At 62.1% G+C, this 57,671-nt stretch carries 44 protein-coding genes (1 of these 44 running past the window's edge); 25 read left to right on the top strand and 19 right to left on the bottom strand.

Features of this window, described 5'->3' with window-relative positions; translation table 11 throughout:
* From secF to H5U38_07645, 5 genes are all read left to right on the top strand, one after another.
* Positions 1 to 881, top strand: partial view of a protein translocase subunit SecF gene (secF, locus tag H5U38_07665; protein ID MBC7186893.1) — the 3' portion only. The gene continues 61 nt to the left of window position 1, outside the view; the window shows 881 of its 942 coding nt (coding positions 62–942); its start codon lies beyond the left edge, outside the window; it ends in the stop codon at positions 879 to 881.
* Positions 882 to 908: 27 nt separating this feature from the next.
* Complete coding sequence (locus H5U38_07660; protein MBC7186892.1) at positions 909 to 1,247, top strand: STAS domain-containing protein; 339 nt, start codon at positions 909 to 911, stop codon at positions 1,245 to 1,247.
* A 126-nt stretch (positions 1,248 to 1,373) separates the two neighbouring features.
* A complete protein-coding gene (locus H5U38_07655; protein ID MBC7186891.1) occupies positions 1,374 to 2,645 on the top strand; it encodes an adenylosuccinate synthase in 1,272 nt (423 codons plus the stop codon).
* Between the two features lie 53 nt (positions 2,646 to 2,698).
* Positions 2,699 to 6,940: a lamin tail domain-containing protein gene (locus H5U38_07650; protein ID MBC7186890.1), complete on the top strand. Its 4,242-nt coding sequence runs from the start codon at positions 2,699 to 2,701 to the stop codon at positions 6,938 to 6,940.
* 39 nt (positions 6,941 to 6,979) lie between these two features.
* Positions 6,980 to 7,837 (top strand): aminotransferase class IV, encoded by an 858-nt coding sequence (locus H5U38_07645; protein MBC7186889.1) that lies wholly within the window; start codon positions 6,980 to 6,982, stop codon positions 7,835 to 7,837.
* A 54-nt stretch (positions 7,838 to 7,891) separates the two neighbouring features.
* Here H5U38_07645 and H5U38_07640 read toward each other — a convergent pair whose 3' ends face one another.
* The 3 genes from H5U38_07640 to H5U38_07630 form a co-directional block, all read right to left on the bottom strand.
* The gene (locus H5U38_07640; protein MBC7186888.1) at positions 7,892 to 9,040 is read right to left on the bottom strand and encodes a glycerate kinase; all 1,149 of its coding nucleotides are present in this window, start codon (positions 9,038 to 9,040) and stop codon (positions 7,892 to 7,894) included.
* Positions 9,037 to 10,707, bottom strand: a complete 1,671-nt coding sequence (locus H5U38_07635; protein ID MBC7186887.1) for an FAD-binding oxidoreductase — start codon at positions 10,705 to 10,707, stop codon at positions 9,037 to 9,039. Before H5U38_07635 ends, H5U38_07640 begins: the two co-directional genes overlap by 4 nt.
* Positions 10,708 to 10,838: 131 nt before the next feature.
* Positions 10,839 to 12,035, bottom strand: a complete 1,197-nt coding sequence (locus H5U38_07630; protein MBC7186886.1) for a glycosyltransferase family 9 protein — start codon at positions 12,033 to 12,035, stop codon at positions 10,839 to 10,841.
* A 559-nt stretch (positions 12,036 to 12,594) separates the two neighbouring features.
* On the opposite strand from H5U38_07630, the gene H5U38_07625 reads away from it, so the two are divergent.
* The 3 genes from H5U38_07625 (at position 12,595) to H5U38_07615 (ending at position 15,722) form a co-directional block, all read left to right on the top strand.
* A complete protein-coding gene (locus H5U38_07625) occupies positions 12,595 to 12,996 on the top strand; it encodes a nuclear transport factor 2 family protein (GenBank protein MBC7186885.1) in 402 nt (133 codons plus the stop codon).
* Between the two features lie 129 nt (positions 12,997 to 13,125).
* The gene (locus H5U38_07620) at positions 13,126 to 14,643 is read left to right on the top strand and encodes a M28 family peptidase (protein MBC7186884.1); all 1,518 of its coding nucleotides are present in this window, start codon (positions 13,126 to 13,128) and stop codon (positions 14,641 to 14,643) included.
* Positions 14,640 to 15,722, top strand: a complete 1,083-nt coding sequence (locus H5U38_07615) for a hypothetical protein (protein ID MBC7186883.1) — start codon at positions 14,640 to 14,642, stop codon at positions 15,720 to 15,722. Before H5U38_07620 ends, H5U38_07615 begins: the two co-directional genes overlap by 4 nt.
* A gap of 285 nt (positions 15,723 to 16,007) precedes the next feature.
* Here the strand turns inward: H5U38_07615 and H5U38_07610 are convergent, their stop codons facing one another.
* From H5U38_07610 to H5U38_07570, 9 genes are all read right to left on the bottom strand, one after another.
* Positions 16,008 to 16,565 (bottom strand): bifunctional nuclease family protein, encoded by a 558-nt coding sequence (locus H5U38_07610; protein ID MBC7186882.1) that lies wholly within the window; start codon positions 16,563 to 16,565, stop codon positions 16,008 to 16,010.
* A 149-nt stretch (positions 16,566 to 16,714) separates the two neighbouring features.
* Positions 16,715 to 17,599, bottom strand: coding sequence for an alkaline phosphatase family protein (locus H5U38_07605; protein ID MBC7186881.1), 885 nt, complete (start codon positions 17,597 to 17,599; stop codon positions 16,715 to 16,717).
* A gap of 7 nt (positions 17,600 to 17,606) precedes the next feature.
* Positions 17,607 to 19,238, bottom strand: coding sequence for a SpoIID/LytB domain-containing protein (locus H5U38_07600; GenBank protein ID MBC7186880.1), 1,632 nt, complete (start codon positions 19,236 to 19,238; stop codon positions 17,607 to 17,609).
* Between the two features lie 221 nt (positions 19,239 to 19,459).
* Positions 19,460 to 20,377: a GTPase Era gene (gene era, locus H5U38_07595; GenBank protein MBC7186879.1), complete on the bottom strand. Its 918-nt coding sequence runs from the start codon at positions 20,375 to 20,377 to the stop codon at positions 19,460 to 19,462.
* Entirely contained in the window at positions 20,368 to 20,817 is a 450-nt protein-coding gene (locus H5U38_07590; GenBank protein ID MBC7186878.1) for a hypothetical protein, read from the bottom strand. Before H5U38_07590 ends, era begins: the two co-directional genes overlap by 10 nt.
* Before the next feature lie 32 nt (positions 20,818 to 20,849).
* Positions 20,850 to 22,154: a sodium:alanine symporter family protein gene (locus H5U38_07585; protein MBC7186877.1), complete on the bottom strand. Its 1,305-nt coding sequence runs from the start codon at positions 22,152 to 22,154 to the stop codon at positions 20,850 to 20,852.
* A 148-nt stretch (positions 22,155 to 22,302) separates the two neighbouring features.
* The gene (locus tag H5U38_07580; GenBank protein ID MBC7186876.1) at positions 22,303 to 23,733 is read right to left on the bottom strand and encodes a proline--tRNA ligase; all 1,431 of its coding nucleotides are present in this window, start codon (positions 23,731 to 23,733) and stop codon (positions 22,303 to 22,305) included.
* A gap of 283 nt (positions 23,734 to 24,016) precedes the next feature.
* Complete coding sequence (locus tag H5U38_07575; protein MBC7186875.1) at positions 24,017 to 24,970, bottom strand: T9SS type A sorting domain-containing protein; 954 nt, start codon at positions 24,968 to 24,970, stop codon at positions 24,017 to 24,019.
* A gap of 59 nt (positions 24,971 to 25,029) precedes the next feature.
* Positions 25,030 to 29,475: a hypothetical protein gene (locus H5U38_07570; GenBank protein ID MBC7186874.1), complete on the bottom strand. Its 4,446-nt coding sequence runs from the start codon at positions 29,473 to 29,475 to the stop codon at positions 25,030 to 25,032.
* Between the two features lie 542 nt (positions 29,476 to 30,017).
* On the opposite strand from H5U38_07570, the gene H5U38_07565 reads away from it, so the two are divergent.
* The 14 genes from H5U38_07565 (at position 30,018) to H5U38_07500 (ending at position 49,174) form a co-directional block, all read left to right on the top strand.
* Positions 30,018 to 31,691, top strand: coding sequence for a hypothetical protein (locus H5U38_07565; GenBank protein MBC7186873.1), 1,674 nt, complete (start codon positions 30,018 to 30,020; stop codon positions 31,689 to 31,691).
* Positions 31,692 to 31,822: 131 nt separating this feature from the next.
* Positions 31,823 to 33,133: an HD domain-containing protein gene (locus tag H5U38_07560; GenBank protein MBC7186872.1), complete on the top strand. Its 1,311-nt coding sequence runs from the start codon at positions 31,823 to 31,825 to the stop codon at positions 33,131 to 33,133.
* A 175-nt stretch (positions 33,134 to 33,308) separates the two neighbouring features.
* On the top strand, positions 33,309 to 34,019 hold the full coding sequence (locus H5U38_07555; GenBank protein ID MBC7186871.1) for a YIP1 family protein: 711 nt from the start codon (positions 33,309 to 33,311) through the stop codon (positions 34,017 to 34,019).
* A 27-nt stretch (positions 34,020 to 34,046) separates the two neighbouring features.
* Complete coding sequence (locus H5U38_07550; GenBank protein MBC7186870.1) at positions 34,047 to 35,435, top strand: TolC family protein; 1,389 nt, start codon at positions 34,047 to 34,049, stop codon at positions 35,433 to 35,435.
* A gap of 23 nt (positions 35,436 to 35,458) precedes the next feature.
* Entirely contained in the window at positions 35,459 to 35,908 is a 450-nt protein-coding gene (locus tag H5U38_07545; GenBank protein ID MBC7186869.1) for a hypothetical protein, read from the top strand.
* A gap of 29 nt (positions 35,909 to 35,937) precedes the next feature.
* Positions 35,938 to 37,224 carry an efflux RND transporter periplasmic adaptor subunit gene (locus H5U38_07540; GenBank protein ID MBC7186868.1) on the top strand — a complete coding sequence of 429 codons (1,287 nt, stop codon included), beginning with the start codon at positions 35,938 to 35,940 and terminating at the stop codon, positions 37,222 to 37,224.
* Between the two features lie 62 nt (positions 37,225 to 37,286).
* A complete protein-coding gene (locus H5U38_07535; protein ID MBC7186867.1) occupies positions 37,287 to 37,964 on the top strand; it encodes an ABC transporter ATP-binding protein in 678 nt (225 codons plus the stop codon).
* 24 nt (positions 37,965 to 37,988) lie between these two features.
* Entirely contained in the window at positions 37,989 to 39,218 is a 1,230-nt protein-coding gene (locus H5U38_07530; GenBank protein MBC7186866.1) for an ABC transporter permease, read from the top strand.
* 3 nt (positions 39,219 to 39,221) lie between these two features.
* Entirely contained in the window at positions 39,222 to 40,469 is a 1,248-nt protein-coding gene (locus tag H5U38_07525; protein MBC7186865.1) for an ABC transporter permease, read from the top strand.
* A 25-nt stretch (positions 40,470 to 40,494) separates the two neighbouring features.
* The gene (locus tag H5U38_07520; GenBank protein ID MBC7186864.1) at positions 40,495 to 40,833 is read left to right on the top strand and encodes an STAS domain-containing protein; all 339 of its coding nucleotides are present in this window, start codon (positions 40,495 to 40,497) and stop codon (positions 40,831 to 40,833) included.
* A gap of 9 nt (positions 40,834 to 40,842) precedes the next feature.
* Positions 40,843 to 41,406, top strand: coding sequence for a pentapeptide repeat-containing protein (locus H5U38_07515; GenBank protein MBC7186863.1), 564 nt, complete (start codon positions 40,843 to 40,845; stop codon positions 41,404 to 41,406).
* 379 nt (positions 41,407 to 41,785) lie between these two features.
* Positions 41,786 to 44,920, top strand: a complete 3,135-nt coding sequence (locus tag H5U38_07510) for a TonB-dependent receptor (protein ID MBC7186862.1) — start codon at positions 41,786 to 41,788, stop codon at positions 44,918 to 44,920.
* Between the two features lie 45 nt (positions 44,921 to 44,965).
* Positions 44,966 to 48,064 carry a hypothetical protein gene (locus H5U38_07505; GenBank protein ID MBC7186861.1) on the top strand — a complete coding sequence of 1,033 codons (3,099 nt, stop codon included), beginning with the start codon at positions 44,966 to 44,968 and terminating at the stop codon, positions 48,062 to 48,064.
* Positions 48,065 to 48,127: 63 nt separating this feature from the next.
* Positions 48,128 to 49,174, top strand: coding sequence for a PorV/PorQ family protein (locus H5U38_07500; GenBank protein MBC7186860.1), 1,047 nt, complete (start codon positions 48,128 to 48,130; stop codon positions 49,172 to 49,174).
* 214 nt (positions 49,175 to 49,388) lie between these two features.
* Here H5U38_07500 and H5U38_07495 read toward each other — a convergent pair whose 3' ends face one another.
* Positions 49,389 to 49,559 carry a hypothetical protein gene (locus tag H5U38_07495; protein MBC7186859.1) on the bottom strand — a complete coding sequence of 57 codons (171 nt, stop codon included), beginning with the start codon at positions 49,557 to 49,559 and terminating at the stop codon, positions 49,389 to 49,391.
* Positions 49,560 to 49,665: 106 nt separating this feature from the next.
* Complete coding sequence (locus H5U38_07490) at positions 49,666 to 50,202, bottom strand: RNA methyltransferase (protein ID MBC7186858.1); 537 nt, start codon at positions 50,200 to 50,202, stop codon at positions 49,666 to 49,668.
* 104 nt (positions 50,203 to 50,306) lie between these two features.
* On the opposite strand from H5U38_07490, the gene H5U38_07485 reads away from it, so the two are divergent.
* Both H5U38_07485 and H5U38_07480 read left to right on the top strand, forming a co-directional pair.
* Positions 50,307 to 50,900 (top strand): phosphoesterase PA-phosphatase, encoded by a 594-nt coding sequence (locus tag H5U38_07485; GenBank protein ID MBC7186857.1) that lies wholly within the window; start codon positions 50,307 to 50,309, stop codon positions 50,898 to 50,900.
* Between the two features lie 25 nt (positions 50,901 to 50,925).
* Positions 50,926 to 51,963, top strand: coding sequence for an RNA 3'-terminal phosphate cyclase (locus H5U38_07480; GenBank protein MBC7186856.1), 1,038 nt, complete (start codon positions 50,926 to 50,928; stop codon positions 51,961 to 51,963).
* 118 nt (positions 51,964 to 52,081) lie between these two features.
* On the opposite strand, the gene H5U38_07475 is transcribed toward H5U38_07480, so the two are convergent.
* The 5 genes from H5U38_07475 to H5U38_07455 form a co-directional block, all read right to left on the bottom strand.
* Positions 52,082 to 52,657 (bottom strand): flavin reductase family protein, encoded by a 576-nt coding sequence (locus H5U38_07475; GenBank protein MBC7186855.1) that lies wholly within the window; start codon positions 52,655 to 52,657, stop codon positions 52,082 to 52,084.
* Positions 52,658 to 52,678: 21 nt separating this feature from the next.
* Positions 52,679 to 55,270, bottom strand: a complete 2,592-nt coding sequence (locus tag H5U38_07470) for a hypothetical protein (GenBank protein ID MBC7186854.1) — start codon at positions 55,268 to 55,270, stop codon at positions 52,679 to 52,681.
* Between the two features lie 76 nt (positions 55,271 to 55,346).
* A complete protein-coding gene (locus tag H5U38_07465; GenBank protein ID MBC7186853.1) occupies positions 55,347 to 55,490 on the bottom strand; it encodes a hypothetical protein in 144 nt (47 codons plus the stop codon).
* Between the two features lie 65 nt (positions 55,491 to 55,555).
* On the bottom strand, positions 55,556 to 56,023 hold the full coding sequence (locus tag H5U38_07460) for a hypothetical protein (protein MBC7186852.1): 468 nt from the start codon (positions 56,021 to 56,023) through the stop codon (positions 55,556 to 55,558).
* A 45-nt stretch (positions 56,024 to 56,068) separates the two neighbouring features.
* Positions 56,069 to 56,965, bottom strand: a complete 897-nt coding sequence (locus tag H5U38_07455; protein ID MBC7186851.1) for a proline dehydrogenase family protein — start codon at positions 56,963 to 56,965, stop codon at positions 56,069 to 56,071.
* On the opposite strand from H5U38_07455, the gene H5U38_07450 reads away from it, so the two are divergent.
* The coding region (locus H5U38_07450; GenBank protein MBC7186850.1) for a ParA family protein at positions 56,964 to 57,671 on the top strand (708 nt) is incomplete at its 3' end. The two genes, H5U38_07455 and H5U38_07450, sit on opposite strands and share 2 nt — an antisense overlap.

Raw genomic sequence — 57,671 nt, 5'->3', positions numbered from 1 at the left:
TTTCTGGCGTGCTCATCCTGGCGGGGCTCATTTCCCTGATCGCCCACGGCGGACCCCGTTACGGCATCGATTTTCGCGGTGGCACGTCCATTGTGCTGGAATTCAAGGAACAGGTGAGCGTCGGCCAGGTGCGAGCCTCGTTGGCCAAGATCGGTTTTGGCACTGCAGAGATCAAGGCCTCCACTTCACTGCGGGGCGCCGGGGCTGGCAGCGATATCCTCATTCGCGTTGAACAGGGCGAGCTGAGCGGCGAACAAGTTGCCGAGAAAATCAAGGAGCAGCTGGCTAAGGACCTGCCCGACAAGAGCTACGAGGTACTGAGCATCGAATCCGTGGGTCCGAAGATCGGGGCAGAGTTGCGGCGTGCAGCCACCTTGGCCATTTTCATCTCGCTGTTGCTCATTCTCATCTACATCAGCTGGCGGTTCGAGTTCCGTTTTGCCGTGGGTGCGGTGGTGGCGCTGTTCCACGACGTGCTCATCACGCTGGGCATCTTCTCGTTGCTGAACATGGAAATCTCGCTGGTGGTGGTCGCGGCGTTCTTGACCCTGGTTGGTTACTCCCTGAATGACACGATTGTGGTCTTTGACCGGATACGGGAAAACCTCAAACTCATGCGGCGTGAGAACATCTACACCATCGTCAATACCAGCATCAACCAGTCCCTGAGTAGGACGGTGATCACCGCCCTCACGACGCTCATGGTGCTGGTCGTGCTCTTTTTCATCGGGGGTAGGGTCATCCATGGCTTCGCCTTTGCCCTGTTGATAGGAATCACCATTGGTACCTACTCGTCCATTTTCGTGGCCAGCCCTATTGTCGTGGCGTGGCAGGGATGGCTCGAACGCAGGAAGCTCCACCGCGAAGTGGCCCGAGCCTGATTGGGCACAGGGGAATAGGAGGGAGCGATGACGCTCACCGAACGGCAGTTTGGCCCAGTGACGGTGCTCTCCTTGGCGGGCAAGATAATGGGAGGACCGGACGCAGGGCTCCTCAACGAGAAGGTCCACGAGCTGATCGACGCCGGCGTCAGGAAGGTAGTCGCCGACCTGGCCCAGGTGCAGTGGATGAACAGCTCCGGATTGGGCCTGCTGATCAGCGCGCTGAGTACGCTGCGTAACAACGGCGGCGAGCTGAAGTTGGCGTGCGTCACACCGCGCATACGCAGCCTGATGACCATCACCAAGCTGATCCACGTTTTTGAGACGTTCGATAGCGTCGAACAGGCAGTAGAGAGTTTCGCTTAGACCGGAGGCGGTTTGCCCCGGTGAGGTGTGCGTGTGGTTGGGACTCCGGGTCGGGAAGGGGCCGATTCGGAGTTTTGTTTCGCAATGGGCACGTGGTGGCGTGTCCCCAAATCGGTCGGATAGCTCATGAGCATTCAGGTCATCGTCGGCACGCAGTGGGGAGATGAAGGAAAGGGCAAGATCGTCGACCTGCTGGCTGCCGAGGCCGACATCGTGGCTCGCTACAACGGCGGACCCAATGCAGGCCACACGGTGGTCATCGACGGGCAGGAGCTCGTTTTGCACCTCATCCCGTGTGGCATTCTCAGAGAAGACGTTACCTGCGTGATCGGCGCGGGCGTAGTCGTTGACCCCATTGCCTTGCAGAAGGAAATGGCTCTGCTCAGGGAGCGGGGCGTGCGCGTCGAGGGGAGGCTTTGGGTGAGCGATCGCGCCCATTTGATTCTTCCCCACCACCTGCACTATGAGCAGGCTCGGGAGCAGGCTTCTGCCGACCATGCCATCGGCACGACGCGGCGGGGGATTGGTCCGGCTTATGCCGACAAGATGGAGCGCATAGGCCTGCGCGCTGGCGACGCTTGTCAGCCGGACGTGCTTCGCCGCAAACTGCAGGCGCTCACCGCGCAGAAGAACCGTCTGTTGCGGAGCGTGCTGGCTGCGCCTGAGGTGCCGCAGGAGAGCATCGACGACTATGTGGTCGCCCTGCGCGCCATGGAAGCTATGACCACCGACACCACGGCCCTTCTGCATCGCGCGCTGGTTCAAGGGAAGAGGATTCTCGCCGAAGGCGCCCAGGGGACCATGCTGGACATTGACCACGGCACTTATCCGTTTGTGACGTCTTCGAGCTGCGTGAGTGGCGGAGCGAGCACTGGCTTGGGGGTCCCACCCACAGCCATCACCAGTGTTGTTGGCGTGACCAAGGCGTACACCACCCGCGTGGGCAACGGTCCACTGCCCACAGAATTTGCCGAAGCAGAAGGCCAGAGGCTGCGCGACTTGGGCAGGGAGTATGGGGCCACCACCGGTCGGCCGCGGCGCTGCGGGTGGCTGGACCTGGTGGCGGTGAGCTATGCGGTGCGGGTCAACGGCGTGTCGGAGCTGGCGATTACCAAGCTGGACGTCCTCGACGGCATGGAGAGCATCGCCGTGTGCACCGCCTACGAGATAGATGGCGAGCGGACCACTGACTTCCCAGGCGATATCGCGCGTTTGAGCAGGGCCCGGCCCGTCTACACGACAATGCCCGGGTGGCGGCAGCCCATCGGCGGGGTACGGAACTACCGCGACCTGCCCAAGGAGGCGCAGCAGTACGTCGATTTCGTCGAAGTGCAGTGCGGTGCCCCGGTGCGCATCGTCTCCGTGGGACCGGGACGCGAGCAGACGATTTTCCGCTGATCGCATCATCGCTACAGACCAGCTACCGTTCAGCACGAGCGGGGAGAAGGGCAGTGGCTGAGTCAAAGTTTTATCGCCGCTTCTTCGTTATTGGAGCCTTCCTTATCTTGGCCGCAAGCCCAGGTCGCAGCCTGGGGCAGGTGACCGTGTCAGAGGTCATGTTCGATCCCGCCACCAACGAGGCCCACGACGAGTACGTGGAAATATTCAACCTCAGTGCGACGGATTCTGTGAACCTCGCCGGTTGGGCCGTTGGCGACAGCATCGAGTTGGACAAGATTATCGACGCAGGGTGGGGGCTCATCCTCCGGCCGCGGCAGTTCGCCGTCATCCTCGACGGCAGCTACTTCGGCAACTCCACCACCTACGACGGCGTCATCCCTGCCGAAGCATTGATTGTGAAAATTGACGACGGCGCCTTTGGCAGCGGCGGGTGGTCAAACACCATTCCCGAACCGGTGATTCTCACCAACGCCAGGGGCGACACGGTGAGCCGCTATCGCTACACCCTGGACAACCCTCAGGGGTACTCTGACGAGAAGATCGATCTCGAAGCCGGCGACGCACCTGCCAACTGGGCGAACAGCCGGGTGCTCGGGGGTACGCCTGGCGCGCCCAACAGCGTGAGCGCGGGAGCCATAGACCTGGCGCTCAAGAGCGTGGTCTGGTCGCCGTCTCGTGTCCGACGCGGCCAGAGCGTTCAGCTTACGGTGGTCGCGCTGAACGCCGGCCGCAAGGAAATCGCCAGCTGCCAGATTGCCCTGTACTTGGATCGCGACGAGGACGGTTTCGGCAGGGAAGAGGAACTCCTGGAAGCGCCGTTTGTCAGCCCCTCTCTGCAGCCAGGCGACAGTGCGGTGGCACGGTTCACCTGGCATGAGGTGCCGGCTGGAGTGCACCAGCTACTTGCGCGGGTGGTGGGCGAAGGCGACAGCTCCGCGGAGAACGACCAGCAGAGGGTGACCCTTGGCGTCGGCGTGTGGCCCGGCGAGGTGGTGGTCAACGAAGTCATGTACCGGCCAAGTGCAGGGGAGCCCGAGTGGGTGGAGATCCTAAACCGCAGCCCGGAGGTGATCGACCTGCGGCTGTGGTCGCTAAGCGATTCCCGCACTGCTACACGAGTTACGGTCACCAGCACAAAGGCGCTCCTCCCTCCTGGCGGCTTCGCCCTGCTCGCAGAGGACACCCTGGTTCGGGCGCTCTTTCCCACTTTGTCCGGCCCGGTGTTTGTGCCGGGACGGGGCTGGCCTGCTCTTAACAACACCAGCGATGCAGTGGTGATTTGGGATGCCGCAGGCTTTTCGGTGGACAGCCTGTACTACTTCGCCTCTTGGGGTGGCGAGACGGGCGTGTCCATAGAGCGGGTGAGGCCAGACTGGCCAACCAACAGTCGCAAGAACTGGGGTCCCTGCCGGGCGCCGTTGGGCGGTACGCCCAATGCCCCGAATAGCATCCGTCCGCGCGACAAGCATGTTGGACTTGGTTCTGCCGGGGTGCAGTTTGAGCCGCCACAGCCTCGCTATGGGCAAACGGTCCGCGCCTCGGTGTGGGTCTACAATCACGGCATGGATACGGCGGAGAGCGGCATGGTCGCCTTCTATCGCGACGCGGACTATGACCTCAAGCCCGGCGCGCAGGAGCTGGTGGGCCTCTCCTGTCCCTTGGCGGGCCTGGCAGGCGGCGACTCTTTGCTGTGCAGCGTCGAGCTGGGAGCCGCTGCCCCTGGGCTCAGCCGCATCATTGCTCGACTGGTTGAGGTGGCGGATCCTGACACCTCCGACGACATGGCGTACGGGGAGTATCGCGTGCCTTTCCAGAGCGGAGACCTCATCATCAATGAGATCATGTTCCAACCCCAGTCCGGCGCGTGCGAGTGGATAGAACTATTCAACCCTCGTGACAGCGGTGTGGACGTCTATGACTGGACGGTGAGCGACGAGAACGTCGGAACACTGGTGCGCCTCACCGACCGCCACATCGTGGTACCGCCAGGCGGGTACCTGGTCGTGGCCAAAGACACGACGATGAAGAGGGACTTTCCGGAATTTGGCGGCCTGTTGCTGACGATCGGCAGCAAATGGCCGACCCTCAACAACGACGCCGACCTGGTGGTTGTTCGCGATCTGACAGGGGCAACCATCGACAGCGTGGCTTATGCTGCTTCTTGGGGGCCGGTGCGAACAGGCGTGTCCCTGGAACGGGTGCGCGCGGAAGAGCCGTCCAACCTGCCCAGCAATTGGCGTGCTGCGGTGAACGCACGCGGCGGAACGCCAGGCCTGGAGAACAGCGTGAGTCCCCTGGCGGTGGACGTCGAGGTGGTGGCGGGGTCGATTCAGTGGGCGCCGTTTGTGCCTCGTGCGCAGGGATCGGTGACGATCGCTGCGGCAGTGCGCAATGTAGGCCGCCAGGCGGTGGCCGGCGTGGAGGTGAGCTGCTACTGGGACGCAGACGGCGACTCCGTGCTGACGGCTGCGGAACGGCTGGATGCGCCACAGGTGGTGGGCGAGTTGGCCAGTGGCGCGAAGCAGACCTTGCTCTTCCGCTGGGAAGGAGTGCCGCCAGGAGTGCACAGCATCGCAGTGGCGGCGAGCTGCCCAAATGACCAGCGGCCGGACAATGACCGCCGTTTCGCGGAATTGGTGGTGGCCTTTCCCGTGGGGCAGGTGCTGGTCAATGAGATTATGTACGCACCCTTCTCCGGGCAGAGTGAGTGGGTTGAGCTCTACAATGCCGGACCTAGCGAGGTGGACCTTTACGGCTGGGGACTGGGCGATGCCACTTCCGGTCCGCGGCTTTTCGGCACCACCCACGTGCGCGTGCCAGTGGGTGGTTTTGCGGTGGTCGCCGCCGATTCTGTAGTGCGCTTCCAGTACGGCCAGCTTCCTGCGCCCCTGCTGACAGTGAAGCAGGGGTGGGCCGCGCTCAACAATGACCAGGATGAGGTGCGGGTGTACGACCCCGCGGGCGTGGTGGTGGACAGCGTGCACTACTTTTCTCGCTGGGGGATGCGCACTGGCGTTTCCCTGGAGCGGGTGCGCTACGAGTGGGGCTCGCAGGACAGCGCCAACTGGCGGCTGAGCACTGCCCCCGAAGGAGCCACCCCTGGGACAGAAAACAGCGTGAGCCCCTTGACGGTGGACGTTGGTGTGGCTGGTGCCGGGCTTTCCTTCCTCCCCGAGCAACCTCGTGTTGGCGAAAGCGTGCGGCTTCAGGCCCAGGTGTGCAACGAAGGTCGGGCGCCCGCCGAGCACGTGCGGGTGGAGTTCTTCTGGGACGCCAACCGGGATACGGTATTTGCGCCGGGCGAGCGACTGGGGGAACCGGTCGACATAGCACAACTGGCCCCTGATGAGTGCCGGTCGGTGGAGGTGGAATGGCGCGAAGCCCCGGCTGGCGTCATGTGGATCGGCGTGCTGGTGACCTGTGCAGGCGACATGAGGCCGGCCAACAACATCGCCGTGGCTGAACTGATGGTGGGCTTTGCCAGGGGGACGCTGGTGGTCAACGAGATCATGTACGCGCCGCTCAGCGGCATGGGCGAGTGGGTGGAGCTGTACAATCGCAGCGAGGCGGCAGTAAACTTGGAGAAGTGGCTCTTCTCCGATGCGGACCTGGCCAAGCGCCGGGTGGTGAGCAGCAATCTCTTGCTCGTGCCGCCCGGCGGCTTTGTGCTGCTTGCCGAAGACTCTTCCTTAGCAAAGGCGGGCGAGCTCGGCGAAAGTCTGCTGCTGGTAGTACCCTCATGGCCTGCGCTCTCCGCGACTGGCGACGCCGTGGTCGTTTACGACCCCCAGGGCACGGTCATCGACAGTGTGGCCTACGACCAGAGCTGGGGCGGAGATACGGGCGTCTCGCTCGAAAGAATCAACCCAAGCCTGCCTTCGCAGCTGAAGTCCAATTGGAGCTCGTGCGTGGACAAGACCGGGGGGACGCCAGGCCGTGCCAACAGCGTCCTCACCATGGTGGTACCGCCGCGCACCACGCTCAGCGTCTCGCCCTCGCCCTTTTCGCCAGATGGCGACGGGCGCGACGACTTTGCCGTCATCTCGTTCGCCTTGCCGATGACCACGGCTGCCGTGAACGTCAAGATCTACGATGTCACCGGCCGCCTCATTCGCTTCTTAGCGAGCAACCAGCCGGTGGCCGCCTCCAATGCGGTGGTGTGGGACGGCAGGGACGATCATGGCCAGCAGGCACGTATCGGGGTGTACATCGTCTACCTGGAAGCGCTCAACGCCGCAGCCGGTACCGTGGAAACCGCCAGAGCCACGGTGGTTCTGGCTGGCCGACTGTAGGACGTGTGACACCATCGACCACGCCGAAAGGGACTCCGCATGCTCGTCTACTACAATGGCCACTACATGCAGGAAGAAGAGGTGTGCCTGCCCCCTTATGAGCGGGGCTTTCAGTTTGCCGATGGCGTGTACGAGGTAGTCCGCTGCTACTACGGGGCCTTTTTTCAGACGGAGGCCCACCTCGAACGGATGGCGCGCGGGCTGCGTGAGCTGCGCATCGATGCGCCGGACCTTGGGGCTTTTCCACAGATCATGCAGCGGCTGGTGGAGGAGAACAACCACGACGAGCAGCAGGCGATTGCCTACCTGCAGGTGACCCGCGGGGCCTACACGCCACGGCGGCACTGGTTCCCGCCGCCGGGTACGCCCCCCACCGTCTACATCAGCACCTCGCCTTTCAAGCCGCACTGGGAGGAGATCGAACAGGGGGTGAAGGTGATTTTGGAAGACGATATCCGCTGGCTGCGCTGCGACATCAAGTCCATCGCCCTGCTGCCCAATGTGCTCTCCAGGCAGCGGGCAATTGACCAGGGGGCAGTGGAGGCCATCTGGGCGCGCGACGGCTTCATGACCGAGGGTACGCACTGCAACGTCGCCTTTGTCAAGGACGGCACCTTGTACACCCCGCCGCTCTCGCACCTGATCCTGCCTGGGGTAACGCGGGCGGTGGTTCTGCGCCTGTGCCAGGAGCTGGGCATCCCAGCCAAGGAACTGCCCATCCCGCGCGCTGAACTTGCGCACTTTGACGAGGCGATGCTCATCGGCACCACGGTGGAGATCACCCCCATCGTGCGCATCGACGACCTGGTGGTGGGCGAGGGCAGGCCCGGGCCGGTGACCCGCCGCCTACAGGAGGCCTTTTACGCCGAGGTGCTCCCGCCGGCGGCGAGGCCCTAGGCACAATATGCCAGGGTAGGGAAGACCGTCCCTAATTGCCGCTGAGCACCTCCCTCAGTCCTTGAGGTTGACTGCTTTGAGGGCACGCACGATTCTTTCGGCACCCTTTTCCACATGGGTCGCCGACTGCTGCATAGCTTCCTCCAAGCTCATTGGCCCCGGGCAGATGGAAAATAGCGACACCACCCCCCGCTCGTACAAGTTCTCCGCCTCGTCTTCCACCGTTCCGGCCAAAACGATCACCGGGATCCCCTGCCTCTGCGCCTCTGCCGCCACGCCGCTGATGGTCTTGCCATAGGCGGTCTGGAAGTCGACTTTGCCCTCGCCGGTCAGAATGAGGGCAGCGCCCTTGATGCGTTCGGCAAAGCGCGAGGCGCGCAGGACAATGGCCACGCCTGGCTGCAAGGTAGCATTGGCGAAGGCCATCAAGCCCGCGCCCAGTCCACCGGCGGCACCGGCACCCGGCAGGTCACGCACCGAACGGCCGATCGTCTGCTCCGCCACGCCGATAAAGTGGGTCATGTTCTTCTCCAGCAGGGCCAGCTGCTCGTCGGTGGCGCCTTTCTGCCGGGAATAGGTCATGACCGCACCGCGCGGGCCGAGCAGGGGATTGTCCACATCGCAGGCCACAGTGACGGTGGCCTGGAGCAGCTCCGGCAGCCTGCCGGAAAGGTCGATGCGCGCCACTTCCGCCATGAGGCCGCCGCACATATAGTCGGTGATTTCGCTGCCGTCGCTGCGGTAGAAGCGCACGCCCAGCGCCTGCGCCATCCCTGTGCCGCAGTCGGTGGTGGCAGAGCCGCCTATGCCGACGATGAGCTGCCGGCAGCCGTGCGCCAAGGCCGCGCGCATGAGCTGCCCGGTGCCAAAGGTGGTCGTGACCACCGGATTCCTCTTCGCCACCGGCACCAGCGGCAGGCCAGAGGCAGCTGCCATTTCGATGACCGCCGTCTGGTCATCGCCCAGGATGCCATACTCCGCCTCCACCGGCTCGCCCAACGGCCCCACCACGGTGACCTTCTCAATGTGCCCGCCGGTGGAGGAGACCAGAGCCTGTACGGTGCCCTCCCCGCCGTCGGCCATCGGGATCTTCACGACCTCTGCCTTCGGCAGCACGCGCTTGATGCCGCGCTCCATGGCCTCGCAAATCTGCAGGGCCGACAGGCTCCCTTTGAACGAATCCGGGGCAACGACAATCTTCATGCCGCCCTCCCTGCCTGGATGGCCAAGTCAATCAGCTTGCCCATTTCTTCCTTCATGAAGGTGGGACAGTTCATGTTGGTCGTCCACGGGCGCATTTCCTCCACAAAGGGCCTGATGGCCGCGAACGACACCTTGCCGCGCGCCGCAGCGTCGATCATGGCAATCCGCCCGCGGATGGTGTGGTGCTCGAACGGCACCTCTTTGAAGCGCGGGCTGTCGTTCTTGCACAGGTGGCACTTGCAGCAGAGCTTGCTGAGCTCGTAGATGGCCTGGTACTGCGGCAGCACCGGGTCCACCGCTAAGCTCGGCGCCTGCACGTCAAAGACTTTGCCAGGATTGAGGATGCCCAGCGGGTCAAAGGCCTTCTTGATGCCCTTGACGTACTCCACGATGTCCGGGCTGAGCTGCTCCTCGCATCTGCCTAAGAAGTTGCCGATGGCATGTTCGCCGGCAAAACAGCCGCCCTCTGCCTCGATCCAGGCGTCGAACTCGCGCACCACGCGTGCCGCCTTCTCCTTATCCTCCTGGCAGTCGCGCACGATGAAGCTGGGATGCAGGTTGCCGTCGCCTGCGTGTCCGTAGATGATGAGTTCCAACCCCTCGCGCGCGGCCAGTTCCCGCATCTTGCGTACCCCCGCCGCAAACTTGGCGATGGGCAGCACCGGGTCGAACTGCACGATCACCGGCTTTTCGCGCTTGAACTTGGCCATTGCCCCCAGGCAGCTCCGGCGCTCCGCATAGAGCTCGTCTGCCTCCTTGGGGTCGTTGGTGTAGCGGAGCTCCAGCGGGTCCAGGGCCTTGAGCACGGCCACTAACTTTTCCGCGTTCTCCTTGGCCTCATGCGGTCCGCCGGCAGTCTGGAACAGGAGGAGCATGTTCTGTTTGCCAAAGCAGGCCATCATCTTCGTGTCCATGTACTCGAAGGAGAAGAGGTTGATGCGCGCCTTAGCCACCGCTTCGTGAATCTGTTGCAACACCGACTCGTCGCGGAAGCTGCAACGGATGGTCCAGGTGTCCTCAGGCAAAAAGTCGCAGCGGAAGGTCATCTCGACGATGATGCCCAACGTCCCCTCGGAGCCGATCATCAGGCCCACTATGTTCGGGCCGGTGCTCTCCTTGGGACAGCGGTGCCCGGCGCTGAACAGGCGGCCTTTGCCGTCCACTGCCTTCAGCGCCAAGAGATAGTTCTTGAACGTGCCTTTGGACATGCCCCAAGTGCCCCCTGATGACTCGGCGATGTTGGCGCCGATGGTGGAAATCTCGTGCGAGGCAGGCGCCACCGGAATGACCATGCCAAAGGGCGCTAACCGGCGATTGAGCTCGGCGCAGCTGATGCCCGGCTGCGTGACCACGGTGCGGGTGATGGGGTCAATGTCCAACACCTGGCGCAAGCGCGATGGGTTGAGGAGGATGCCGCCATCGCACAGGGCACCCCCCGACAGGCCGGTGAGCCCGGCACCGGGTACTACCTTGACCTTGTGACGCCCGGCGAGCTCTACCACCGCCTGGATCTCCTGGATTGAACCGGGGTAGACCACATAGTCCGGGCGGGAGCGATACATGGTGGCATCGCCAAAGGTGTAGGCCCAGTACTCCGGCCGCTCCGGGGTAAAGAGGTAATCCTCGCCGACAATCTTTTGCAACTGCTCTGCGATGCGATTCATCATCTGCCTCCGTTGTCTTCAGTAAGTCGTAACTCCCCACGCGAAAGTTCACCCAACCAGCTCCATGAGCCCCATTGGGCCGTCACTCCAGCCTCCGACAAGCTCCCCGAGGTTCAGCCCCCGCCTCGACCAGGTCAGCCGGCCACGGCCCTTTTCGCCTTGCGCCTGCGCCCGCGCCTGGGAGACGCTCCCGGGCGTTGGGTTTCCCTCAGCAGTCTGCTCACAAGGGCCACCACCTCCTCCACGCTGATGTCGCTCAACCGCGGCCGCTGCAGGTAGTAGCTTCCGGGCCGCGAGGGAGCCCATTGCTCCGGATCCGTGGCGCCAAACAGCGAGATGAGCGGCACCCGGGTCGTGCCGGCCACGTGCATGACCCCGGTGTCGTTGGTGACCATCACGTCCAGGCCAGCGATGATGGCGGCAAGCTCGCCGAGCGGACGATTCAGGCACAACGTGTGGGGCGCCTGCAGCGCAGGCAAGAGCTCCGCAAGCACTTGCCCGTCATCTGGGCCGGCGGAGACGATGATGTGGGCACCGAACTGCTGCGCCAAGGTATTGGCCAACGCCGCAAAATGAGCTGCCGGCCAGCGGTTTGCCGGCTTGCCCGCCCCAGGGTGAATTCCTACCTTGACCACTGCGCCCAAGCGCGCCAGGAGCTCTGCCGCCCGCGCTTGCTCATCCGCGGTGGGGAAGAGCTCCGCCTGCAGGTCGGTGCTGCTCAGGCCCAGGGGGCCGAGCATGTCCATGTTGCGCAAAGCCTGGTGGCGATGCGGCTGCTCGCGCCAATTGAGCGTGACCGGCACGTTGAAGAGAAAGCCCGTGGTGTTGGGCACCCCGTCGATCGCAGCCGGACCGAGACGATAGCGGGCGCGCGACAAATAGGCGAGCACGTCCGAGGTCACCGACATGGAGACCGTGGACAGGACAATGGCCACGTCTGGCCGCAGGGAACGCAGCGTGCGCAAAAAGTGCCAGTAGCGACGGGGCTGCTTGGCAAAGCCGATCTTGTCGAACACCAGCACGCGGTCCAGGCGGATGCTGTTCTGCACCGCCGGGTAGTTGGCCGGACTGGTGATGAGGGTGATTTCCGCGTGTGGGTAAGCCTGGCGCAGGAGGCGAAAAGTCGGTGTGGCGCACAGCATGTCGCCGAGCTGATTGTGCTGGCGCACCACGAGGATGCGCCGCAGATGGCCGATCTCCTGTACGCTCATGGTGGACACCGGGAAGAAGCTGCGCAGGCCGCGGAAGAGCAGCACCTTCGCCTTGCGCTGCGCGTCGTGAATCTGCGGCCGCCGCAGAAGGCGGTGCAATGTGTCGAACAGACTTGCCATAGCCCTCCAAAGCTGGTGTGGCAAATTTAGCAACCCCATAGGCAAAAACAAAGGGGAAAATGGCGCCACATCCTTTCTTCAATCGGCCTCTCGGGAATAGAAGTGGTCTTGGGTGCGCCCGGGGTGCGCGGGCCTCCCGGCCCGTCATTGGTGTCGCCCTGGGTGCGCACGCCTCTGGCGTGCCATGCATACCGTCCACGCGCTGGGCCCTCGGCTCTGAGCAGCCCCGTGCTTCTTGCCACCCTCACAAACGTCTTGATTTTTTGCTAAATTTTGCTCAATATTGACAGCGGCAGCTTCATGCCGGTATGGCGCGGCGGGCTTTTGGTCGAAGGGTCCTTTGCCCAAAGGACCGAGAAGTGAGGCGGATGCAGCGACCAAGCAGGCCGCAGTGAAGCCTACTCGGCGTTCCCCGTTGTAGCGGAGGGCGCGAAAGGCCGAGTGGCCGCTGACGACGTGCTGGGGATGTGGATAATCGCAGAGGGACCGCATGCTTCCGCGGCGGCACGGCATGCGGTGGCCCTTTGTGCCTGCAAACCAGCGCAGGAGGAGAACGCACATGGAAGACCTCAAGAAGACGTTGGTGGACCTGGAGAAGGCGCAGGCCAAGGCCTTCAACCAGGGCGACGTGAAGGCCATTTTGGCGCACTTTGACTCGGAACTCGTCGGTTTCTCTTCGACACGCCATGCGCGCCTGAAGGGCCTGCGCGCCCTGCGGCAGACCATCGAGTACTACCTCACGCAGGCGGACAAGGTGGACTTTAAGATCCTCCAGCCGCAGGTGCAGGTGCTCGGCGATGTGGCGGTGGTCAGCTTCTACTGGACCGTGACGCTGCACAAGAAGGGCAAGCCGCGGGTCATCGAGGGACGGGGCACGCACGTGTACGCCAAGCGCGACGGCCAGTGGAAGGTCGTGCATGAGCACTTTTCGCGCGCCCATCACGCCTACGAGAAAAAGTGAGGCCAGACGGGCGGGCGGAGTGCTACCGCTCCACGGGGCAGGCAGAGTGTCGGTCGTGGCTGGCGGCCGAACGCAAGGGAAAAGCAGTTTGCCGAGTTACGGGCGAAAAGGAGAAAGGAACGCCTGCGGGTGAGATCCACGAAATCGAGGGTCGTACGGGGTGTTGAAGGGGCGTTGGTGGTCCTGCTGTTCCTGTGCGGCAGCGCAGGCGTGTCCTCAGGGCAGGCCGGTGCGGAGGCGATCGACGCGCCGACGCTGATGGAAATTGTGCGCGAGCTCTGTCGGCCCGAGCTGGACGGCAGATTGCCAGGAAGCAAGGGGTACGACAAAGCAGCCGCTTATGCTGCGGCGTGGTTCGAGCGGCTCGGCTTGCGCCCGGCCGGGGACCAGGGCTACTTCCAGTACCTGGATGTGGAGTACAATGAGTTGCTCAGCCCTCCTCGCTTAGCGATTCTGAGCGCGGGCGGCCAGGTGGTCCGGGAGTGCGTGCTGGGCAAGGAATTTGTGGCGCGCGGCTTTAGCGGCAGCGGCAAGGTCACCGCGCCGGTGGTCTTTTGCGGCTATGGCCTCTCCTGCCCCGAACATGGCTACGACGACTATGCCGGCGTCGATGTGCGCGGCAAGGTGGTGTTGGCCTTCAAGCAGCCGCCGGCGTGGCAACCGCCAGGTGCGAACTGGGGCGAGCGCGCCCTGCCCAGGCCGAAGGCAGAAGCAGCGCGCCGTCGCGGCGCTCGTGCCTTGCTGCTTGTCTCTTGCCCAAATAGCCAGCCGGTGCAGAGGCCCATCGGCAGCGTCATGCATGGACCTGGCGAGCAGCAGGACATCCCACAGCTGCACATCGACGTGGCGCTGGCGGACGAGATGCTGGCGGATGCGGGCGTGAACCTGGCGGCCCTGCAGGCGGTCATCGATTCGACCCACATGCCGCGGTCGTTCCCCTTGCGCACCAAGGTGAGAGTGGAGGTCCGCGCCCGCTACGCCAAGGCAAAGCGCACCATGAACGTGGTCGCCCTGTTGCCTGGCTCTGATCCGCAGGTGCAGGAAGAGTGCGTGGTCATCGGCGCGCACCTCGACCACGTGGGGCGGCAGTCGCCGGAGGTCTACTACCCGGGGGCCAACGACAATGCCTCCGGGAGCGCGGCGGTGATGGCCATCGCCAAGGCCTTTGCGCAAGCGTCTTCTCGGCCTCGCAGGAGCATAGTCTTTGCCCTTTTCGCCAGCGAGGAGCAAGGAATGCTGGGCGCCGATGCCTATGCAAGTCGCCCACCCTTTCCCTTGGAGCGGACCGTTGCCATGCTGAACCTGGATTGCATCGGCACCGGCGACAGCGTGGCGGTCTATGGGGGAGTGGACTTTTCGGAGCTGTTTGCCCTGGTGCAGGAACAGGACCGGTTGCACACGCGGCTCCTCAGCGCAGCTACTGGAGGGGGCGGCGGAGCCGATGCCGGTCCATTCCATCGCCGGGGCGTGCCCAACCTCTACTTTGCCACTACCAACAGCTACGAGCATTTGCACCTTCCCTCTGACAGGCCGGAGACCTTACGGCCAGAGCTCTTTACAGCCGCGGCGCGGCTGGCATTCCTCACCGCCCGCGTCTTAGCAGACGGCGCAGCAATCGGATCTCATCAGGAGAGAGCGCAGCCATGACCTCACGGGAACGCCTTTTGACGGCACTGCAGCGCGGCAAGCCGGATCGCTTGCCCGCCACGTTGCACGACTGGATGAAGTACTACCTCGACCACTACCTGGGCGGCATTGACCCGCTGGAGGCCTTTCGTCGCTTCGGGCTCGATGCGTCCATCTATGTCTCGCCCTTCTTGGACATGGAAAGTCCACAGTGGCGGGTCACTGAAGAGGTCGTTGAGGAGCGGCCCGATTACCGCCGCTGGCTCCGCACCATCACGACGCCTGAGGGAAGCTTTGTGGCAGTGTACGAGGCGGACCAGTACACCTCGTGGATCGCCGACTACCCACTCAAACACCCCGAGCAAATCCGCTGGATCGAAAAATACATGCCTGTGCCGCGCCTGGACAAGGAGCTGGTCGCCTCCTGGCGCGACCGGGTGCGCGACGACGGCATCGTGCGCGGGGTGCTTCCGTACCAGCAGCCCGGATGCTGGCAAGACGCCTGCCAGTGGTACGGCACGCAGCAGATGATTATGGCCACCTTCGACGACCCGGCCTGGGTGCACGAGTTCCTGCGCATTCTGCGCGACAAGAAGCTGGCCTTTGTGGAACAGTACAAGGACAGCGCCTACGACCTCATCGAGGGTGGCGGCGGCGACGCCTCGACGACGGTGATTTCGCCTACGATCTTCGAGCAGTTTGTGGCCCCCTACGACCGCGAGGTGCACCGCGCCCTGCATGCAGTGGGCATGCGGGTGGTGTACCACACCTGCGGCGGCATGATGCCCATCTTAGAGAAGATTGTGGGCACGGAGGTGGACGCCATCGAAACTTTGACCCCGCGCGAGATCGGCGGCGATGTGGATTTGGCCGCAGCAAAGCGACGGGTTGGGCAGTACGTGTGCATGATCGGCGGGATGAACCAGACGCACGGCTTCACCTACGGCACACCAGAAAAAGTCCGCGAAATGGTGCTGAAGAACTTTGCTGCGGCAGGTCCAGGCGGCGGCTACATTCTCAGCACCTGCGACCACTTCTTCCATGCGCCAGTGGAGAACCTACAGGCTTATGCCGACGCGGCGCGCGAGTGTGTCTACTAAGGGCCTCCGGCAAGCGGCCAAACCAGGGGGCACAGAGAGAAGGGAAACGCCCCCACTTCGCCACGCAGCGACCAACTCCTTGGCCTATGGCTGCACCGGGCTTGTTCCCGGCTGCTTGGCAGGCCTTGTGGGGTTGGCTGAAAAACAGAAAAGGCACTCTGCAGAGTGCCTCCCGTGTGCTTCCTTAGCGAAAGTCAAGCGGCGCTTGCCTTCGGCCTGTACCTCTTCCGCCCCGCGTGGCCGCGGGTTGTTCTTGTCGTCAAAGGCGGTGGCGTGTGCCTGTGATTACTTTGACGCCGCCTGCTGTTCTTTGAGCTTGCGTATTTCGTCGCGCAGGCGCGCCGCGTCCTCGTAACGCTCCTCTTGGATTGCGCCCTCCAGTTCCGCCGCCAGTTGCTCTAAGCGCTCCTCCAGCGGCACTTCGCGCTCCCTGGCCTCCTGCCGGTCAACCACGGCCGCTTTCTTCATCACCTCCTCCACCACAAAGATCGGCGCATTCATGCGCAGGGCGAGGGCGATGGCATCACTGGGGCGTGCGTCGATCTCCCGCTTCTTGCCGTCAAGTTGCAGCCCGATCTTCGCGTAGTAGGTGTTCTCGCGCAGCTCGGTGACTACAACTCTCGACACTTTGGCGTCGAGGGATTCCAGGAGGTTCTTCATGAGATCGTGGGTCAGCGGACGGGGAGGCTCTACCTTCTCCAGCTGGAGGGCGATAGCCTGGGCCTCGGTGGAGCCAACCACGATTGGCAACCAGCGATTGTGGGCGTCGTCTCTGAGGACGACCACGAACCGACTCGTCGCGGTGTCCAACGTGACCCGATCAACTCGTACCGAGACTAACATGTCATGAACCTCACGCAAATGTCGCGCCCCGTCCCCGGCAGGGCCGTTCCCGGAAGTTGACTGGAGCCTTGTGCCGAGTAATTATAGCAAATAATATGAGAAGTGTCAAGCCCTTTTTGCGCAGCGGGCAGAGAAGATGAGGCCGAGACTTAGCCGAGCAGCTCGAGGATCTTCGGGGCGACGTCGAGGATGGAGCTCATGCCCGAGGCGAAATCCTCCTTTCCACGGCCCCAGATCAGGGTCATTGCCGGATTGCGGGTGTGCCCCTTAACGGACAGGTCTTCGATGTTGCCGTGGTCGCTGGTAAGCACCACCAGGGTCTCCTGCAAGTCAACGCTCTGCAACGTGGCGGCCACGAACCTCTCCAGGTCGCGGAGCAGTTGCACTGCCGTCGACGTCTCCTGCGCGTGGCCAGCCCGGTCAGTTTGGAAGTACTCGTACAGGCAAAAGTCGTAGGCAGCAGCCTGCGTACCAAGGATCGTTCCTGCTTCTTCGGGCGAGAACAGGGGGAGCTCGTACCCGCGGCGACGCAGCGCCTCATTGCTAAAGTCCTGGTAGATGCAGCGGCGGGCGCGCAGGTCGTCGAGGTCGAAGAAGCGCAGCCCTGCGTACAGATTGCACACGCTCGTCACCGACAGGTGGCGGATGATCTGAAAAGGATCATAGTCGAAGAAAGGCGGGCGGAAGGCGTTGAGGAAGGCTACCTTGCGGCCACGCTCGGCCAGGAGCTTGAGCAGGGAGTGCTGGGCAATGACCTCACGCAGCTTGCCGTTGGGAAAGCCGTTGAGGTGGCGGCCGAGAAGCTGGGCAGCATTGACGCCCGTGAGCAGCGCAGTCTGACCGGTGGCACTCTGCGGCAAGCCAGGCAGACCCAGGGTGGCGTCCAGACCGAGCACCATGCCGCCGAACGGCACGGGCTCCGGGCGCTGACGATCGGCAAAGTTGTTGAAGAAGCGCAGACCCTCAGCGCTGCAGGGATTCCACGCGGGGTCGTGGCGGCCGATCCCGAGCCCGTCCACGAAGATCATGAGCACGCGCATGTCAATAGAGCCCGGTGATCTCTGCTCCGGTGAAGTAGTGGCGGAGGATCTGGCGGTAGTCCTTGCCGTGACGCAGAGCCATCATGGCGGCGCCGGTCTGGCACATGCCCACTCCGTGCCCCGAGCCCGCGCCGCGGATGTGGAAAAAAACCTCCCCGGATGCCGTCTGCTCCCGATCGATGACGATGCACGAGCTGCGCAGTGGGGGCTCGGCCAGCGCCTTGCGGATGTTCAGCTCCTGGGAAAGGGTGACGGTCTTGTTCCTGCCCTTCACTTGCAGGCGCACGATGCGGCCAGAGACACCGCGTTGCAGGGGGACAAGCTCTGTGACCTCCCCAGGGTCCTGGCCAGTGGCGGCGAGTACCGTGCGGCGGATTTGGCTGGCGCTCACCTTTAGCTCCCAGCGGAAGGCTTCAGCAGCATACCCGAAACCGGCTGGCACGGATGACTGACCAACGTTGCAGAACACCGCAGGCCGCCCCTCGATCCAGCGACGCAGCACCTCCTCCTTGGCCAAGTCGTACCTGCCGGTGAACCTTGCCCCTTCCTCGATGTCGAGCACGCCGCGAAGGTATGGCTGAGCGGTGCCTTGCCAAACGTTTTCGTTGTGCTCGGTGTGTCCTCCACAGCAGCTGGAAAAGACCACCTCGCACAGTTGCCCGCCGTAGGTGAGCACCTCCCCTGCGGTGGCGAGGACCGCTGAGTTGCTCTGCTCAGTCTCGGCGACCACTCCGCCGTAGACCTGGCAATGAACGTCGGCGCACACGTCGAAGGGGTCATAGGGATGGCGGCTGCCCATGGTGTAGAGGACCATGGTGCGCGCCGCCACTGCTTGCGCCTTGAGCGCCTCCAAGGGGAAATCGCCGTGCATCTCGTAGGGCACCACCCCGCGCAAATAGTCTTCAAGGCTCACCACGTTTACCACCGTGACTTTGCCGGCCCTGTCCACCATAAACTCCATCGCACCGCGAAATAGGCGGTTTTCGCGCCGCTCGTGGATGTAACCTTCCGCGACCGGCACATCTTTGATGGCCACGCGCGAGCCTTCTATGCGCACGGGCAGCGAGGAGAAGATGCGTTGGCCTGTGTGCACGTTGCGCAGGGAGAGAGTGCCCTCTGGTGTGTGCCCGGGCTCTTCCACGATGGTGGTCCAGATGCCGGCCACGTTCCCCTGCCACCTTTGCGCCTCCTGTCTGGAGGGGAACAGGCGCTTCAGGCGCACGCGGTAGGTGCGGTAGTCGCGCAACTCTCTGCCGCCCACCTGCACCACCTTGCCCAGCACGTCGACGGTGGCTTCCACGCCTTTGGCGCGAAGGTCTGCCAGGAGCCGCTCGGCGGCAGCCCGGTCCTTGGTGGTCTGCACGACCAGCAAAAAGACCGAGGGCGCTGGCCTGCCGCCTTCCACCGTCACCTCCCACAGCGAGCGCGCCTGCCCCTTGTCGATGAGAACCTTGCCCCCAGCTTCAACGATGCGGTAGGGATCGGCTGTGGCAAACTCTACTCTGTCCCGCCCCTGCACAATGCCGACGCGGATGGTGACCTCAGGCTCTTGCGGGGGGACCGGCACTCCGGCAGGAGGCACATGCGGGGCACAGCTCAGCCACAGCACTGCCGCGGCGGCAAGGAGCCCCAAGGCAACCAGCAGGGGAGCTTGCGACCGGACAGGAGGCGGCGCACAGGGGAGGCACCTGCCCGCGGAGCTCTTCGTCCTGCACGGCCGGGCCGGTGCCGCCGGCTTGCCTCGAAGGCCCGAGAAGACTCGTGTCGCCTGGCTAATCCTGCTCATGGAAACTTTGCTCTTGCACGGCGTGGCTTTGGTCGCAACGTGGTCGGCGCACGGCAGGGGGTGACACATTACTGGTAGCCGTACTCGCGCAACAGCGTTTCGTCGGAGCGCCACTTCTCGCGCACCGCCACCCACAGTTTGAGGAAAACGGGCCGTCCCAAGAACTGTTCGATCTCGACGCGCGCCGCTTTCCCGACCTCCTTGAGGGCCTGTCCACCCTTGCCGATGAGGATTGCTTTCTGCGAAGGGCGCTCTACCACGATACGGGCGCTGATGAAATCCTTCCCCCCAGGTCGCTCTTTGAACTCTTCAATCTGCACGGCGGTGGCATAAGGGATCTCTTCGCCATAGCGCTCGAAAATGTTCTCGCGGATGATTTCCGCCACGAAAAAGCGTTCCGGATGCTCAGTGAGCTGATCCTCCGGATAGAGGGGCATGCCCTCGGGCAGGCGCTGCACAATAGCCGCCTTGAGGTCATCGAGCCCGTCGCGCTGCAGTGCAGAGATGGGGATAATCTCCGTCTCAGGGAAACGTTGCGCGAGCTGGTCGATAATGGGCAAGAGGTTGGCCTTGTTGATCAAGTCGATCTTGTTCAGCGCGATGAGCAGTGACTTGCCGTGGGCCTTGACCTGCTCCAGCGTTTGGAAATCCTCCTCCTGCAAGGGTGTGGAGACGTCCAGGAGCACGACGACAATGTCCGCTTCGGCCATGGCCCGCTCTGCAGCACGCATCATCGCCGCCTGCAACGCGTACCGCGGCTGGATCAAGCCGGGAGTGTCGAGAAAAATAACCTGGCATCCGGGCTCCGACAGAATCCCCAAGATGCGGTGACGCGTGGTCTGGGGCTTGGGTGTGACAATGGACAGCTTGAACTGCAGCAGTGCGTTCACCAGCGTCGACTTGCCGACGTTAGGGCGGCCCACCAACGCCACATACCCGACTTTGTGCGGTGACTGCGTATTTGTGTTCGGCTGCGTCACAGGTATGCGTCCAGGGTGTGCTCGTCAAACAGACGCTTGAGCAGCTCTTCTGCATCGACAATCTTTAGGGAGTGCTCGAAGCACCCTTTTCGCAAACAGCCTTCCACGACGCCTCCCCGCGGCAGATGCAACACAAAGGTCGGCGACGAACAGACGTTGCAGGTATCTTGGCCTTTGAGAGAAACTCCGCAGTGGGGACAGAAGAACTCGACGACCGCCCCGCATGGAACGTCGATGGTGCAGCGGTGCTCAAAGCTGCCGTACACCGGGTCGAGGTTGATGATCCCTTCCTGCCCGGCGTAACGGATCTTCGCCTTGATGGAGGCGTGGCCGCCGATCTGCACCGTTTCGTCCATGAGGCTGCAGCCATTGCCGCAAGCAGCGTGGCTGATGTGCACCGCCTTGGACGGGATCTCCAGCTCGATCTTCTCGCGCTTGGCGTTCATGGTTACCTCACCTTGCCCAGAGTCGGCACTGTTCAGTGAGCCCGTGCCCGCTCACTCCAGTAGTACTTTTTCGTCTCTGCAACCACAACCCCGGAGAGGCCGAGGAGCCCCACCAGGTTGGGCAGAGCCATGAGGCCATTCATGACGTCGGCGAATGACCACACGAGCTCCAACTTGCTGATGACGCTCCCCACGAAGACCATCACGCAGAAGAGCGCGCGATAGGGCCTGACCGAGGCGGGGCCCAACAGGTATTCCAACGACTTTTCGCCATAGTAGCTCCAGCCGATGATGGTGGAGTAGGCAAAAAGAATGAGGCCGATGGCCACAATCATGCCGCCGCTGTTCCCGGGCAGGCCATGGTTAAAGGCGAGGGTAGTCAGCTCTGCGCCGGTCTTGCCGCTGGTCCACAGGCCGGTGGAGATGATGACAAAGCCCGTGAACGAGCAGACGACAATGGTGTCGATGAAGGTCTGCGTCATGGAGACCAGCGCCTGGGTGACCGGATTCCTGGTCTGCGCGGCAGCTGCAGCAATGGGAGCACTGCCCAGGCCGGACTCGTTGGAGAAGACGCCGCGCGCCACCCCCCAGCGAATTGCTTCGCGCACCGAGGCGCCGAGGAAGCCGCCGAACATCGCCGTCCCGGTGAACGCCCCCTTCATCACCAGTGAGAAAACACTGGGGATACCTCGGTAGTTGAGGATTACCACCACAGTGGCGCCGAGCATGTAGAAGACAATCATCACCGGCACCAGGAGGCTTGCCACCCTGCCAATACTCTTAATGCCCCCGAGGAGGACCAATGCCGTGGCCACAGCCATAACGGTCCCCACGGCCCAAGTCGGCACGACGGGGAACGAGGTGCGCACCGCCTCGGCCACCGAGTTGGACTGCACAATGTTGCCAATACCGAACGCTGACACCGAAGCAAACACGGCGAAGATGACCCCTAACCACTTGGCGCCGAGCCCTTTGCTGAGGTAGTACATCGGCCCGCCGCTCATGGTTCCGAACTCATCCACCTCGCGGTATTTGACGGCAAGCACTGCTTCGGCGTACTTGGTGGCCATGCCGAAGAGACCGGTGATCCACATCCAGAACAAGGCGCCTGGCCCTCCGGAGGCAATGGCGGTGGCCACGCCGGCGATGTTCCCGGTGCCCACGGTGGCGGCCAACGCGGTCATCAGTGCCTGGAAATGCGAAATGTCCCCCTCGGTGGCATTCTCCTCCTTGCGTTTGACCAGGGCCAGGTAGAGCGAATGGAGCAGGCCATGAAACTGCAGCCCGCGCAGCCGGATGGTCAGGAAGATGCCGGTGCCGACCAACAAGACCAGCATCGGTGGGCCCCACACAATGTCGCTCAGTCCCCTGAAGAAGCGGAGCAGTGTCTCTTCCAATGTCTTCTCCTCTGATCCTGGCGCTCGCTGTCGCTCCAGTTCTGGTCCTTAGGTCGCGCGCTCTTGTGCCGCACGCATGGCCGTCGCCTCAGTAGGCCTTTGCCACGAGCACGCGGTGCTGAGAAGGCTGCCCGCAGAGTATGCACGGTCCGCGCTCGAGCACGCGCTCGAATGGAATGAGGCGGATGGTGGCCTTGGTCTCCTCCTGCAAGCGGTCCTCGCAGGCGCGCTCGCCGCACCAGTCCACCCAGAAAAAGCCGCCTGGTTCTTCGATGAGGCGGGTAAGAGTCGGGTAATCGTCGACCTTCTGCGTGTAGCGGTCGCGAAAGTCCCGCGCCCGGGCTAACAAGTCCTTTTGCATCGATTCCAACTCTTCTGTCACTGCGCCGGGCAAGGCACTGGCAGGCACGACAGTCTTCTGGCGCGTATCGCGTCGCACGAGGACGACCTGCTGCTGGGCCATGTCGCGCGGCCCCACCTCGATGCGGATAGGCACGCCACGCTGTTCCCACTCGTTGAACTTCCAGCCTGGCCGATAGTTGTCGCGGTCGTCGATCTTGAAGCTCAAGCGTCCAGTCCACGAGGCGGTCAGCTGGCGCACGTAGGCCAGCACCGCGTCGCGCTCCGTGTCGCCTGTCCAGATGGGCACCACCACCGCCTGGAGGCTTGCTAAGCGCGGCGGCAGGACAAGCCCGTTGTCGTCGCTGTGGCACATGATCAGTGCGCCGATGAGACGGGTGGACACACCCCAGCTCGTGGCCCAGACGTACTGTTGCTTCCCCTGCTCGTCCTGGTAGGTAACATCAAAGGCCTTGGCGAAATTCTGTCCCAGGTTGTGCGAGGTCCCTGCCTGCAGCGCGCGCCTGTCCTGCATCATGGCCTCGATGCAGTAGGTGCGCACGGCACCGGCGAACTTTTCTTTCTCCGTCTTCACCCCGACGAAGACCGGCATGGCCATATACTCCTCCGCGAAGCGGCGGTAGAGGTCAAGGATGAGCAGCGCTTCGTGCTCGGCCTCCTGTTCAGTAGCATGGGCGGTGTGCCCCTCCTGCCAAAGGAACTCGGTGGTGCGCAAGAACAGGCGCGTGCGCATCTCCCAGCGGACGACGTTTGCCCACTGGTTGATGAGGAGCGGCAGGTCGCGGTGCGAATGGATCCAGTTGCGGTACATGGCCCAGATGATGGTCTCCGAGGTGGGCCGCACCACCAAAGGCTCCTCCAATTTCTTGCCCCCGCCATGGGTCACCACCGCGCACTCTGGGGCAAAGCCCTCCACATGCTCCGCCTCTCGCCGCAAGTAGCTCTCCGGAATGAACAGCGGAAAGTAGGCATTCACATGACCGGTCTCTTTGAACATGCGATCTAAGGTGCTCTGGATCTTTTCCCAGATGGCGTAACCGTTAGGGCGAATGACCATGCAGCCCTTGACCGGTGCATAGTCGGCAAGTTCTGCAGCGGCAATGACGTCGGTGTACCAGCGTGCATAGTCCTCGTGTCGCGGGGTGATTCCCTTGGCCATAGGTCTCCTCTTGACAGTGATGCTTGGCAGGTGCTGTTGAGCGCCCGTCTCGGCAGACGCCCGATCAATGGCAAAAGATAACGCAAAGCGGGGACAATTTCAAGGATTTTCAGGGGAAATAGGGGAAGGATCCAGATTCTTGCTCATGGGGCCCGGCTCTCACTTTTCGGCGGGAAAAACGAAGGCGCGCGGGCAGACTCACCCACTTCTCACGCATAAGGACGCCCCGGGGGCAGGAGATGGGCGCCCAACGCCGAGATGTGCCCGCGCGCCTCTGGAGGGACTACTTCACCACTGCCATCTTCCGCATCTGGTCGAAACCGTTCACCCGCAGCCGGTAGAAGAACACGCCGGTGGGGAGGCCGGAAGCGTTGAAGGTCACACGGTGGATGCCGGCCTCCTGCATTTCGTCAACTAAGGTAGCCACCTGCTCGCCCAGGACGTTGTACACCACCAGCGAGACTCGCCCACGCTCTTTGAGCTGGTACACGATCTCGGTCGACGGGTTGAACGGGTTCGGGTAGTTCTGCCGCAACGCGTAGGCCCGCGGTGCCGCTACCTCGACGCATTGCGGCTCGGTGAGCTGGATGGAGCCGTCACGGTCAACCTGCTTCAAACGGTAGTAATAGGTGCCAGCCTTTACCTCCTGGTCGACGTACTCGTAGACTTGCCGTGCAGCGGTGGTGCCGGCGCCGGGGATGAACGCCAGCGTCTGGAAGTTGCTCCTGTCCGGTGAACGCTGCACTTCGAAGCCATAGTTGTTGCTCTCGGAAGCCGTCTTCCAGGTGAGGCGCACCCGTGTGGCAAGCTCGGTCTGTTCCACTGCGGCAACGAACTCCACCAGTTCCACGGGCAACGCGGACTGGCCCGCGTACTGCAGGTCCTCGTTGGTGGTCACGTAGCGCAAGTAGGTCACCGCACCCTTGAAGGGCCCATTGCCCACGTTCTCGAAGCGCATGGCTAAGGTGTCGCCCACTTTCCAGGGGAACGAGCCGCCGGCGAAAAGGGCCAGTGCCAAGCTCCACATCCCTTCCTTCTGTGAGCGACCCACCAGCGTGTCGAGCGGGTCATTGGTCAGATAAGCCCGGTATTTGATGTCCGCCGAATCGGGCTTGCTCAGGTCAGGATTGAGGACCTGCCCGTAGACGATGGCGGTCAGCGGCCCTTGTGCTGCAGCTGGGCCGGTGAGCACCGCTATTGCCAAGAGCGCCAGCGCAAAGCTCAGCAGGCCTTTCATAGCAACCTCCCTTGGGTAGTCTTCCATAGTGATCGAAGGCGGGGGATTACCCCCACCGGTCATTCTTCCTTTGCGCCCGCAGGCTGTTCGCCCACAGGGAGCGCAGCGGTCATGCTGCCTGCCGGCCACTGATTGGGAGCCGACTGGTTCACCAACAGGAGCACCGGTTCGCCTGGGTTCAAGGGGAAATTCGTGCCCAAGCCCTGAGCCACGAGCCAATACTGCGTGAAGGCGTTGGTAGCCGGGTCGATCCGGTAGAGCGCCTCCACGCCGCCAATGCTGGCGGCCAGCTGTGCGGCGTTGGTCAGGGTCAGACGGTCAAGCGGCACGCTGATCTCATTGTAGGTACGCGTCTTGGTCTTGGCCAGCGTGAAACGAACGCTGCCTGGGTACGGCACCGACCCCACCATGAACCAGGTGCTGGGTGCGTCGCTCTTCAGGTTGACCAAGCAGGCCATGCCAGGGGTGATGGGGAAGTTGGTGCCCAAACCCATATCTGGCAGCCAGTACGTGGTGTAGGCGTTGGTCGCTGGGTCCAACTTGTACACCGCAGCCACACCGCCGATGCTGGCGGCTAATGACTTGGCGTCGGTGATGTTCGGATCGATCAGCGGCAGCGAGATGTGCGTGTATTTGCGCGTCTCGCCTTTGTTCAAGGCAAAGCCGTAATGGCCGACGCGGTTGGAGGGGCCGGACATGTTGTTGTCGTCCATGGCCACCACCATGTAGAACCGCCGCAAGGCATCGACGTTCACCACCAAGAAGGTATCTGCGCAGCTACCCAGAAGTACCGCGTCCGGGTCTCCAACGTTAAAGAAGGCATTGCTGGGGTGCGCATACACGCGATAGGTAATCCGCGAACGCTCCGGCGAGCCATCGATGCCCTTGGTGACCTTTGGCCAGAACAGCTTCGCCTGCGCACTAATCTTGCGAATAGCCGCCTCGGTGATGGCTGCCGGCGGGATGTCGTCAGTGGCGCCACCCGTGCCCTTGGTGAGCGGCGACACCAACTGCCCAGCAGTCATGGCGGCAGCGACAGTCACCTCGCCATTGTCGCCCTTCGGCGGCATGGCAAACACGTACCCCGCCGGCAGCGGGATGGCGTCCTCATCAGGCAAGAGCGGGGCCGCAGCCGTGAGCGGGGGAGGATTCTTGACAGCCTGCACGTAAAAGTCCGAGATCACATTGTCATAGGTGGGCACCACCACGCGCACCGAGTCCGCCTCGCTCTTTCGCGGGTCAGTCGCTTGCACGGTGCCCCAATGGAAGAGCTTGCCCTCGACCACGCGGTAGATCTGGTAGTAGTCGATAATGTTGACCGTACCGATGCCAGGATGGTTCTGCGAAAAGTCCCAGACCAGCGTCACATAACCACCCTGGTCCCCCTCGCCGTCGGCACCCTTGTAGTCCTTCACGGTGAGCGTGTTGGGTGCGTCGATCACCGCTTCCACCACCTCTATTGGCTCAGTTGAGCCGTTCACCCCGGGATCGGTGGTCTTGTAGACCGTAATCACCAAGTTCGAGGTAGTGTCATAGCAGACGATCTGGAACACCCCTTCGCCGTTGGTCAGGCGTTGCACGCCGGTCGGGAGGGTCACCCGCTGCTTGTTGGCAGCGAACTGGATGGGTACCGTAAAGTTCACGTCAGTGGTACCGTGGGAATCCTTGGCGATAACTTTGATGTCAAACGGCACACCGGTGAACTGCGACCCCTCCTTGTAGACTTGGCTGACTATGAAGTAACTGGCCGTGGCATCGATCACGGCGATGGAGGCAGTCTGCATGTTGCCGTTGTTAGTGCCGGCGATATCGTCATAGATCTTGTTGACCCCGGTCAGGCGAACGGTGCCCGTCTGCGTGGGTGCCCACTGGGCGTAAGGGGCGACGGTCAGCAGCACACGAGCGTCGCTGGGTTGGGTCACCGAGGCCAGCGGCGGGACAAAACCCATGGTGAGGTCAAAGTCGGCCAAGTCCAGTCCCTGGACCTTTTCACTCATGAGGATTTCCACGGTGGTTGTAGAGATGGTCTTGGCGCTCATGATGGCCGGGCCAGCCTTATCGCTCTCCAAGGAGAGGCCCTCGCCCAAGGCGGCCATCACATTGTCGGCCCAGTCCGCGAAGCCCTTTCCAGCTTCTACAATTACGTCCGGCACATCCCCTGTGTCACCGCCATACGGGGTGGCAGGTGGGCCACCAGCCGTAGTCTCGTTGAACGAGATGTATGCCTCCACCGTATCGCCAAAGGTGTTGATGGCCGTGGGTTTGTACTGCGCGTGTGCCGGATTGTAGACGTTCATGTTCAGGCTGATGCCCGACTTCGGTCCGTCATAGCCTGCAATCGTCCAGTTTGCCGCCTTGAACGACGTCTTCGGGAAGATGGGAGACAGAGGATCGAACACGAAGCGGTAGTGATCTAACGTCCCGTCGGCGTCAAAGTCCTGCGTGTACAAACCAAGGAGGATAGGGGCGATGTTGTCACGTTTCACTTTGACGTCGGAAGTGGTCCCGGTGAAGCCGACTATGGAGCCGTCGTCGTCCCACTGCAGGTTCCCGTTAGCAGGGGTGGCGACGTCGTAGACGACGTTGGTCCCATAAAAGTTGACGAAGCCGCTATCGGTCTTTGTCCAGGTGGCCCCGGTGCTGTTCAGGTAGATGACATTGTCCTGATTGGTGCCAGAGAGCCCGGTGAAAAAGACCTTGGTTCCGGCCGCACTAAAGTTCCGCAGGCCGACGAACCACTTGAAGCGGGAAGGCACCTGGGCGGCCGGTTCGGTGGTGGGCCAACCGGCCGTGTTGACCTTCTCACTGAACGTGAGCCTGATTCTGTTGCCACCAGCAGTGTAAGCTTCGATGAGGGCTGGGCCGGCACCGTCGATAATCTGCACGGGCGAGGCATTTTCCGAGGATGGTGTCACATCGGTTGCCAGCAAGTTCTCGGCCAACCCGTTGTTGACGGCGCTCCGCAAACCGGTAGTCGACCCCGGGTTGACATAGGTCACCGTGGGCACAAGGTCAGTATTAGGCACCTTCGGGGAAGTGGCCACCAAAGGAATGCGGAACGTGGTGGCGCTGGCCCAACTGCCGGTGGCGCCAATGGTCAATATACCGGTGCCAGTGACGGTGAAGCCCAAAGTGCTGAGGCGGGCCTGGTCCATGCCGTTGTAAGTGTGGTCAAAGGTGACCTCCACCCAGTCCAAGTAACCCCAGCCATTGGCGCCAGCATTGGTGGCCGAGAGACCGTCAACGGTACGCACGGAGACAATGTTGGGGAGAATACCGTCGGTGATTGTCCTTGTGGGCCCCACGCCGTTGTAGTTGCTGTCGGGGCTGACGTCGCGCACCAGCATCGTCCCCGTGTAGGAGATGCTTCCGGTCACATCCTCGTGGACAAAGTCGTTGGTCAGGGCGAATTCGTACGTATTGGTCGGTGGGTTTGCGGTGGTGGGCGAGACGATGCTGGCCACCGGGTTGTTGACGCCGTTGATGGTCACGGTAAAGTCAGTACCCTGGATGTAGTTGAAGGCCACCGGCTCGCTAAAGACCACGCGGATGCGCTTGGCCGCGAGCGCTGCAGCCAAGGCCTGGCGCCGGGTGGCGCGCTTGGTCTGCGCGCTGACAATCGCCGGGCCGGAGCGGTCGGTCACCACCTTGGCATGCGTCTCGGCGTACTGCAAAGTTGCGCTGGCAAATTTGTCGCTGTTGCTGGGTGGGGGGTAATAGGACAGGGTTGGGGTGATGCCGGAGTTCGGCGAAATGGACACGGGCCACATGACAAAATGCTTGTTGTCGGCCCACGCACCGGTAGCTTCAATGCTGCTCACCGAGGAGCCGAGGCCACCGAAGATGGCTGTGCTGGCGGCCACATTGCTGGTGCGCATGGGCTCGCTCCACTCGATGATGATCTTGTCAATGTAGCCGTCGTACTGCACCTGATTGCCAGGAGAACCGGGCATATGACCTGTACCGTCGTCATAGTGCTCGATTTTGCGCATCCTGGGGGTGATGTCGTCGGTGGCGTTCACAAAGCCGGTCTCGGTCTGTATCGGCACCCCACCCACACGCAGAAACCCGCTGGCGGCAAATTTCACGCGCGGACGGAGGTCGGTGTCGTAACCTACTCCATCCGGGAACGGGTTGTTCGCGCCGGATTTGATGCGCACGTAGAAGTACTGGTCAAAGGCGCCGCCGGAGCCAAGCGGGTCAGTCACCATTTCTCCGGCGTCGCCACTGGCTTCGTACACGTCGCCAGGGTTGGTGGCTTCATTGTTGTCGCCGTCGATATTCAGGTCAATCTCGACCTTCGCACCGGCAAAGTTGTCGTTGAGAGAATTGTTCCCTGCGGGCCCCGCCACGGTCAGCTTGATCCAAGCTGCATACCCGGTGTACGCGGGGTCGGCGGTAGCCCTGTTACCTATGGAGCCCTGTTGTGCAACCGCCGCTGTCGTATAGAACAGGAGGAGACCAACTCCGATCAGCGTGCTGGCCTGTATCCGTTTCGCTGCCATCTCAGCCTCCACTGCTTATGGTTGTGCCCCTGAAGCAGAGAGTGACGACCGATACCGTTCATCCCACCCGCTTCACAGCGTGTAAAATTAGCAATTGAATTCACAAAAGCAAGCACTTTTTGAACAACTTGTGGGCCTGGACACTCACTACAAGGGACGCGCCCTCGCCGCGGAAGGCCCACTCGTTACGCCAGACAGCCCGCAAAAGTAATGCCATGCCCGAAACCGCCTCGGCGCCCGATTTTGGAAGCGCCGGGACACCCAATGTTGCTCTTGGTAAGCTAAGTCACGAGACAACAGCATCTTCCGGCCCATCGTTGTTTGGCTCCATCGTTTCCGTTTCGCGCCGTGGTGCAGGAGAAGCGCAGGCGTTGCGACACGGTGACACAGTGTGTTAGAAATGAGACGGTCTGACCGGATGCCGGCCACCCACAAACGCGTTGATTTTTGGTCGGGCGTTTGTTAAATTAACTCGTCACCGGCAGTTGGGCTCCTTCGCGGAAGCAGAGACCCGGGAGCCGACCGCAAGCAAAGGAGCAGACGTGCTAACGATTCACCGGCGATATCGCCACCTCAAGCGCTACCGCCAGATCGCCATGGTGCTCATCAAGTACGGGTTCGCTGACCTGGCGGAAAGGCTGGACCTGGCTGCCTACTTGCACTTGGGGCGGCGACTTGCGCGCGTGCGGCGTGGGGTGGAAGGCGTTACCACCGCCAGGCGCATTCGCATGGCCTTGGAGGAGCTTGGCCCCACGTTCGTGAAACTTGGCCAGGTGCTCAGCACGCGGTCGTTCCTGGTGCCTGCCGACCTTCTTGCCGAGCTTGCCCTCCTCCAGGATCAGGTGCGGCCGGAGCCGTTTTCTGTTCTGGAGCAGACACTGCACCAGGAGCTCCAGGAACCGGCTCTCGCGCGGTTCGCTTCCATCGACAACGAGCCGCTGGCATCGGCATCTATTGCCCAGGTGCATCGTGCCCGCACCGTGGATGGACAGGAAGTGGTGGTCAAAATCCAGCGACCGCGCATCGGCGAGCTCATCGAAGTGGATATGGAGATCCTCTTGGACTTGGCGCGCCTCATCGAACGGCATGTCCCGGAGAGCCACCAGTTCGACCCGGTGGGGATGGTGGAGGAGTTGGCCAGGACCACCAGGCGCGAGTTGGACTTTATGAGCGAGGCGCGCAATGTGGAGCTCTTCGCCCGCAACTGCGCCACACTCCCGGGAGTACATGTGCCGGCCGTGTTTTGGGAGCTGACGACGTCCCGGGTGCTGACGCTGGAGTATGTGGAGGGAGTAAAGATCTCCGACGTGGAGAGTCTCCGCGCCATGGGCGTCGACCTGAAGGCCTTGGTGCGGCGCGGCACCGACTTTGTCCTGAAGCAGGTTTTTGAAGACGGCTTCTTCCACGCCGATCCGCACCCTGGCAACCTGCTGGTGCGCAGAGATGGGACGATCGCCCCGGTGGACTTTGGCATCATGGGTCGGCTGGACGACCAGATGCTTGCTCTGTTCGCGGACCTTCTGGTGGGGGTGACCCGGCGCGACGTGAGCCTCATCCTGCGCGTCATGGCCCAGATGGGGATTGTGCCCCAGGGCAGCGACGAGCGGCTGCTGCGCCTGGACATCGGCGAGTTCATCGACCGCTACTACGGCGTCAACTTGGGCAAATTGCGGATGAAGGCGGTACTCGACGATGCCGTTGCGGTTTTGGCGCGGCACCGGCTGCGCGTCCCCTCCAACTTGATGCTCTTGGGCAAGACCTTGGGCTCCTACGAGGACATTGCCGAGAAGCTGGACCCCGACTTTTCCTTTGCGGCGGCCATCGGTCCCTATGCGCGCAAGCTCATGTGGCGGCAGTTCGAACCGGGACGGGTTGCCTATCAGCTGGGAAGAGGCCTGCGCGACCTGTACCAGCTCGCCTTGACCTTGCCCCACGAAATGGAGGTGCTGCTGCGACGTGTGAGCGCCGGAAAGATCGGCGCCGAGCTTAGGCATCAAGGGTTGGAGAACCTCATTCGGGAGATTGACCGTTCCTCTAACCGGCTCTCCTTCAGCCTGATCATCGCTGCGCTCATCGTTGCTTCCTCCATGATTATCGCGGCGCATGTGGGGCCGTCGCTGCTGGGTATTTCGGTCCTGGGGATCGTGGGCTATGCATTTGCCGGCCTGCTGGGGGTGTGGTTAGTGGTGGCCATACTGCGGTCGGGGAAGTTGTAGAGCGAGGATTTTCGGATTCCTGAGGCAACGTGACCACTGAAGAGATACTGGCCCAGATAGGGGCCCTGGCTGACGAGCAAGGCCTGCCGGTCTATGCCGTTGGGGGCTTTGTGCGCGACCGTCTGCGCGGCATGGACAGCGCCGATATCGACTTTGTCGTGGTGGGCGACGGCCCGGAGTTCGCGCGCCTGGTCAAGAAGAGGCTGCAGGGCACGGGCTTTGTAGTGTACGACAAGTTCTGTACCGCCTCCTTCCTGCTGGACGGCCGCAAGTTGGAGTTTGTCTCGGCCAGAGCCGAAAGCTACGAGCCCCACTCGCGCAAGCCCTCGGTGCGCAAGGCCACCCTTGCCGATGACTTGGCCAGGCGGGACTTTACCATCAACGCCATGGCCCTGTCTTTAAATAGCGCCTCCTGGATGGAGCTGGTGGATCCCTTCGGCGGCAGGCAAGACATGGAGCACCGCCTGGTGCGCACCCCGCTGGACCCCGAGGTGACTTTTCAGGACGACCCGCTGCGCATCATGCGGGCCATACGCTTCGCCACCCAGCTTGATTTTCGCCTGGAAAAACGCACCAAGGCCGCGATTGCCGCCATGCGCGAGCGGCTCGCCATCGTCTCCCAGGAGCGCATCAGCGAGGAGCTGCGCAAGATCCTCTTGGCGAGCCGTCCGTCCATCGGCTTCAAACTGATGGATGAGACCAGGGTGCTGGAAGTGGTGCTGCCCGAGATCAGCGCGCTCAAGGGAGTGGAGCAGATCGGCCGCCATCATCACAAGGATGTCTTCCTCCACACGCTGAAGGTCCTGGACAATGTGGCGGCAGTCAGCCAGAGTTTTCCGCTGCGCTTTGCGGCGCTTTTCCACGACGTGGCCAAGCCGCAGACCAAGGCCTTTGTGCCGCGCGTGGGGTGGACTTTTCACGGGCATGACGAGATCGGTGCTCGCATGATTAAGGGCATCTGTCGGCGGCTGCGCCTGCCCAACGACGTGGAGAAGTACGCGGAGAAACTCATTCGCCTGCACCTGCGCCCCATTCACCTGGCGGACGAAGGAGTCACCGATTCGGCCATACGCCGGCTCATCGTTCAGGCAGGCGAGCACCTGGAGGACCTCTTCATCCTCTGCCGGGCGGACATCACCTCGGGCAACCCGGCGCGGGTGAGCCAGCACTTGGCCAACTTCGACCATCTGGTGCAGCGCATCCATGAGGTCGAAGAGAAAGACCGCATGCGCGCCTTCCAGTCGCCGGTGCGCGGCGACGAAATCATGGCTGTGTGCGGCATTGGACCGGGCCCCATGGTCGGGCGCCTGAAAAAGATGATTGAGGAGGCGATCCTGGACGGCCAGATCCCCAACGAGCACGATGCGGCCTACCACTATCTGCTTTCCATCAAAGACGAGGTGCTGGCCAGCGGCGAACCCACGAAAAAGCGCATGCCTTGACCGAAACTTTTGTGGCGGTTTTTCGTTCCATCTTCTGGTTTTTTTGGTGGAGCTGGCTTGCAATAACTGCCGATGGTGAAGTGTATACTCGGTGAGTGGTTGCAGTGCCGGCGCCATGCAGGCAGAGCAGGTGGTCGCTGCGCTGCAGAAGGACTAAGCTGCGGAGGAAACGAGCATGGAGAATCCACAAGTGTCTGGGCAGGGGGATTCCCTGTTGGGGACGTTGGTCAACATTTTCGTCAGTCCGCGTGAGGCCTATGAGGCGATCGACCGCCGGCCCCGGTGGGTTCTGCCGCTGGTGCTGGTGGTCATTGCCACCGTGGTTGCCGCCATCTTCATCACGCCGATGGCCATGGAAGAGGGCATGGCCAAGCAGCGGGACAAGCTGATCGAACAGCGGGGCATGACTCCAGAGGAAGCAGACCGGGCTCTGGAAGTGGGGGCCAAGATCGGCCGGATCACCGGCCCGGTGATGGCACCAGTGGGTGCGGTGGTCGTCATAGTGGTCGTCACATTGGCCCTCCTTTTCTTAGGAAACATCGTCCTGGGTGGCGCGAGCAACTTCAAGAAGGTGTTTGCCATGTACACCTGGACCTCGCTGATCGGTGTCCTGGCCACCATTGTCAAGACGCCGCTCATGCTCTCCCGGGGCACAGTGAACGTGCAGACCAGCCTGGCCGCGTTCCTTGACCCCGAGCAGAAGGGCACCTTTCTTTACCAGCTCCTGGCGCGCACCGATGTCTTCTCGCTGTGGGAGCTGGTGCTGGTGTGCATTGGCATGGCGGTCATTTACCGCTTCACCGTGAAGAAGGCAGCCACCGGCGTGGTGGCGCTCTACATCGTCTACGCGCTGGCTGCGGCGGCGATCACCGCGGCGCTCACTTAGGCCGGCGGGCATTCCGGGAGCAAAGAGATGACAAGAGTTGGTGTGGTCGTTGCAACTCTGTGCGTGCTTGCGGCAGCTGGGGGGCTTGAGGCGCAACAGGCGGGGCGCCCTTTCACCTTGGAGGATTGTGTCGCCCTGGCCCTCGAAAAGAACGCCGGGGTGCGCAAGGCGGAGTTTGGGGTGGATCTGGCGGAGGCCACCGTGCTGGGCACGTGGTCCGGCCTCCTGCCCCACGTGAACGCCAGTTTCGCCTCGGGGCGGTTCATCCAAGGCGACCGCATTCGCAAGATGGACGTGCCGGTGGGCTATGATCCGCAGACCGGCCAGGTCATCTACGAACAGCGCGAGATTGTGCAAAAGGGCGTGGAACGCAACAGCCATTACGCCAGGCTGTCGGTGGCGCAGAACCTGTTCGACTGGGGGCGGAGCATCAGCCTCCTGCAGCAGGCGCGTTCGCGCCAGCAAGCAGCCGAGCAGGCGTTCATCGCGGCCCAGCAGGCAGTCGTCCTGGATGTGTACACGAAATACTTCGCCCTGCTCAAAGCCACGAAGCTTTTGGAGGTATATCGGGAAGCGCTGCAGTCGGCGGAAGAACAGCTCAGGCGTACGCAGAGCATGTTTGAGCTTGGCGCAGCGGCGCAGGGCGATGTGTACAAGGCCAGGGTGACCGTGGGCGAAGCCAAAATCAACGTCATCTCCCAGGAAAACGAGGTGCGTGCGGCCAAGGGGAACCTGAACGTCGCCATGGGGCGCGATCCGGAGGCGGAACTCTCGGTGGTGGAAGTGGAGGCGGCCGAGACGCCGTTTCCGTACACCCGCGAACAGGTGCTGGAAGTGGCCTTGCAGAACAACCCGGAGCTGCGCGAGCTACGGCAGTCGTTAGAGGCCGCTCGCCTGGGGGTGCGCGCGGCCAAACTGGCCTACTTGCCCACCTTTTCTCTCGGGCTTACGTATTCGCGCGACAACGAGTTCTTCGACAAAGTCTACTCGAAGGACCTGAATCGAGATTACTACCTTTCCTTGGGCATGCAGGTGGACCTGAACCTCTTCCGGGGCTTTGCGGACAAGGCGGCGGTGGAGCGCGAGGCCGCTTCCTACCGCAGCGTGCAGGAAGAGCATGCCGACAAATTGCGACAGTTGGCGCTGCGCGTCAACCAGGCCTTCCTCTACCTTGAGGCGGTGCAGGAGATCGCCCGCATCAATCGCGACAACTTGCTGGCCGCCGAAGAGGACCTGCGCTTGGCAGAGGAGCGCTACCGGGTGGGGTCTGGCACGCTATTGGAGATCAACGACGCGCGCGTGGCGGTCACCCGCGCCAAGCAGATCGTGATCGGCGCCAAATACGATAGCCAAGTTGCTCGGGCCACTCTCGAAGCTCTGATGGGCAGCTTGGGCAAAGTCGGCCAGGGGTCCTGAGAAAGGCTCCCATGGTGTTGCCAATGGCACGCGGCTCGATTGTTGGCCTCCTTGCTTGCCTCTTAGGGCTGGCCGGGCTGCCCGGTTGCGAGAAAATAGAGGGCGAAGGGGGCGGCGTAGTGGCGCCCACCAAGGATGAGCCGTACATCATCGAGTGCTTCACCTGCGTCGCGGTGGACGAAGAGTCGCATCCGGTCCTGGTGACTGCCACGTTTCGGGTGGATGACGTCGTCTACCTCTGGATCAGGTGGGGCAACTGGTACAAGACGCACACAGTGGGGGCCAAATGGTTCGACCCCGAGGGGCAGCTCCAGGGCCATCGCGAGGTGGAGTTGACCTCCGACAGCGGGCATGCGGTCACCTGGTTCTACTTGGATACGGCGGCCTCTGCACCGGCAGGTGATTGGTGGGTGGAGGTCTATCTGGACGGACAATTCATGCGCAGTCAGGTGTTCACGCTCCTTTCCCCATAGTTGAAGGTGACACAGCTGGAGAAGTGGCAATGGCGAAGAAGAAGAGAACAGTCATTTTCCTGGTGGGCCTGGCGGTTGTCATAGCGCTGGCCGTGATACTCGGCAGCCAGTCAGCCAAGAAGAAGGCACTCGAGGTGACGGTGGCGCCGGTCAAGCGGGGGACGATCACCCAGATCGTCTCCGGCTCGGGGAAGGTGCAACCGGAGCTCAAGGTGAACATCGCCGCGCATGTGGCCGGCAAGATCGTGGAGCTGCCGGTGCGCGAGGGCCAACAGGTGCGACGTGGGCAGCTCCTGGTTCGCTTGGAGCGTGAACAGTACGAGGCGGCAGTGGAAAGGGCGCGCTCGACCCTGAAATCGGCACGGGCTAACCTGACCAAGACGCGCGCCGAGTACGAGCGCGCCAAGGAGCTCTACGCGCAGAAGCTGACCTCGTTGGCGCAGCTCCAGACGGTCGAGGCGGCGTTAATGCTTGCCGAAAGCGAGGTCGAACAGGCCCAGGCCACCTTGGCCCAGGCCGAGGACAACCTCGCCAAGACCACGATTACGTCGCCGATCGATGGGACCGTCATCAAGCTGAACAAGGAGGTGGGTGAGATAACCCTGGGCTCCCAGTTCCAGGCAGACGTCATCATGGAGGTTGCCGACCTGGAGCGCATGGAGGTGGTCGCCGAGATCGACGAGAATGATGTGGTGGACGTGACCGAGGGGCAGAGCGCGCGCATCCAGGTGGACGCCATCCCCGACACTGTACTGCGGGGGCGGGTGCGTGAAGTCGCCCACACCGCCATCACCCGGGGGCGTGGCACCCAGGAGGAGATCACCAACTTTGAGGTGAAAGTGTCGGTGGTGGACCGCGTGCCCCAGCTCAGACCAGGCATGTCGGCCACCGTGGAGATCGAAACAAAGTCGAAAGACCAGGCGCTCTACGTCCCCATCCAGTGCATCACCATGCGTACGCCCGAGGATACGACAATGCTGGCCCAAGCGGGCGGTTCGAAATGGCGGCGCAAGAAGGGCGGCACCAGGGACGAGAGCATGGAGGGTTTCGGACCGCCACCGTCTGAGGAGGAAAAGAAGGCGCAGGCCGCCCCCAAGCAGATCGAAGTGGTCTTTGTGGTCGAAGGCGGCGTCGCCAAGATGCGCCCGGTGGTGACCGGTATCAGCAGCGAGACGGACATCGAGATCGTCAGCGGGGTAAGCGAGGGTGAACAGGTGGTCACCGGCAGCTATCGCGTGCTTTCCAAAGAGCTCAAGAATGGCGCTGCCGTGAAGATTAGCTCCGGTAAGCTGCCCGTGGCCAAGGAGAAGAAGTAGCCGGGCGGGGCGACTTCGGGGCCGTCCCTTTGCGGAAGGCAGAACTGTCGAGGTGGTAGATGTTGATCGAGCTTGAGAATGTGGTGAAGATTTACGAGGTCGGTGCCGAGCGCGTGCACGCGTTGCGCGGTGTCTCCCTGCGCGTCGAGGAGAACGAATACTTGGCCATCATGGGACCCTCGGGGTCAGGCAAGTCGACCATGATGAACATCCTCGGTTGCCTGGACACCCCCACCTCCGGACGCTACCTCTTCAAAGGGCAGAACGTGGGGACCATGGACGACGACCAACTGGCAGGGATTCGCAATCGCGAGATCGGCTTTGTCTTTCAGACCTTCAACCTCTTGCCCCGCGCCGACGCTCTGCACAATGTGGAACTGCCGCTCATCTACAACGGCACGCCGGCGAGCAAGCGACGGCAACTGGCCGAGGAGGCGCTGGCCAAGGTGGGGCTCGCCGACCGCATGCACCATCGCCCCAACGAACTCTCCGGTGGACAACGGCAGCGGGTGGCCATTGCCCGCGCCTTGGTCAACAGGCCCTCGATCATTCTGGCTGATGAGCCCACGGGCAACCTCGACACGCGCACTGGGCAAGAAATCATGGACATTTTCGAGAAGTTGCACGAGGCAGGGAACACCATCATCTTGGTCACCCACGAAGAGTACATCGCCGAGCACACCAACCGCATCATCCGCCTTCGCGACGGCATGATCGAGCGCGACGAAGCCATCAACTGACAGACCGGGCCAGGAGAGGTGAGCATGATCCGTTTTGCCACAGCATTGTGGGACAGCGCCCGCATGGCAGTGTTGGCCTTGTGGGCACACAAGATGCGCGCCTTCCTCACCGTGCTGGGCATCATTATCGGTGTCACCACCATCACCGGGATTGTGTCGGTCATTCAGGGACTCAACAAGGCCGTCTACTCGCAGATCGCCGGCCTGGGCGCTGACTTGCTCTACGTGCAAAAGTTTCCTTGGGTCTCTGGGCGGGAGTTCTATAAGTATCGCAATCGCAAGAACATCACCACCAAGGAAGCCGATGCCTTGAAGCGCTTCTGCACCTTGGCCACGGTGGTCTCGCCAATGACCGGCACGCGGCGCACAGTCAAGTACGGCAGCACCAAGCTGAGCGACGTCACCATCTACGCCGTGGAGGCCAACTACAAGGACGCGGCCAATGTGTTGCCAGAGTTCGGTCGGTTCATCACCGAAACGGACGTGGAGCGACGACACGCGGTGTGCGTGATCGGCCAGGAGGTGGCCGCCAAGCTCTTTGACCGCGTCGACCCCATCGGGCGCAAGATCACCGTGGGGGACCACAAGTTCACCGTGGTCGGCGTGCTGGAAAAGCAAGGGGAGGTGCTCGGGCGGAACAATGACATCGTGGTCATGGTGCCCCTCTCCATCTTCCAGAAGCTGTACGGCTCGCGGCGCAGCCTGACGATTCTGGTGAAGGTCGTCGACGCCTCCCGGCTTGCCGATGCGGAAGATGAGATCATCGGCATCTTGCGCCGGGTGCGGCAGGTGCCGCCGGACAAGGAGAACGACTTTGCCATCAACCGCCAGGACATTTTGGAAAACCTCTACAAAAATCTGACACGGGTGCTCTACGCCGTCGCCTTTGGCATCGGGGCATTGTCGCTGTTAGTCGGGGGCATTGGCATCATGAACATTATGCTGGTCTCGGTGACGGAACGGACGCGCGAGATCGGCATCCGCAAGGCAGTGGGCGCACGCCGCTCCGATGTGATGCTGCAGTTTCTTGTGGAGTCGGTGGTCATCAGCGCCCTGGGCGGGCTAATCGGCCTCGGGCTCGGCTTTGGGGTGGGCATGCTCTTGGGGCGGCTGCCCGTTTTGGAAGCCACCATTGCCCCGAGTGCCGTGCTCTTGGGGTTGGGGTTTTCATGCGGCGTGGGGATGTTCGCTGGCCTTTATCCGGCCTGGAAGGCCTCGCGGCTTGACCCCATCGTCGCCCTGCGTTACGAATAGCGGATGAGGAGCAAGGCGAACACTGCCATGGATTTGCGCGAAAGCATAAAGATGTCTGTGAGCGCCATCGCCGCGAACAAGTTCCGCTCCATCTTGACCGCGCTGGGCATCATCATCGGTGTGTTCGCGGTCATTGGCATGCAGACCATAATCCAGGGCCTCAACAACTGGTGGGAGAAAGAGCTGTCGGTCCTGGGTGCGGACACCTTCCAGATCCGCAAGTATCCGGCAGTACAGATTGGGGACTCGTGGCAGAAATACCGCAACCGGCGTAACATCACCTTGGAGGAAGTGGAGGAACTGCAGCGGCGCGCCACATTGGTCAGCGTGGTGTCACCGGTGGTCTTTCGCTTTGGCGCGACCCTGCGGCACGGCGACAAGAAGACCAACCCGGACATCATGGTCTTCGGCGGCGACCAATACCGCCAGGAGGCTGACGGGCAGTTCGTGAGCGAAGGCCGCTTCATCAACGAGATGGACGTACAGCGGCGACGGCAGGTGTGCGTCATCGGCACGGACCTCGCCGAGCAGCTCTTCCCGTTCCGCGAAGCGGTGGGCGAGGACATCCTCATCGATGGACATCGCTGTACGGTGATCGGCGTACTGGAGGAGAAGGGGTCTGTCTTTGGCCAGAGCCAGGACGCGCATGTGATTATTCCCATCTCCACCTTCGGCAAGTTTTACGGAATGAATCGCAGTGTGTATGTGGACTGCAAGGCAGTGCGGCCCGAGCTCTTGAATCAGGCCATTGAAGAGGTGACGGGGATTATGCGGGCTGTGCGGCGGGTGCCGCCCGGCGAGCCCAACGACTTTGAAATTATGACCAGGGACTCGTTGATGGAGACCTGGCGCAATGTGACCAAGGTTGTCTTTGTGGCGGCGCTGGTCATTTGTGGCATCTCGCTGCTAGTGGGCGGCATCGGCGTGATGAACATCATGCTGGTGTCGGTCACCGAGCGCACCAGGGAGATCGGTATCCGCAAGGCAGTGGGTGCGCGGCGTCGCGACATTCTGGGGCAGTTCCTGTTGGAGGCGGTGTTGATCTGTGAGTTCGGTGGGATCATCGGCGCTGTGCTCGGCGTGGGCATAGGGTTGCTCATCGGCGCCCTCACGCCCCTGCCGGCTGCGGTGCCGGTGTGGGCGGTCCTGTTGGGGCTGGGGTTCATCTCCTTGGTGGGCATCGTCTTCGGCATCTACCCGGCAGCCAGGGCCGCACGGCTGGATCCGATCGAAGCACTGCGGTACGAGTAGCCTGTTGGCAAAGCCAGGAGGAAGCATGGAGCTTGAGGAAAAGCGTGTGGGGGACGTGTTGGTCGTGGGCCTGAGTGGCAAGCTCATGGGAGGCAAAGACGCCGAACGCTTCCGCGAGATGCTCTATCGCGCCATCGGCGAGGGCATCGTGAACGTGCTGGTGGATCTGAGCCAGGTGACCTGGATGAACAGCTCCGGGCTGGGCATGCTCATCAGCGGGCTGACCACCATGCGCAGCGCCGGCGGTGACCTGCGCCTGGTGGGACTCAATGAGGGGACACGCCGCCCGCTGGTGATCACCCGGCTGGACTCCGTCTTCGAGGTGTTCGACAGCGAGGAACAGGGGGTGCGCAGCTTTGCTTAGGAGGACCCCATGGCACGTTTGACCCGAGAGGAGATCCTGGCGCGCGCCCGACAGGGCGAGTCACTTGCCGGCCTTGATCTCCGAGAAGCGGACTTGTCTTACGAAGACTTGCGGGGCCTGGACCTCCGCAATGCTGACCTCAGCGATGCCCACCTGCAGAATGCCAACCTCGAACGAGCCAACCTCAGCGGTGCCAATCTCACGCGGGCCTTCCTGTTTGGCGCTAACCTCAGCCGGGCTCGCCTGGACGGTGCCGTGCTGGTGGAGACGAACCTACAAGACACGAACTTGGAGGGGGCGTCGGCTGCCAGGGCAGAAATGGTTGCCTGCGCTCTGTTCGGGGCGCACCTTGCCAGGGCGAACCTGCGCGGCGCGAACCTGACCGACGCACGGCTGAAGCGCGCCAACCTCAAGGGGGCGAACTTGGCAGGTGCCATCCTGCGGGGTGCTCACCTGGAGCGCGCGGACTTGACGGGGGCTGACCTGTCCGACACCGACCTGCGCGGTGCACACCTGGCACATGCAAACCTGGAGGGGGCACGCATGGAAGGCGCAAAGACTGATGGCGCTTAACCCCTGGCTAAAGCGCGGGCTTGCCCTCAGCGAAACTCCGCCCGAAATCCCCGCCGGCGCTCCTTCCCCCACAAGCTTGCCTTAAGTCGACTTTTTTTCTTGTCTCTCTGCCGCGGAATTGCAACTTTTCTCTTGACAAACTGGGGCGGATTCATTATTTTACGGCATAGAAACCCCCAGAAAAGAAAAGGCTATTAGCAGGAGCTGCCAGACCCATGCCAATAGCCCGTTGTGCCAGAAGCCAGGGGGCGGTCTCCCGAAATCCGCGCAAGGATCCAGGGGAGAGGACCGCCCTTTTTGTTTTGGCACACCTTTAAGACGCAGCAGATGGGGAAAAAGTTGCAACTTTTTTTTTCACCAAACAGAGGAGGCCGCGGCAGTGAAACGCGCACAGGTAGTCCTGGCCCTGGCTCTCGCCCTGGTGCTGGCAGTGCCGGTGACGCTGTTTGCTGGCACCACAGGCAAGCTCGCCGGGTTCGTAAAGGACAAGGAAACGGGCCAACCCCTGCCCGGTGCCAACGTGTTCATCGAGGGCACGAAGATGGGGGCAGCAACCGACGCTGACGGCTACTACTTCATCATCAACGTGCGGCCTGGCGTCTATCGGGTAACGGCTTCCATGATCGGCTATCAGCGGGAGACGGTTACCGGTGTGCGGGTGAGCGTTGACCTGACCACTAAGATCAACTTTGAGCTCAGCCCCACGGTGATCGACTTGGGCAAGGCCGTGGAGGTGACAGCAGAGCGGCCGCTCATCGAGCCTTCGGTCACCACCAAGCGCACCACGGTCACGGCGGAGATGATCACCAACATGCCCGTGCGCTCGGTGCAGGACATCATGACCCTGCAGTCGGGTATCACCGTCATGGAAGGCTACCAGAACAAGATCGCCGGCTTTGAGGCGCGCGGCCTTGACCAAACCCACGTGCGCGGCGGCAGAAGTGGCCAGATCGCCTACATGGTGGACGGGATGTACGTGGAAGATGCCATCTACGCCGGCATGGGGACCACGGTCAACCGGGAGGCCATCGATGAGCTGACGGTCATCACCGGCAACTTTGACGCGGAGTACGGCGAGGCGCAATCGGCGGTGGTCAACATCGTCACCAAAGAGGGGCGCGACTACTACTCCGGCATGGCGGAGGTGACCAGCGGCGAGGTGGCGGGCTGGCTGGGCTCCAAGAGCGACGACCTGCGCAACGCCCACCAGGTCATCGGCTCCTTTGGCGGCCCGGTGCCGTTTGTTAAGGGACTGAGCTTCTTCCTTTCTGGCTCACAGGGCTACCGCAAGTACACGGTGCTGGAGTACGACCAGTACACTTACGACCCGACACCGCTCAATTGGCTCCTGGACCATCCCGAGGATCCTCGCTACAAGAAGATCCAGGAGCAGATCGACGCAGGGATCATCACGGAAGTAACCGACATCAACAAGTTGCGCAACAACAGCACCTACCGCTACGTCGGCGATGTGATGCGGCACTGGGCCACCGGCGCCTGGCGGAAGGCGTGGTCCTGGAAAGCCGACTGGGGAGAGGACCGCAAGCCGAACACCAAGGACGCAGGCGAAGGTGACGGCATCAACGACCTGATTCGTTGGGACGACACTGCCGGCTGGATGGCTTTTGGCTTCAACTCCGACTATGACTTTGCCGGCAAGCTCTCCTGGCGGATCAACCCCAGCATGAAGTTGGTCTACACCCACCGGCAGACGCAGCGGCGGTTCCGCTACTTCGACGACTTCTGGCGCTTTGCCGAGCAGGGCATCCACATCGTCACCGACCAGACTGAGCAGCAAGGTCTGATCTGGACGCACCAGGTGAGCCCCAAGCTCTTTTACGAGCTGCGCGGCTCACGTTTCTGGAAGCATCGCCGCTATCGCGTGTATGGTCCGGATGGCCACGAGTTGACCGCAGGCCACTCGGAGCTCTTCAGGGATGCATTTCTCGAGACGTGGATCGAGCAGTTCGAGAAGGAAAACGGTCGCAAGCCCACCGATGCGGAGATCGAGGCCCGGCGCCAGCAGATCGCCCGCGAATGGCCGGTGACCCCACAGGAATACCCGGACAGGACTTCCACCGGTGGTTTTGCGTGCGACCTTACCTTCGTCCGGGTAGATACCATCACCGAACATGGCGTGCAGGTGCCGCGCTACGTGTACTACGGTTACACTACGCAGTACTGGACGCGGAATTTCCAGCAGGATTTCGAGCTCTCCGGCAGCCTCACCTGGCAGGCGCACCGCAGCCACCAGGTGAAGATTGGCGGCGAGTACAAGACCTTCGGCTTTGACAAGAACAGCCTACTTGGCAAGCTGGCAGGTGGCGAATCCGGAGGCCTGTTCTTCCTGGAACTCCAGCACCCCTACCTTGCCAACCCGTATGTGGAGTACTACCACACCCATCCCGTGGAGATTTCAGCGTACATTCAGGACAAAATGGAGTTCGAAAACCTCATCGTCAACGCCGGAATCCGCTTCGACTTTGCCGATTCCAAAGGGCGGGCGTGGGAAAACTGGAACGATCCCACCTCGCAGGTGCAGACGGGGAGGAAGAAGTGGCAGTGGAGCCCTCGTTTGGGCATTGGCCATCCGATCACCGATCGGGCCACCTTCCATTTTGCCTATGGCCACTTCTTCCAGGTGCCGGACTACCGGGACCTGTACACCAACCAGACCCTTAACCTGAACTCGCCCCTACCGTTGTTCGGCTGGGCCAATATGGATGCGGCGCGCACTGAGGCCTATGAACTGGGCGTGGATCAGCAGATTGGCGACAATTGGAAGCTGAGCGTGGCGGCATGGGCCAAGGAGAACAACGGCGACCCAGGGAGCTACCGCATCACCGGCTTTGACCCGGACAGCTTAGGGCTCTACAGCTACTCGATTATCCACAACAGCGACTTTGGCAGCTCCAAGGGAATCGACATCAGCTTGGAGAAGCGCTTCAGTGACAACTACTTCGGTACCTTGGAGTACACTTACTCTGTGGCCAAGGCGAACAAGTATTACTCCTGGGCCGGGTACTGGGACAGTGACACCGAGGAGAACCGGCCGAAGAAGGAGTACCTGATGCCATGGGATCAGACCCACGTCATCGACATCAACGCTGGCTACGCTTTGGGAAGAGGGCAAGGCCCGAAGATCTTTGGTGTGCGGCCGTTTGAGCGCACGACGCTGCAGTTTATCTTCCGCGGCTCCAGTGGTTACCCCTACACGCCGACGGTGGGCGGCCAGGCGCTGGAGCCTAACACCGCGCGGCGACCGTGGCGCATGACGCTTGATGGGGTGTTCCGCCGGGACTTTGTGCTGTTCGGGCGTCTGCGCGCCGCGTTGGTGGCACGAGTGTGGAACATCCTGGACCGCAAGAACGTGCTCACCGTGTATTCGGAGACCGGCAGCCCGACCGATCCCGGCCCGACCATGAGCCGTACGGCGTACAGCACGCAGTATGACCACCCGCACTGGTACGGCGAGCGGCGGCGCATCGACCTGGGCCTGCGCCTGGAGATGTAGCAGCTCAGGAAAGGTAACCGTAGACTCTACCCCAGGAGAATGACCATGAGACGAGAAGCGCTCGTGTTCCTCTGCATTGTCCTACTGGCCGCCTTGGCCTGGGCAGCGGACCTGAACCAGCAACAGCAGAAGGGTCTGCAGAAGCCCATGCACAGCCGCGACATCGCCGTGGGCATACTGGATGTGGGCAAGGTGCAGCATGCGGTGTTTAACGACGGCCGTCTGTCCACATGGGACTACCGACCCTCGGTGCCGGCGTTTTTCTACAAGGGGTGGTCCTACGTGCCGGACCTTTTCCCAATGTTGGGCATTCCGGATGGACCATGGGCACCGCGGCGCTATGACCCAGTCAAAGGTGACACGGTGAGCATGGGGGCCACGGTTTCGGAGCGAAACGTGGCCGCAGACTGGGGCCCCAAGGCCGGCTCCTACGGCAAGCTTCATTCTGGCGACGTGACCGTGGGCGACGTGATGGCCAATGCGCCGTCGAGCATCAAAGGCCTGCCCATTGTCGCCACCAGCACAATCGAGGCCTCCTGGCCGAAGGATGCCAGTGGCAATCGCATCTGGCCCGGGCCGTGGGCGCGGGACCCCAAAACTGGGGAGATCATCCCCGGCAAATTCACCTCCGACAAAGACGTCTTTTTCGTGATGAACGACTATGACCTCAACAACGTCGGTCAGCGCTATGCCGAGGCGGACGGCCGCGTGGACCAAGGCTATGCCACTGGCATCGACGTGGAGGTGACTGCCTACACCTATGGAAGGTCCTACGCCGAGGACTTTATCTTCTTCCCGTGCCGGATCATCAACAATAGCAAGGCGATCGACCCACGGGGCATTGGCTACGATTACAAGGGAGTCTACTTCGGCTTTTACATCGATGCGGACCTCCCGGAGTACAACCTCACCACTACCTACAACGACCGCATGGACTGGATGGGGTTCCTGATCTCGGAGTACGACGCCAAGAAGGACACCACCTACCGGTACAACACGGCCTACTTCTACGACTATCGTTGGGGTACGGGCGACTTTAGCGGCGTGGCTGACCCGGCGGCATGGAAGGTGTATATTGGCCTCAAGCTGCTGGAGACGCCGAAGGCTCCCGCGGGTGGTGTGGACTTGGACAAGGACGGGATCATCGATATTCCGGAGGGACAACAGCTCGGGCTCACCGACTGGCATTGGTTCAACTGGGAGCAACGGCCAGGCGTGTTGACCCCGGACAAGCAGGAGCTGGAGCAGTACAAATTGATGAGCGGCGACACCTCGAACCTGTCCATCGAGCAGCAGGACAACTACTTCTGGCCGGACCCCAGCGGCAAGCTGAATCCGCACCTGGATTCGCCGGAGCTGATCAGGGAAAAGTTCCCCACCGGGTTAGACTGCGTGTTCATCATGAGCACAGGGCCGTTCGACCTGCCGGCCGGTGACACGACCACCTTCAGCTTCTGCATGATCGCCGGCGATGATTTCGAAGACTACAAGTTCAACGCGCGCAATGCGCAGTTCATGTACGAGCTGTTCTACCAGGGGGCCGACCCGCCGTCGCCGCCGCGCGTCACGGCGGTGCCAGGCGACGGCAAGGTGACCCTCTACTGGGACCGCAGCGCCGAGGAGAGCCGCGACTTGATGACTGGCGCCAAGGACTTTCAGGGGTACCGTATCTATCGGACGACCTCCAACCCGACTAACAACCAGTGGGGCGAGATCATTCGCGACGGATTAGGCAACGCGGTGGGGTTCATCCCGGTGGCGCAATTTGACCTCAACGATAACGTGAGTGGCCTTGACCCCAACTACCCGCACCTCAACCTCGGCAACAATACCGGCCTGGTGCACTCGTGGACGGACAACAACGTGAAGAACGGTGTCACTTATTGGTACAGTGTGACCTCCTACGACCGGGGCATTAGCCTGGCACGTGGCGACTCGTTAGCTTTAGCCGGGTGGGCGGACCTGAACTCGTTAGAGTGCGCCAAAGGGGTAAACCCGCAGGCCGCGCCGAACCTGGTGGAGGTCACCCCTGGACCTACGCCTAGCAACTACGTGGCGCCGACCATCGCAGTGGAGGCTCTGCCTGGTGCGTACACCGGCAACACGCTCACTGCCAGAATCTTTGACCAGTTCGCGGTGACTGGACACTCGTACCTGATTACCATCGACGACGCAAAGCCGGGGGTGAAGTACTACGACGTCCTGGACGAGGCGACAGGTCAGCAGGTGGTGGACAACGGTCCACTGGGTGCCTCTGCTGAGGGGCCGATCTTCGATGGCCTGCAGCTCACGGTGGTGGAGCGCTTCAGCACCGTGAGCCTTGACCCCGACTCGACCTACTGGTACCGGGGGCAGCGCGGCACGGAGTCGCCCTGCAACTGGCAGGTCACGGGCACTCCAGCCGGCGACTTTCCCTTTGACTATGAGTTTAGGTTTGTAAGCGAGCCAGACACGGCCTTTCAGCCGGCCACCTACATTACGCCTTTTGAGATCTGGAACTTGACGCTCAACAAGAAGGCGGCTTTTGGTCACTTCACCGCAAACCCAGCGGATACCACGCCCCAAATGAAAGCGACCTGGACCAGCGGTGACGAGCTCAAACTGCGCGAGGTGGTGGAGACAGGCAAGCCGGCCAAGTTTACCTGGACATTCAAGCTTTCGGCTCCGCCTCCGCGCATCGACAGTACCCTGGTGAATGGGCAGTGGGTGTACACGAAGGTGGATACTGGAGTGGCCCCGCAGACTGGCGATGTGCTGCGCATCATCTCGGGCAAGCCCTTTGTGGGCAAGCGGGACAAGTTCCGCCTCAACACCAGCCGCTATGTGGTGCGGGAAGCTGAGAAGGCCGACCTGAAGAAGGTGCGCGTGGTGCCCAATCCGTACATCATCTCCGCGCAATGGGAGCTTGACCCCAACCAGCGGCAGATTCAATTCACCAACCTGCCCAACAAGTGCGACATCCACATCTACACCATTACCGGAGAGCGGGTGTATACCCTTCACCACGAGCATGAGACGCAGAGCTGGACCTACTGGAACATGCTGAGCTTCAACCAGCAGGAGGTGGCCTACGGCATGTACCTCTACGTGGTGGAGACGCCCAATGGGCAAACCCAGGTAGGCAAATTTGCGATACTGCGGTAGTTCTGGTCCGGAAGTCATCAGGGTGGCAGTCACGCCACTGGATGAAAGCGGAAGGAGCCAATCATGAGAAAGTTAACCATAGTGCTTCTGGTCGCGACGGTCTGGGTGCTGACCTCGTGGGCACAGGAGAACTCACGCGTGGGCACCTGCGCCGCGCAGTTCCTCAAGGTGGGGGTCGGCGCCCGGGCGGCAGCGCTCGGTGAGTCGGGTACGGCAGCGCCGGGAATTACCGGCTTGTACTGGAACCCGGCGGCCGTGGCGGCAGTGGACCGCTTGTCCGCTTTTTTCTCCTACTCCTCGATGTATGCGGGCCTGTCGCACAACTTCTTGGGGCTGGCCTATCCACTGGGTGCAGGGAGCACCGTCGGCGTGGGCATCACCTACATGACCTCCGACGACATCGAAATCACCACAGTGGACATGCCGCAGGGAACCGGCGCGTTCTACAGCCTGAGTAACTACGCCGTGGGGCTGACCTTTGCGCGCTACATGACGGATCGCTTGAGCTTGGGCATCACCGCCAAGTTCATCCAGGAGGGGATTTACCGGGAGAAGGCGCGCACGATCGCGGTCGACCTCGGCTCGCTCCTGGACACCGGACTGCTGGGGATGAAATTGGCCATGAGTCTTTCCAATTTCGGGGGCAATATGCGGCTTTCCGGCCCAGACCTGCGTGTCAGCCACACGCGTTGGCCAGAGTACACCGGCAACCCTACGCGTTATGCTGACCTGAGCACCGAGGTTTGGCCCCTGCCCATGATCTTCCGCATGGGCATCTCCTCCAGTCTGGTGGGAGTAGACGGCCAACTGGCTAAGAGTGAGTCCAATGAGGTCACCGTCTATGCCGATGCGACCGATACCAACGACTCGCTCTTGCGGTCTAACTTTGGCGTGGAGTACGTGTGGAACAACATCATCGCCTTGCGAGGCGGCTACCGTGGTGTGGTGCTGGCGCACGATGAGTACGAGACCTACAACACCTCCAGTTATGCAGCAGGTGTCGGCTTGCACTATGCGGTGGCTGGGTTGGACCTGACTTTGGACTATGCCTACACGGACTACCAGATACTGGGCAACACGCAGCAACTTAGCATTACCCTCAAGTTCTGAATTCCACGGATGACCTGACAGGCGCCCGTCGGCCTGCGGTCGATGGGCGCTTTGTTTTTGAGCGACGAGGGGGAGCCTACGCGCGAGGAGGCCAGGTCCTCAGTGCGGCCGAGGCGTGTGCGTTTCGGCCTGTGCAGGGCGTGGGGAGAAGCGGGGGCACAGTGGCGCGTCGCCGCGGGGGTTCCTGAGTAGCGGAACCTCCATCGCCGGCTCCTCACGGTCGCCATTTGCCCAAGGCGAGGAGGCAGTACAGGCCGATGCCCAGCAGGGCGCAGAAGACGAACACGGGCAGCGCCTGCGGCTGTTCGGCGAAGACGAACTGGTAGACGAGCCCCACTGCACTGATGCCGATGTAGATCGCCCCCCTTGTCACAAAGGCCTTCATTGCCTGGTCCTCTTTGCTGTGCGAGGTGCGGCAAGATACCCGGCTCCCCCTTCAATAACCCAGACTCAGCTTTTCGCTGCTTCGCTGCCACTCAAGCCAGCACCTCTCAGCGCTGAGCATCGAAGTGGCGTACGATCTCATACACGGCTATGCCAAAGGCCACACTCACATTGAGCGACTCCTTTACTCCTGCCATAGGGATTTCGACCGCCAGGTCAGCCAAAGCGACCACCTCGTCAGACACTCCGTGGTGTTCGTGCCCCACCACCAGGCAAAGCGGGAAGCGATAGGGCGCCACGCGGAAGTCGTGGCTGCAATCGGTGTGCTCCAGAATGACGATCTGCACGCCTTCGGCCTTGAGACGACGCACCGCCTGGACCGCGCTGGGCACGTACTCCCAGGGCACTGCCTCCTCTGCGCCGAGGCTGGTCTTGCGGATTTCCGGCCGTGGCGGACAGGCCGAGATGCCGCAAAGGAAGAGCTTGGCCAGACCTGCGCCGTCTGCAGTGCGAAACATCGCGCCGATGTTGTGCATGCTGCGTACATTGTCAGCCAGCGCGTAGATGGGCCTACGTGGGCGCTGGCGCAACTCGGCAGGCGACGGCCGGAGGCGGGAAAGTTCAAGAGGGCTCAACTTGCGCATGTGCACGCTCCGGCAACGCCGAGGCCTGGCGACTTTTCCCTTGCAAAAGTGGGCGGAAATTTGTAGTGTTTTGCGCGGCGCACAGAACGGGAAGAGAACAGGTGATGACAGTGGAACGGATCGCGCAGGTGATTTCCAACGTGACGGTGCCCACCGTGCTCTCGGCGGTGGCCTTTCTTGCTTTGTCCATCCACGACGAAACCTCCTTGCTGCGGGGGCTGGTGACCACCGCCATCTGTTGGGTCACCGGCTCGATTTTGCCCGCAGCGTATGTGCTCAAATTGGAGCGGGAAAAGCGAGTGAGCGACAAACACGTGCCCATCCGTGAGCAGCGCACCCGGCCTTATCTGATCGCCGTGCTCTGTTACACCGTTGGTCTGGCGCTCCTCCTTGTCATCGGGGCGCCGTTCTCTGTCTGGGGTCTGATGTGGTGCTACGCCACAAATACGCTGCTCATCACGCTGATAAATCTCCGCTGGAAGATGAGCGCCCACGCCATGGGTGCGGCAGGGGCGCTGGCGGGCCTCACCTATGGCTTTGGGGCGGCGATGCTCCCCGCCTACGTTCTGCTGCCGGTAGTCTGCTGGGCGCGGCTGCGGTTGCGGGCACACACGCTGGCCCAAGTGGTGGCCGGCGCCTGTGGGGGCCTGCTCCTCACGTTCGGGCAACTGTGGCTTCTCAGTGAGCTTCTCCGTTAGGATTTGAACGTAGAGGTCAGCGCACATGGTTGTGCTCGACGGGTCCATGGGTGAGGGAGGGGGTCAGGTCCTGCGCAGCGCTCTGACGCTCTCCCTACTGACCGGCAAGAGCTTCCAGATCCAAAACATTCGGGCTCGGCGCCCAAAGCCGGGTCTCATGGCGCAACATCTCAAAGCCATCGAAGCAGCAGCGTCCGTTGGCCAGGCACAGGTGCAGGGCGCAGCCTTAGGCTCTACTACCTTGCGCTTTGCACCGGGTGTCGTAACCCCGGGCACCTACCGCTTCGACATTGGCACGGCCGGGTCCACCTCCCTGGTGGCCCAGACCGTGGCCGTGCCCTTGTCCCGTTGTGCGGCAGCCTCGGCGCTCACCATCACCGGCGGCACGCACGTGCCATGGAGCCCTTGTTTCCACTTCCTGCAGTTGCACTGGCTTCCCCTCCTGGCCCAGGCGGGCTTCCGCATCTCCATGGAGCTGGAGCGCGCCGGGTTCTATCCCGAGGGCGGCGGAGTTATCCGCATGACCGTGGAACCGGCAGGGCCGCTGAGGCCTCTGGTGCGCACAGAGCGAGGAGAACTTCGCAAGGTCACCGGGCTCTCCGCAGTGGCCAGGCTGGATATGAGCATCGCTGAGCGACAGCGGCGTCAGGCTCTGCGCCGCCTGGCAGCTATGGGCGTCGAGGCGGAGATCGAGCTGCTTTCCCTCCCTGCTCGCTCTCCGGGCACTTTCTTGTTCCTGCTGGCAGACTTTGCCCACTCGCAGTGCTGCTACTACGCCTTGGGCGAACGTGGCAAGCCTGCCGAGCGGGTAGCAGACGAGGCAGTGGACCAGCTGCAGCGCTTCTTGGCCACTGATGCCGCGGTGGATGAGTATGTCGCCGACCAGCTGGTCATCCCCCTGCTTCTGGCGGATGGGTCTTCCGAGCTGCGCGTGGCTCGGCTTACGCGCCATCTTCTCACCAACATTGAGGTGGTGCGCTCGTTCTTGCCGGTGGTCATTGAGGTGGCCGGGCAAGAAGGGGAGCCAGGAAGCGTACGCATCCACGGGCCGGCCCTGAGGTAGCACGTCGCCCCTGGAGTGCGCCGCGCCGCCTTGCCTCATGGGCAGCACATTTTCGCTGCGCACCACGCGCGTCGCCTGGCACCGTGGCGCTTTCCTTTTTCCGGACCGAAAGGCTCGGCTACAGCGTCGGCTTACGTGGCCGCCGCACTATGGAGGCCGCGTCGGTGGTCACATAGGTGTCGGAGCCCAGATAAAGGGTGGGCTTCACCCGCTCGGGCCGCAGAGCCCCGTTTTCGTCAAAGAACTCTTCCTGGTAGTGGACCGCAACTACCTTCCCCACGATGAGGTCATGGTCACCGAAAGTAGCAATGCTTTCTAAGGTGCACTCCAAGATGGCGTAGGCATCCTCCAGGCCCGGGGACGAGATGAGGTGGGAGGGCTCCAGCTTGAGACCGAAACGCGCCACCTTGTCCACCTCTGCGCCAGATACCCGGCCGCAGGAATGCACAATATCGGCCTTTTCGTTAGGGAGGAAGTTGCAGGTAAAGTTGCCCGCCTGGGCGATGAGGTTGTGCGTGAACCTCTTCTTGGTAATTGCCACGGCGAATAGCGGCGGATTGAACGACAGGGCGGTGTTCCAGGCCGCCGCCATAAAGTTCGTACGCTCGCCGTGGCGGACTCCCACCAAGGTTACATTCTTGGGGTAGAAGTACAGAAAGTGCTCTAAGGTAGTGGTCACGCGCTTTTCTGTCATATGCGCCCCTCAACTCCTTTCTCACTGCAGACGTAGCTTGAGCACCTGGCGGACGTATGCGTCGCCTTCGCCGGTGAAGGAGAGCTTTGCGAGGTAGAAGTCTCGGTCTCTTTGCACAACCTCGCCCCCTTGTGCCTCAAGCACCGGGCGCTCCGTGTGCAGGGAAAGCTCGTAGTCTTGCCCGGCGCGTCCTTCCAGGACGATGGTGTGCCATCCATCCTCGGCCGAGTGCCGGATGACCTTCAGTCCCTGCGGGGGGTCGCCGATGCGCGGTGATGTCACAGGCGGGGCAATGCTCAACCCCGCCGTATAGTCGATTTCCACCACTGCGGAAGTAGCCAGACGGAGCGAGACCGCGCAGCGCACCAGGCCGAGGGAGTCGCTTACGACAAATCGCGCGGGATTGCCATCCACGCGCACCTGGTGCACGATGGAGCCGACGGGCAGGAAGGGGGCACAGGTGAGGTCGTAGCCGCCTTTCCCCTGGTGTTCGCACTCCAAGCGCACGTGCCCGGGCGTGCGGGTGTATTGAAAGGCGAACACATCATCGCCGAGTCGGTAGTTGCGCACCGCAAACCGGTCCCAGGTGCACGGCGGCTGTGGACTGAACTCGACACTGCGCGTAAGGACATCGCCCCGGAGGCCTACCAGGCCGCGCACAAGCGCGTGTACAAACTGCGAAGAGCCGAAAAGCTGGTGGGGCACCGAGGTGTCCAAGGCGCGATAGCGGTCGCCGGAAAGGAGCTCCGTGTGGTAGCCCAAGGCATCGGCAGTAGTCAGGTGGACGGTGTCCATCAAGTGCAAAAATCCGGACACTGGGCGCGCGTAGCGATATTCTGCGAGGGCCACGAGGCCCGTGAGAAAGGGCCACACCCCGCCATTGTTGTAGCTGAGGGGATCGTAGGCGGTGCTTCGATTGGAAAGCATTCGGGTTCCCCAATCGGTGCTCAGTTCGGACGAGGCGAAGCGATCCAACATGGGTGCGGCAGCATCTGGGGGGAAGTGGCCGAAGAGCAGCGACACCGCTGGCCAAGAGGTGACCTCGTCGTTGACTCCCCCCTCCTTGGCGATGGCGAAGTTGATGAGCCCCTTGTTCGCGTTGCGGAAGCTCGCGCGCATGGCCTGCAGCGCTTTCAAATGCCTGGCGTGTGCCTCCTTGGCCACACCTTCTTTGCCTAATGCCCGGGCGATGAACTCGAGCTCCGCCAGCGCCTGCGTCCACAGGGCCGCCAGGTAGATGTCCGTGCGAATGTTTTGACGCAGCGAACCGAGCTCGGCCGCTCCCAGACCAGCCTTGGCATGATCCATGAGTCCATCGCCGTCCTCGTCGCAGGCGAGGCACCAGCGGTAGGCCTTCATGAGCGACTGCCAACTGGCCTGCATGAAGGCGAGGTCGCCACTGGCACGCAGGTAGTCTGCCATCTGCACGATGTAGAAGGGGGTAACGTCCCCGTGGATGTAACCGTAGGGATACTCCTCGAACCAGCGAACGAGGCCGCCGGCCTGTGACAGCTCGTGCATCATCTTGCCGTCAGCGCGTTGGTACTTCTGCAAAAAGGAGAGGGCCTGGCGCACGGTGGCAAAGTCGCCGTAGGCGTTCATGGCCAGGGCGTTCAGGAAGGCGTCGCCGCCGAAAAACCAGGCAAAGCCGGGACGACGCCCAACCCCTGAGGTGCCGTAGCCGGCGACCAAGCCGCGGCCGAGGTGGGGATTGTCCACCAGCCCCTTGTCCAGCGCCACTCGCGCCCAATTGAAGGCCATCTCCAATTCCTTGTCGGGCAGCTCGAGCACCAATAGCTCCTGGCGCAGCCTTTCGTAATGGGCCCGTGTAGAAGCGAGCAGTTCCTCTGCGCGCTCAAGGAGCCGCCAGTAGGTTGCCTTCACTTCGCTCAACCCCGGGGTGGTGCTGCCGGCAATGACGATGGGCAGAAAGTGCCCCTTGCTTTCGGCAGGATCGACGCGAAGCTCAAAGCGCATGGGATTGCTGGCCAGTTCGTGCGCCGGCGGCGACGACTGCGGCCGGCCGTACGGCGAGCCAATCACACCGGAGAACTTGAAGCGGCTCTCGGAGATCACGTAGAGCCGCTCCTGGTCGTCCCAATAGCAGAACTGGCCGCCCATGCCGCCGGGCCACATGGGATTCAGGTCTGGGAAGAAGCTGACCAGCAACGACAGGGGGCTCTGGGTGTCCACGTCCAAGAGAATCACGAGGCCCGGCTCTTCCAAGGGGGCGAAGAGGGTCTGACGCAGCGTGAAAGCTGGGTGCGAGTAGCGAATCGTGACCGCCTCCGGGCGCACGGTGATGGTGCGCGCCAGGCGCGCGAGATCGAATGGGTAGGCCCGCCCCTCCATCAGCACCGCCAGCTGCAGACCGTGCAGAAGCTTGAGCGGGAATGCCCACGCCTCGAATATCCCCTCCTCAAGGCCGAGAAGGGCTGCCTTGCGCCCCACTGCCTCGCAGTAGGTCCCCGGTTGCACTGCACGTTCCAGCGCCAGCGGGCCATCGATGATGGGAAACTTGGGCAATGGTTGCCACTGGCGATCGGCCGCCGCAGCGGGGAGCACGCTGAAGAACAAGAGAAAGGCGCAAACTGCCAGGACAAGACGGTTCATGGGTGGTGCTCCTGCTGTGAGCGCGTTGGGTAGAGCCGGGACGCAGTGCAGCTGGCGGGCCGGCTCCGTGAACGGTTCATTCTTCAGCCGTCTTCTCTGTCGGCGTCGAAGGAATCGGTTGACCGACTTTCAGCTTCTCTTCCGCCTTTCGGATTTGCTTTGGCGTGTAGCACAGCCGCTCACGGTACTTGAGGATCTTCTTTGCAATCCGCTTCTTCATCCCGGATGTGCCTCCTTTCCAAAAGCCGTTTCTGAGTCGGTGCGCTGGAGCAGTAGCAACCCTTGTCAAGACTTGCGCACCAATGACAGGGCAAAGACCAGCACACCTACCAGCACCAGCACCACACCCCAAAGTTTGCCGAAGAGGTGATTGAGGACCATGAACAAGGCGGCGGTCACGATGAGCATGAGCGCCACGGAGAGGCTATTGGTCTCGCGCGTGAACGCATAGACGGCCAGAAAGGCCCCTCCAGGTGCGACGAGCAGCAGCGGCCACAGCTGCACCATGGCGCCCCAGCCTGCGATGGCACAGTAGAGAAGAAGTAGGCTCGCCAGGCTGAGCATGACGCCACTAAGGAGCAACGGCGTGCTGCGCGGCCCGCTAAAGTAGGCAGTGGCCATGGCCACGCCGATGGTCAGCGGGATGAGCGGCCACAGGGCAGCCATGCTGACCAGCTTGGTAGCAGCCAACAGGAGAACTAGCCCTCCGACGATGAGAGCGATGCCAAATATGCGCAGACTGGTCGTGGACATGACTTTTTCCCTCCTCAATGGTTAGGTGCGTCCTGTTCCTCAGAATTAGCTCCGGAACAGGCTTCTTACAATGTAACCGGCGATCTGGGGGTTCTCCTTAAGGCGCCGGGTCGAGTAGGCGTACCACTGCTGGCCAAAAGGCACGTACACCCGGAGCCGGTGCCCCTCGCTGACGAGTAGCGAACGCAGCTTTTCCGTGACCCCCAAGAGCATCTGGAACTCGTACTGGTCTCTGCGCAGGCCAAGGGTGTGGATGATGCGCAGCGCGTGCCATATCAGGCGCTCGTCATGTGTGGCAATGCCCACGTAGCAGCCATTGCGCAGCATGAGCTCCGCCAGGTAAGCAAAGTTGTAGTTGATGATCTCCGGGTCTTTCCAGGCGAGGTGGTGCGGTTCCACGTAGATCCCTTTGCACAGGCGGAAATTGGCTTTGTGCTTGATGAGCTGCTCTGCATCCGCAAGGGTGCGGCGGAGATAGGCCTGCAGCACAATGCCGACGTTGTCGTACTTTTCGCGGAGTCGGAGGTAGATGGCGATGGTGTCGGAGGTGCAAGAAGAGTCCTCCATGTCGATGCGGACAAAATTGCCGTGCCGCGCGGCCTCAGCGACGATGCCGGCTACGGTCTCATAGCAAAAGTCCGTATTGATCTTCAGCCCCATTTGCGTGAGCTTCAGGGAGACATTGGCATCCAAGCGGTGGTCGGCGATAGCCTGTAAGGCCTGCTTGTAGGCCTGCGCCGCAGCGGAGGCCTCCTCGCGGCGGGTGATGTGTTCGCCGAGCACGTCCAAGGTGGCGCACATCCCCTGTGCGTTGAGCTCCTTCGTCACGCGAATGGCATCCTCCAGCGTGGGCCCGGCAATGTACGGCTTGGCAAACTGCTTGACAATGAAGCGGGGCACTGCAGGCATGAAGAAGACGATGAGACGATTCAGTAGCTTCATGACTGTGCTTCTCCAGGGTTGTGCCGCATGGCCACATTCGCGTGGAGAAATTACAATCTTCTCGGGGAAATGTCAAGGGAAAAGCTGCGCGGAAGGGGCAACTTTTGCCTTGCTTTTCTTTCGGCAATGGATTATATTAACGCCGGTTACGCGAGTGAGGGCGAGCGTCGTGAAACGGCACAAGGTCATCGGGATAGCCAACCAGAAGGGCGGAGTAGGCAAGACAACTACGGCAGTAAACCTCTCTGCTTGCCTGGCTGTTGCTGAATACCCCACCTTGCTTATCGATATCGACCCCCAGGCCAATAGCACGAGCGGCCTGGGCATCGACCCCCGTTCCACCGCGGCGAACATCTACAACGTGCTGATTGATGGGACGGACATCAACTCGGTAATTCTGCGCACCGAGTTGGAGTATCTCGACCTGGTGCCTTCCTCCATTGATCTGGTAGGGGCAGAGGTGGAATTGGTCTCTGCCATGTCTCGGGAGCATCGCCTGCGGCGGGCGTTAGAGAAGCTGGTGCCCAAATATCGCTTCGTTTTCATCGATTGCCCGCCTTCGTTAGGGCTGCTCACCCTAAACGCCTTGGCGGCGGCGGATTCAGTGCTCATCCCTATCCAGTGCGAGTACTATGCGTTGGAGGGGTTGGGGCAACTGCTCAACACCGTGCGGTTGGTGCAGAAGCACCTGAATAGCGACCTGAAG

The organism is Calditrichota bacterium (assembly GCA_014359355.1).
Lineage (GTDB): Bacteria > Zhuqueibacterota > Zhuqueibacteria > JANLFK01 > Oleimicrobiaceae > Oleimicrobium.
The sequence above is the reverse complement of the archived record's forward strand: the minus strand, read 5'-3'. Positions and strand labels throughout refer to the sequence as shown.

Bases quoted from the DNA above. Each gene is read 5' to 3' on its own strand.
- H5U38_07495 (MBC7186859.1), bottom strand. From the start codon at position 49,559: ATGAAGGCCTTTGTGACAAGGGGGGCGATCTACATCGGCATCAGTGCA.
- H5U38_07645 (MBC7186889.1), top strand. From the start codon at position 6,980: ATGCTCGTCTACTACAATGGCCACTACATGCAGGAAGAAGAGGTGTGC.
- H5U38_07475 (MBC7186855.1), bottom strand. From the start codon at position 52,657: ATGACAGAAAAGCGCGTGACCACTACCTTAGAGCACTTTCTGTACTTC.
- H5U38_07550 (MBC7186870.1), top strand. From the start codon at position 34,047: ATGACAAGAGTTGGTGTGGTCGTTGCAACTCTGTGCGTGCTTGCGGCA.
- H5U38_07490 (MBC7186858.1), bottom strand. From the start codon at position 50,202: ATGCGCAAGTTGAGCCCTCTTGAACTTTCCCGCCTCCGGCCGTCGCCT.
- H5U38_07525 (MBC7186865.1), top strand. From the start codon at position 39,222: ATGAGGAGCAAGGCGAACACTGCCATGGATTTGCGCGAAAGCATAAAG.
- H5U38_07635 (MBC7186887.1), bottom strand. From the start codon at position 10,707: ATGATGAATCGCATCGCAGAGCAGTTGCAAAAGATTGTCGGCGAGGAT.
- H5U38_07555 (MBC7186871.1), top strand. From the start codon at position 33,309: ATGGAGAATCCACAAGTGTCTGGGCAGGGGGATTCCCTGTTGGGGACG.
- H5U38_07575 (MBC7186875.1), bottom strand. From the start codon at position 24,970: ATGAAAGGCCTGCTGAGCTTTGCGCTGGCGCTCTTGGCAATAGCGGTG.
- H5U38_07560 (MBC7186872.1), top strand. From the start codon at position 31,823: ATGGACAGCGCCGATATCGACTTTGTCGTGGTGGGCGACGGCCCGGAG.
- H5U38_07610 (MBC7186882.1), bottom strand. From the start codon at position 16,565: ATGTTAGTCTCGGTACGAGTTGATCGGGTCACGTTGGACACCGCGACG.
- H5U38_07630 (MBC7186886.1), bottom strand. From the start codon at position 12,035: ATGGCAAGTCTGTTCGACACATTGCACCGCCTTCTGCGGCGGCCGCAG.
- H5U38_07545 (MBC7186869.1), top strand. From the start codon at position 35,459: ATGGCACGCGGCTCGATTGTTGGCCTCCTTGCTTGCCTCTTAGGGCTG.
- H5U38_07580 (MBC7186876.1), bottom strand. From the start codon at position 23,733: ATGGCCAAGGGAATCACCCCGCGACACGAGGACTATGCACGCTGGTAC.
- H5U38_07655 (MBC7186891.1), top strand. From the start codon at position 1,374: ATGAGCATTCAGGTCATCGTCGGCACGCAGTGGGGAGATGAAGGAAAG.
- H5U38_07515 (MBC7186863.1), top strand. From the start codon at position 40,843: ATGGCACGTTTGACCCGAGAGGAGATCCTGGCGCGCGCCCGACAGGGC.
- H5U38_07540 (MBC7186868.1), top strand. From the start codon at position 35,938: ATGGCGAAGAAGAAGAGAACAGTCATTTTCCTGGTGGGCCTGGCGGTT.
- H5U38_07615 (MBC7186883.1), top strand. From the start codon at position 14,640: ATGACCTCACGGGAACGCCTTTTGACGGCACTGCAGCGCGGCAAGCCG.
- H5U38_07500 (MBC7186860.1), top strand. From the start codon at position 48,128: ATGAGAAAGTTAACCATAGTGCTTCTGGTCGCGACGGTCTGGGTGCTG.
- H5U38_07470 (MBC7186854.1), bottom strand. From the start codon at position 55,270: ATGAACCGTCTTGTCCTGGCAGTTTGCGCCTTTCTCTTGTTCTTCAGC.
- H5U38_07640 (MBC7186888.1), bottom strand. From the start codon at position 9,040: ATGAAGATTGTCGTTGCCCCGGATTCGTTCAAAGGGAGCCTGTCGGCC.
- H5U38_07460 (MBC7186852.1), bottom strand. From the start codon at position 56,023: ATGTCCACGACCAGTCTGCGCATATTTGGCATCGCTCTCATCGTCGGA.
- H5U38_07530 (MBC7186866.1), top strand. From the start codon at position 37,989: ATGATCCGTTTTGCCACAGCATTGTGGGACAGCGCCCGCATGGCAGTG.
- H5U38_07585 (MBC7186877.1), bottom strand. From the start codon at position 22,154: ATGCTGGTCTTGTTGGTCGGCACCGGCATCTTCCTGACCATCCGGCTG.
- H5U38_07465 (MBC7186853.1), bottom strand. From the start codon at position 55,490: ATGAAGAAGCGGATTGCAAAGAAGATCCTCAAGTACCGTGAGCGGCTG.
- H5U38_07455 (MBC7186851.1), bottom strand. From the start codon at position 56,965: ATGAAGCTACTGAATCGTCTCATCGTCTTCTTCATGCCTGCAGTGCCC.
- H5U38_07480 (MBC7186856.1), top strand. From the start codon at position 50,926: ATGGTTGTGCTCGACGGGTCCATGGGTGAGGGAGGGGGTCAGGTCCTG.
- H5U38_07660 (MBC7186892.1), top strand. From the start codon at position 909: ATGACGCTCACCGAACGGCAGTTTGGCCCAGTGACGGTGCTCTCCTTG.
- H5U38_07520 (MBC7186864.1), top strand. From the start codon at position 40,495: ATGGAGCTTGAGGAAAAGCGTGTGGGGGACGTGTTGGTCGTGGGCCTG.
- H5U38_07505 (MBC7186861.1), top strand. From the start codon at position 44,966: ATGAGACGAGAAGCGCTCGTGTTCCTCTGCATTGTCCTACTGGCCGCC.
- H5U38_07590 (MBC7186878.1), bottom strand. From the start codon at position 20,817: ATGAACGCCAAGCGCGAGAAGATCGAGCTGGAGATCCCGTCCAAGGCG.
- H5U38_07625 (MBC7186885.1), top strand. From the start codon at position 12,595: ATGGAAGACCTCAAGAAGACGTTGGTGGACCTGGAGAAGGCGCAGGCC.
- H5U38_07485 (MBC7186857.1), top strand. From the start codon at position 50,307: ATGACAGTGGAACGGATCGCGCAGGTGATTTCCAACGTGACGGTGCCC.
- H5U38_07570 (MBC7186874.1), bottom strand. From the start codon at position 29,475: ATGGCAGCGAAACGGATACAGGCCAGCACGCTGATCGGAGTTGGTCTC.